This window comes from Paenibacillus sp. NPDC056579 (assembly GCF_042793215.1).
Lineage (GTDB): Bacteria > Bacillota > Bacilli > Paenibacillales > NBRC-103111 > Paenibacillus_S.
The window spans coordinates 518446-571857 of record NZ_JBHTVD010000005.1; the positions used below are offsets into that span (position 1 = coordinate 518446).

Genomic DNA, 53412 nt, shown 5'->3' on the forward strand with positions numbered 1-53412 from the left:
ACCCATTCATCAGGCCTGCCTAATCCTGTAGGACTTAATACTAAAGCAAATATGAAGCTGGAGCAGGTGATTCGAAAGTTCATGGACAACCCTCTTGAATTTATCCCGGGAGAGAGGTTTCGCTATGCAAATTCCGGGTATATCCTGCTCACCTATTTGATCGAAGAGGTATCCGGACTAAAATACGGTGAATTTTTGGATAGGTATATATTCGAACCGCTGGGAATGAACCGTTCCGGATACGAAACGGATCGGCGGATTGTTAAGCATAAAGCATCCGGGTATTCGGCATATGAAAACAGCATGGTTAATGGGGAGTTCATGGATATGTCGACTCAAGCCGGTGCAGCGGGCCTGTACTCTTCCGCCTATGATCTGTATGTGTGGGATCAAGCGCTGTATTCCGACCGGCTTCTAAGCCGGGAAAGCCGAATGCGCATGTTTACACCGTATCTGCATAACTACGGCTATGGGTGGCATATCGATCAGCAGGTTATTGGAGGAACTGCAAGAGATCGCATGCATCATGGCGGGCTTGGCGAGGGCTACTGTACCCGGATCACACGGTTTCCACGGGAGCGGGTATGCGTCGTGACGTTAAGCAATTTCCTTTTATCACCACTTGAAAGGATAAATCGGGACTTGGCATCTATCATGCTGGGAGAGCCGGTGAGCCAGCCCGTCCATCCTCAACTGTCGGATACGAAGCAACGGATGGATTACAGTTCATTTGCCGGGCTATATGAAGCGTTCATGCCCGTTCCGGTTGCGGTGGAAGCAGGGCGGCTATTTATTACGATATTCGGATTTAAGCTGGAGCTATTCCTAGTATCCGAAACTCCGGATCAAGCCGATTTTCATGCTGGAGCGGTTTATGTCCGCGTTTCTTTCCACAAAAACGGATCGGACGAAGTGACCGGAGCTACCGTATATTGGCTTGGAGAAGATGGATATGAGGCGAGAAAGAGTGGCTAAATACCGTGTAGCGGAATGAAGGATAAGGGAGGGTATGACCACTTGCATGCATGTTGGGATTGATACCTGTGATGCTTGGTGCTTATGCAGTAGTCAGGACTTTACAACCGGCACTGGACTGCATTCCATCGTCTTGCAAATTCCGTTTCCTCAGGAACGATGCAGGCTTGCTTAACCCCGTTTAACGCAAAATTCATTCGGATTCGGTACGTTTCTTGATTTCCGTTCGTGTGAAAAGTCACATCCGCCATGCCGTCCATCCGTTCCCGGTCGTAAGGAACTTTCAGGTTCGAATACTGTACAACGGAAAAATCCTGCTCCTGCAGTGTTTCCATCCAATCGATCCACTCGGTCTGGTCGGCCTTGCCGCGGTTCGTCGATGCTGCCGTACTGGTGAAATCGTTTTGTTGCAGACTGGTCATATACCGTTCGGCATGGTGTTGATGGACGGGAATCAGTACCCAGCCAAGGGCACGGATAGGATCCAGGATGAATAGGAACAGAAGGAACAGTATTGAAGCGACTGTGAAAAAGAGAGTGTAAGTAACGGGGCGCTGCCGGGTCATATAGAATCCCTCCGCTAAACGATAGAATTGATTACTTAAGGATAGACGCCGGCAAATGGAAAATGTTTCTATTTACATAAAAATCCCCCGTTCCTGAATGAACCTTCAAGAACGGGGGATTCGCCGTTTTCCGCTTTCCGCTCGCGGATTAATGAGTCCGTCTGCGCGTCAAGTGAATAAAGGTGATGGCGAGAGCCAGCACAAGCACGGTCCCTTTGATAATATCAAAGGCGTAATAAGGCAGATTGAGCATCGTCAGCCCGTTCAACAGAACGCCGATCAGTACGGCGCCGAAGAACGTGCCGATGACGTTCGGCTTGCCTGCGCCGAAGACGGAGAAGCCGACGAATACCGCGGCTACCGATTCCATCAGGATCGGCGCTCCGGCGTCAATCTGGCCGGAGCCGACCCGCGCGGCGAAGAGAATGCCGCCGATAGCGGCGAACACGCCAGAAAGCACGTACGCCAGCGTGCGAACCCGGCTGACGGAAATACCGGAGAGGCGGGCGGCTTCCTTGTTGCCGCCGGTAACATACAGCTGGCGGCCCCAACGGGTGTAGGTCAAGAAGATGTGGACGACGATGACCGCCACGATCATCAGCAGCACGGGCACCGGGAGGCCGAACAGCTTGCCTTGTCCGATCCACAGGAACGACTCCAGAAATTTGCCGGGAGCCTTCGTGCCATCCTGCATTTGCATGTTATTGTAAATGGAAAATCCTTTGGTGTACGTCTTGTGAACCCCGCCGATAATATACATGACGGCCAATGTGGCAAGCAGATCGGGAATTCTCACCTTAACGATAAGGAGCGAGTTCAATAATCCGATGACCGCCCCGATCAGCAGAGGCACGGTCAGCACGACGATAAGCGGAAGCTGGTACCAAACCATCATGGTGGCGACGACGACTGTAGTAAGAGAGACGGTAGAGCCTACCGACAAGTCGAAGCCGTCGACAATTTGCGAAAAGGTCACTCCAATGGCAACGAACGTAACGATCGAGATGGAGCGCAGAATGTCCGTCATGTTGTCATAGGACAGGAAGTTTTCGTTGACGATAGAAAATACGATGATGACCGCCGCGATAATAATTAGCGCTCCGTACTTGTATGAATAGTCGAGCAGTTTCTCTTTCACTTAAACCACAGCCTCCCCTGCGCTAGCGTAATACAATATTTGCTCCTGCGTAGCTTCCTCCCGCCGCAGCTCCTTGACGATTTGCCCATAGCTCATGACAAGGATCCGGTCGGCGATGCCCAATATTTCTGAGATCTCGCAGGATAAATAAATGATGCCTTTGCCTTCCTGGGCAAGCCGCCCGATCAGGCGGAAGATGTCGCTCTTCGCTCCGACGTCGACGCCCTTGGTAGGCTCATCGAACAAATACACCTGAGCTTCGGTCGGAAGCCATTTGCCTACGGCGACTTTCTGCTGGTTGCCGCCGCTTAAATATTTGACCGTTTGTTCCATATTCGGAGGCTGAATGCCGAGCTGGCCGATCATATCCTTCGCGTTCGCGTTTTCCTTCGACCGCTGCACGAAGCCGAAGGTGCTGAACAGCTTAAGGAGCGGAAGCGACAAATTGTGCTTTACCGTTTGCTCGACCAAAATGCCCTGCTTGCGTCGCTCTTCCGGAATCAGCGCGATGCCCTCGCGTACCGCATCCGTAGGGCTGCCGAGCTTGAGCCGCTTGCCTCGCATGGTGAGCTCGCCTCGATCCAGCGGATCGGCTCCGAACAAGACGCGGGACAGCTCGGTTTTGCCTGCGCCGACCAGGCCGACGACGCCGACGATCTCGCCGCGGTGAACGGTCAGATCGACCCCGCGCACTTTGGTCGAGAACGTAACGCCCTTAGCCTCCAGCAGAGGCTCGCCGATCGGCACCGTCACCTTCGGGAACTCTTCCTCGAACGTTCGGCCGAGCATTTGCTCGATCACGGCCTGCGTGTTCGTCTCAGCGGCCGCTTGAGTCGAGATGCGCTTGCCGTCTCGCATGACGGTGATCCGGTCACAAATGCGGAACACTTCGTTCAGACGATGCGAGATGAAGATGCAGCCTACGCCCTCGGCCTTGAGCCGTTCCATGATTTTGAACAGCTGATCCGCTTCTTCATTGCTGAGAGGAGCCGTCGGCTCATCGAAAATAATAAATTTGGCGCTCTGTGCGAGAGCGCGGGCGATAAGCACGAGCTGCTTTTGCGAAATGCTCAGCTCCGCGACCTGACGCCGAACATCGATAGCCAGGCCGATGTCGTTAATGATTTTCTCGGCTTCCTTGTTCATCCGGCTCCAGTTGATCAGGCCCCGGCCTCGCTGCGTGAATCGGTCGAGCATAATGTTCTCTGCAACGGTGAGGTTCGCTACAAGCGCCGTATCGACTTCCTGATACACACATTGAATGCCGCCATGCATGGCATCGAGCGGTTTGGCGATATGGAGAGGCTCCCCGTCGATGCTGATTTGTCCTTCATCGGGAATATAGGCTCCGGAGAGCACCTTGATCAACGTGCTTTTGCCTGCGCCGTTAGCACCGAGCAGCGCATGAATTTCCCCGCCGCGAACTTCGAAATCCACCTGCTGCAGTGCCTTGACGCCGGGAAACGACTTCGATATCCGGCTCATTTGTAGTAGGGCAGTGGCGTTAGACATCGGGCATCACACTCCTTATTTCAATGGAAAATCCCATCGGTCATCACCGATGGGACGTAGAGCTATTATTTCTTCTCGGCTTGCTTCAGCCAGTCGGTATAGCCTTGCTGGCTGTTGCCCCAGCCCTTGACGTGCTCGCTCAGCTGAGCTGTAGAAATTTGCGTAGTAGGCAATTGATCGCGGGATACAAATACCGGGTCGAGAACGACTTTATCCGGCGTTTGATCGCCTTTGATTTTTTGGTAAGCGTAACGTACTTGAATGCGTCCGATATCTTTAGGATCTACGGCTGCGGAAGCAACCCAAGGATTTTTCGGATCTTGTATCATCTGCAGGTCTTCATCGCTCATGTCGATACCGTAAATTTTGATCTCGGTACGTCCCGCTTGCTGAATCGCGCGGGCAGCGCCTTTGGCGAATTCGTCCCAAGCAGCCCAAACCGCTGTAATATCGCCCTTGTTAGGATATTTCTTCAGGATCGCTTCCATTTGGGATTGCGTATCCAATGCAGTGTTCTGGGAAGCAGCGCCGAAAGCGGCGATTTCTTTAATATCTTTATTTTTATCGAGGAAATCTTTATAAGCTACTTGTCTGCGTTCCATCGGAGCGAATCCGGCTACCCAGATTTTCACGATGTTGCCTTTGCCGCCGATGTCTTTGCTAAGCTTGTCCAGCGTCATTTCAGCCATCTTCTGGTCGCCTTGCTCAAGCACCGTTACGCCGGCTGTCTTGATGTCCGCATCGAATGCAACGACCGGAATTTTTCTCTCCAGCGCTTTCTTAATGCCGGCATCCAGCGCTTCCGCCGTACCATGGTCGATCAGAATCGCATCGAACTTTTGGTTGATGGCTGCGTCCAGGTTGGAGGACATTTTGGCCAAGTCGCCGTCAGCCGTAAATACAGTCACTTTACCGCCGAGCTTCTCGGTTTGTTCCTTCACGCCCTCTATGTATTGCGCGGAAAAAGTACCGAGGTTAATTTGCATGATCAGGGCGATCTTTTTGTTCGCGAAAGCTCCGCCTGCACCTGCATTGTCAGCCGGTGCCGCGCCGTTCTGAGGCGTAGCTTCCGGTTTCGCTCCGCATGCCGCCAGGCCGATCGCAAGAATCAGCACGAACATGAGAGCTATGCTCTGTTTCCATCGTTTCATTCTAGTTCTTCCTCCCCCAAAATATTAAAAAATATAATTCCAATGCGTTTACTTGGTAATTGTATTTTATCACTACATTTTGCAAACGGTCAATAATATTTTACATAATGATTCGATTCCGTTCGACAAAACATGACAATTCTGAGAACGCATCAAGATTATATTTTATCATAGGCCGCGCGGATTGGGAATAACTAAACCATGCTCTCCATGGGGATGCCGCCGGTGTCGACAATTCTGGAAAATATGCCCTGAAAAAGGAAAAAGAATTTATGGAAATCGACGAAATTTAGTGACAAATGTGTGACATAGGAATTAGAATAAAGCTAGGCATTTATGCTCCGAAGAGCATTTTTGCATGACCAAATGACTATATCTTCCGGTGAGAAAACCTTTATCGAGGCCCTTTCAAAGATGAGCGACCGCGTTCAATTGTAAGTTGCAGGAAATCCTATCCGCGTGACAGGTAACAACCCGTTTATTGCTTATGCCTTAGGCTCCAAGGGGAGGGACCCGACGATGTTCTGGAAAGCATTCCGATTTCGACGCCGCAGCGTGGTACTTACCTGGCTGCTTTCATATTTGGCTGTTCTGCTGCTTCCTGTTGTTATCAGCATTATTGTTTACAATTCGTCGAGCCATACTTTGGAAAGCGAAATTCATCAGGCTAACGACGCTCAGCTGAAGCAAATCCGGGAAATGATGGATAACCAGTTCCAGTCTATGGAACGGCTGAGCTTTGAAATGATGTGGAACGTGAAAATACAGGATCTTCTGTACTCGAATAAGTACCGTTTTCCGAACGACCACCGGTATGACCTGTTTCAGGTTACGCAGGATTTGAAGCTGTACAAATCGTCCTATCCTTTTTTGGATAGCTTCTATATTTATTACGCGTCCGAAGATATGCTGCTTCTGCCCGGCGTGACGTGGAGCTCTACGCTTGGCTACCAGCAAATGCATCAAGGAGGCGGCGTTACCTACGAGCAGTGGAACCGGTTGATGAAGCAGATCGATTATAAAGGGTATGTCGCCATGCCTTGGCTCGGTGAAGACGGGATCTTAAAGAAAGCGGTTGCATTCGTGAAAAGCTATTCAACCGGCCCGGGCCAGGAGCCGCTTGGCACGAATGTCATCCTGCTGGACCAGTCGCGAATCCTGAAACCGATCTCCAACATGCAATTCTATAAGGAGGGGCAAGTCCTCATTCTGAATAAGAACAATGAGGTGCTTGTCTCGAGCACGGAGGGCGCATTGGCTCCTGAGTTTCCATATGACCGGCTCGAGGGCAATTCGGGACTGTTTTATTTTACGAAGGACGGGCAGAAGATGGAGGGGCTCTATATTCATTCGGCCCTCTCCGAGCTGAAGTACGTCTCCGTTATCCCAAGCAGGCTATATTGGAAAAAGGCCGAGCAGGTGCGCAATTTGACGTACATGAGCATTCTGATCAGCCTGGCGGGCGGCATCGTCCTGACGTATTTCTTTTTGCGCAAAAACTATGTGCCGGTACGCCAGCTGATGCAGGCTGTCGCCGGCAATAACCATAACGGCGGAGCTGTCGGCGAGGGCGGCAACGAATTCCATTTCATCGAGCAGTCCATTCATAAAACGTTGCGCGAGATGGATAAATATACGGCACAGATGAAGCAGCAGCGCCATGTGCTGAGGTCTCATTTCATCGGCCGGCTGTTGAAAGGGAAGCTGGATACGTCGGTGCCGCTCGACGAGGCGCTGACGGCATATCATATGCAGCCGCTGTCCGATGATTATGCGGTGATGCTGCTGTACTTGAAGGAACGCGGAGCATTCTTCGAGAGCATTCAGGGAATGGACATCGGAGACAAAGACATGCTGCTGCAGTTCATTGTTACGAACGTGGTAGAGGAGCTGGCCAATCAGAAGCACCGCGGGTATGCCGTGGAAATCGACGAGACGTTCGCCTGCCTCATTAACTTTCGTGCCGGGGACGGCGAGTCGCGCGAGGAGGAATTGCTCCGAATCGCGCGGGAGGCGCAGCAATTTTTGCTGCAAAGGTATCAAATCCATCTCACGCTGTCTATCAGCAGTGTACATTCATCGATGTCCGGCGTTTCGGAGGCCTATTCCGAAGCGCTCGTGGCTATGGAATATAAGCTCGTGATGGGGACCGACGAGATTCTCGCGTATCCTACGATCCGCAAGGAATCCGAAGCCGACGGGCCCGTAGGCTATTATTACCCTCTGGCCGTCGAGCAGCAATGGATGAACGCGATGAAGATCGGCGACTTGGACCGGGCCAAGGAGCTGCTGGACGATATTATCGCCCGCAACTTTAACGGCCATCCACCGCTTTCGATCCCGCTGGCCAAGTGCCTCCTGTTCAATCTGGCGAGCACGATGGTCAAGACGACGAATGAAATCGGAGACGGGCAGGGGCCGTTTTTGCGGAACCACCCGAAATCGATTGAACAGCTGCTGAGCTGCGAGTCCGTGAAGGAAATGCAGGGGATGCTGACGGAAATGCTCGAGAAGGTATGCAGTTACACCTCGGACAAACGGCAGCAAAATATTCAACAGGCGCGGCAGGAAACGCTCAAAGGGCTTGTTGCGGAAGTGACGGCCTATATCGAGGAGCATTACCATGATGCGAATTTGAACATCTCCATGATTGGAGAGCATATGGATATGAAGGCGACTTACGTTTCGAAGCTGTTCAAGGATCAGACCGGAGGCGGTCTGCTGGAGTTTATCAACAAAGTGAGGATTGAAAAGGCGAAATCGATGATCGTCGAGCAAAAGAAAAGCGTAACCGACGTCGCGGCGCTGGTCGGCTTTAACGATCCGAACGCGTTTATCCGTACGTTCAAGAAATATGAAGGCATTACGCCAGGCAAATATAAAGAAGCTATCCAAGCTTAAGCGGCAGCTTCTCAAGATTACAAGTTTATAGCGCTTCCTGTTCTGCTGCGGCAGGCCGGGGGCGCTTATTCGGCTTCCGGGACGAGCCGGCGCAGCTGCTTGTCGAAGCGATAGGCTCGCTGACATGAACTCGAATTAGCCGGGAAATGGGCTCATTTTTGGATAAGTATCGACATATTTTTACCATAATATAGGAGGGATTGGCTGTTTTGCCGATGGTTTTGGAGTTTTTGCATAGTCTGAAATTGCATATTGACGATGGAATGTGAAAAATTGCCGATATCATTTTGTAAGCGTTGTCATTATGATAAAGCTATGAGTCACCACTCATTAAACGAAGGATGCGGGAGGTCACGAGCGATGAAAAAAAGAAGCAAAATCATCCCTATCGTAACGATCACCACCATGATGAGCAGCTTGGCAATAGCTTGTTCCAATCAACCGGCAGCACCCGCCGACAGCGGCAAAGGTAACACCAGCACCCCGGCCGCGGCAACGACTTATCCTATGAAAACCGACAAGACGCTCACTTATTGGGCGGAATTGACCGGAAATGCGGTGGGTATTAAATCTTCATTAGGAGAGATGCCGTTTTTCCAGGAATGGCAAAAGAAAACCGGCGTACCGCTGAAATTTACTTCACCGGTTGCCAATCAGGCGAAGGAAGGCCTGAACGTGCTGCTCGCATCGGGCGAGCTTCCCGACATGATCGAATACAACTGGCTGAACTTCCCGGGCGGACCGGAGAAAGCGATCAAGGACGGCTATATTCTGAAGCTGAACGATCTTATTGATAAGCACGCTCCTAACTTGAAAAAGTACCTCAAGGAGCATCCGGAAGTCGACAAGATGGTCAAGACGGACGAAGGCAACTATTTCGCGTTCCCGTTCATCCGCGGCGACGAGTATTTGAAAGTGTTCCAAGGACCGATTGTTCGTAAAGACTGGCTCGACGAGCTAGGGCTGCCTGTTCCTACAACGATCGATGAATGGTATACCGTGCTGAAAGCATTCAAGGAAAAGAAAGGTGCCGCCGCTCCGCTGTCGTTCTTCAGCGTGCCGCGTCCATTGGAGCAGGTTTATAACGGCGCGTTCATCGGAGCTTACGGCGTGAACCGTCTGTTCTATCAAGAAAACGGCCAAATCAAATTCGGCCCAGCAGAGCCGCAATATAAAGAGTTCCTTGCTACATTCCGCAAATGGTACGCCGAAGGTCTGATCGACAAAAACATCGCAACCGTAGACAGCAAAACGCTGGACGCGAATTTGGCTTCGAATGCCACAGGCGCTACCATCGGCAACACCGGCGGCGGTATCGGCAAATGGATGCCGATCTTGACGGCCAAAGATCCGAAAGCGAAGCTCGTAGCAGCTCCATATCCGGTATTGAAAAAAGGCGATACGCCACGTTTCGGTCAAAAGGACCCTGCCTTCGCACCAGGCGGCATGGTTGCCATTACGGCTAACTCCAAAAATGCCGAGCTAGCGGCCAAATTGCTCGACTACGGCTACAGCGAAGAAGGCCACATGTTCTTTAACTTCGGAACGGAAGGCGTCAGCTACAAAATGGAAAACGGCTATCCGAAATATACCGATCTGCTGATGAACAACCCGGACAAATTGGCGCCTGCCCAAGCGATGTCGCTTCATATCCGCGCCAACTACAACGGACCGTTCGTTCAGGATAAACGATACATCGAGCAATATTTGACCATGCCTGAACAGAAGGACGCCATCACGATCTGGCAAAAAACCGACGTCGACAAATACGGTCTTCCTCCGATCACAGCTACGCCTGCCGAGAGCACGGAGCTTGCGAAAATTATGACCGATGTCAACACGCTGGTCGATGAAATGACGCTCAAAATTATTCTTGGCAATGAGCCTCTGGAAAACTTCGACAAGTATATGGCGAAGCTGAAAACGCTGAATCTGGATCGCGCAATTCAAATTCAGAAAGCGGCTCTGGATCGTTATAACAAACGGTAAACGATGATTGCAGGTAAGCATCGGGGAAGCTTCGAGCTTCTCCGGTGCCCTACCCATAATTTTTACCGTCTGCGCCGATGCCGGCACCGTGCTACGTGACCTAACGGAAGGAGGGGAATGATATGGCCAAAACCATTGCTGCAGAAACGACGACGAAGACTGGCGCAGTGAATCGCGCAAGCTTTTCTTCCCGGTTTGTCAAAGATTTTTTGCTCAATAAATATTTGTATTTGATGATGGTACCCGTTATTGTCTATTACGCCATATTCCATTACGCGCCGATGTATGGTGCGATCATTGCCTTCAAGGACTATAGTCCGATGAAAGGGATTTTAGGAAGCCCCTGGGTCGGATTGGATCACTTTCGCGATTTTTTCAGCAGCTATTATTTCTGGCGCATATTGAAAAACACCTTGATTATCAGCGCCTATCAAATTTGCTTTGAATTTCCCGCTCCCATCATTTTGGCTATTTTGATTAACGAGGTTCGCAACGCAGCATTCAAGAGGATCGTTCAATCGATCACGTACATGCCGTATTTCATCTCGCTCGTTGTAATTTGCGGAATGATTAAAGATTTTACGAACAGCGGAGGCATCGTCAATCAGCTGTTTGTTTATTTCGGCGGCGACGGACAGGCGATGCTGCAAAAGCCGGAAATGTTCCGGGGCATCTACGTGATTTCGGAAATATGGCAAAAAATCGGCTGGGAGTCGATCATTTATATCGCGGCGCTCATGAGCATCGATCAGGAGCAGTACGAAGCGGCCCGAATCGATGGGGCAAGCCGCTGGAAACAAATTTTGCATATTACGCTTCCGGGAATTATGCCGACGATCGCGATCATGTTTATTCTTCGCATGGGCAACCTGCTGAATGTCGGCTTTGAAAAGATCATCTTGCTGTACAATCCGATTACGTACGATACGGCGGATGTTATCTCCTCGTTCGTATACCGCAAAGGCTTGCTCGAGTTCGGCTGGAGCTACAGCTCCGCGGTCGGTTTGTTCAACTCCGTTATTAACCTGATCCTGTTGATAACCGCGAACTATGTAAGCCGCAGAGTGAACCAAAGCAGCCTTTGGTAAAGGAGGAGAATCGCTATGAAGAGAAATACCAATATCATGGAACGTGCGTTCGATTGGGGTATTCACGGTATTTTGCTGCTGCTGGTTGTCATTACGCTGTATCCGCTGCTGCACGTGGCCTTCTCGTCCTTAAGCGATGCGAACCAGATCGTTGCTCACAGAGGGATTCTGTGGAAGCCTCTAGGCTTCAGCGTGGAAGCTTATAAGAGCGTGTTCAACAACCCGGATATTTTGAAAGGATACCGCAATACGCTGTTTATCGTCGTGTTCGGCGTAGCGGTCAATTTGCTCGTGACGGCGCTCGGAGCCTACGTGCTGTCGCGCAGAAACGTCATGTGGAATAAAGTGTTCATCTTTGTTATCGTGCTGACAATGTTTTTCAACGGCGGCTTGATCCCGATGTATTTGATCGTCAAAAATGTCGGCCTGATCGATTCCCTGTGGGCGACGATTATTCCGTTTGCCGTCAATACGTTCAACCTGATCATTATGCGTACGGCGTTCATGTCGGTGCCGGAAAGTCTGGAGGAGTCGGCCAAGATCGACGGGGCGAATCATTTCACGATTTTGTTCAAAATCATTATTCCGCTCTCCATGCCGGTCATTGCGGTTATGATCCTGTATTATGCGGTAGAGAAGTGGAACGGCTGGTTTTATGCGTCGGTGTTTCTTAAGGATCGTGAGCTATTCCCGCTGCAGCTGATACTGCGTGAAATTTTGCTGGCGAACTCGACTGACAGCATGTCCTCGGGGGCCGATGCGGCCGATAGGTTCCAAATCGGGGAGACGATCAAGTATGCAACCATCATGGTAGCCACGGTGCCGATCTTGTGCGTGTATCCGTTCGTGCAAAAATATTTTGTCAAAGGCGTCATGGTGGGTGCTTTGAAGGGCTAACGCTTGGTTTGAAAGCTCTCGATGCTCTAAATGGATCGCATAGTCTCCTTTTTGGTAAAAGAGGAGGGATGCGGTCTTTTTGCTGTGCGCAAAAAAATGCAGGCGAATTCATATCATCTGTGCAACCTTTGGAAAGCTTGCTCCGTCTAGAGGGTAACTCCGGAGTTGAAAATGGAAATGATACCAAATGGTACTTATAAAACATACGCTACGGGAAGGTGACATTGATGATGAAGAAGAAGTTTGTGACGCTTGTTTCTGCCGCAGCCTTGCTGTGCACGGTTTCGGCCGGTTCGGTTTATGCTTTCACCGATCTGGATTCTGCGGACAAGGAGCCGGTTAACGCGTTGAAGGATAGAGGAATCGTGAGCGGGATCGACAGCCAGCATTTTGCTCCCCGCGGCCAAATCAGCTTTGCCCAAAGCATCAGCATGATCGTGAAGGGGCTGGATTTGAATCTGGATTTGGTGAAATTCATCAAAAAGCCGGAGGCGTCCGACTATTTTACGAATGTTCCTAACGATGCGTGGTATGCGGAAGCCTTTATTATCGCCAAAGTGAACGGCCTCGATATTCCGAAAGACGTCAATCCTAACGCGAAGGTGACAAGGGAGCAATACGCGAATTTGCTGCTAACCGCCATGTACACGAAGGGCGATTTCCCAACCGTTAAAATGTTTATCGCTTTGGCGGACGAAGATCAAATCGATATCAAATATCAAGGTGACATTCAGCGTCTGTATTTGCACAAGATCGACAAGCTCGGTGAAGACCGCAAAGCTTACCCGAAACGAGAAATTACGCGCGGCGAAGCGGCAACCTGGCTGTATAACGCGATCAAGCTTGTAGAAGCGCAAGCGCAGAAGCCGCAGCCGCCTCAGCAGCAAAGCGACGTCAAAGTGAGCGTGGAGAAGGTCAACGAAGAGGTGAACAAGGTCGTATTGTCGCGTGAAATGCCGCATCCGGGCTACGGTCTGAAAATTACCGGCATCCAGTTCCAGGCTGACAATACGGCGGTCATTCAATACGAAGTAACTCCGCCGAATCCGGACATGATGTACCCGCAAGTCATCACCGAAGTGAAGGCTGAAACTTACGTTGCTTCCAAATATAAGCCGGTGGCGCAGCCTGTAGCCGTTACGCTGCCAGGCGTCATCGGAGGCGGAGCGTCCCCGTCGGATTCTATCGCTTCACCGGCATCGCCGGGCACGGGCGCAGTGGCTGAGTAATTTGCAGCGGCGAAGACGATTTGCTGCTTTGCAGCGCAGAAATATCTCGATAAAACACCCTCATCGGTTAGCCAAAGGCTTTAGAGCCTGTCGGATTGCCGAGTAGGGTGTTTTTCTTTGCCGCGCTCGTTTGGGATCGGCTTGCATGTGGTAAAATAAGCCTATGAAATGATTTCATAATGATTCGTCGAAGGGAGCTGCTTCTTATGGATAAAAAGGTTGTCGAGCTGGACGGGCTGCGTCTGGCTTATCAGGAAAAAGGCAAGGGACAAGCCGTTGTGCTGCTGCACGGCTTTTGCGGGAGCTCGGCTTACTGGAACGAGCTGCTGCCGCTGCTGCCGGAGACGAGCCGCTTCATCACCCCCGATCTGCGGGGGCATGGCGATTCGGGTGCGCCGGAGGGAACTTACACGATGGAGGCCATCGCCGACGATATCGCGCAGCTCATCGAGCGGCTGGAGCTGGGCCGTACGATCGTGCTCGGACACTCGCTCGGCGGCTATGCCGCACTGGCGCTGGCGGAGCGCCGTCCGGAGCTGCTGGCCGGCTTCGGCTTGATCCATTCCACCGCTTATCCTGACAGCGAGGAGGGCAAGCAGGGACGTCTGAAGAGCATTCAGACGATCAAGGAAAAGGGGCTGCCGACGTTCATCGACGGCCTGATCCCGAAGCTGTTCGCGCCCGCTCACGTGCAGTCGATGCCTGAAGCGGTCCAGGAGGCCATCCGCATCGGTAATGGCACAAGCCCCGAGGGTGCGGTCAACACCCTCGAAGGGATGCGGACCCGACCGGACCGCCGAGCGGTGCTGGAGCAGGCGCAAGTTCCCGTGCTGCTGCTCGCGGGCGAGCACGATCAAATCATTCCGGTCGAGCGCACGTTTACCGCTAGCGGCGACCGGATCATCCAGCGCACGGTGGCCGGCGCAGGCCACATGAGCATGATGGAGTCGCCGAGTGAGCTGGCGACTGCGGTAGTGAGCTTCGCAGCGGCCGTGAAATAGCGGCCGCAGAGAGCCCGTCCCATACCCCCGAGTTTGAGGGGGAGGGGACGGGCTTGTTTTTGCCCGCGCGCCGGCTGCGCGGGCGATTGGGCCAGCACGGAGCGGCGCAGCCCGTGCTGTGGATCTTGCGCGCCGGGCATTGGCCGCCGGCGCGCGGCTTTGCCGCGCTGTAAGTCGGATTTTCCGACTAACAGCGCCAGGAACTGCTCCGGCTTATGCTGTAAGCCGGAAAAACTGCGTTACGGCCTCGGAATGCGGCGCGTAAGCAGGATTTGCCACGCTGTAAGGAGGTTTTTCCGCGTTACAGGGCAAGGTTCAGCCCAGCGGTGAGTCTGTAAGCCGGAAAAACCGCGTTACGGCCTCGGTAGGCGGCGCGTAAGCAGGATTTGCCACGCTGTAAGGAGGTTTTTCCGCGTTACAGGGCAAAGCTCAGCCCAGCGGTGAGTCTGTAAGCCGGAAAAACCGCGTTACGGCCTCGGAGCGCGCAATCTGAACGATGGTGAAAAAAACCTGTCAGAGAGAAACAAGCTTTCCTTACGCTGTTTGCTGCATAGAGAACTATGTTCTAACGAGCACGCCAAGCCATGATAGCGCTGAAAAGCAATATCTGTCGATAGAGCCACAGCGATTCAAGCAACCTTCTGATTTTCCTTCCGTTGGCTGCAAACCCAAGATGCCGCCAACGAGAGCTGCACGACAAAATTCCATCGACAAATAAGAGCAAGAGCATTGCCGGGGAGAGGAATCGGTGTTACGATACAAAAAACTAACGTAGTTCAACAATCATAAGAAGGTGCTCGAAATGGTGTCGGGAAAGATAAGTCTTCAGCCGAATCAACGTTTTTTGCTGCGAAGTGTGTCCATTATTGTACTCGGTCTTTTCATCAATCAGCTGCTGCAAACGGTCGGGAGCATTATTTTGGCGCGCGTGCTGAATGACCCCGCTTTATTCGGAGAAGTGAATTTGCTGCTGCAAATTTTCGGCATGGTGACGTTATTTCTTAATGTAGGGTTCAATTCCGCCTTGGTGTACGGTTTTTCGACCAACCGGGAGGAAGCGGTGCAAAGCAAGTTCCGCACGGCATTGCTCGGAAGTCTGGTGTTCGGGATTGTCGTCAGCGCAGTACTGGCCGTATTGGCTCCGCTGCTGTCGCATACGTATCAGCTGCCGTCACTGCAAGGGGCCTTGATCATAAGCTCACTTATGCTGGTGTTCAACTCGGTTATTAATATCGGGGTGGCGTCGTTTTCCGGCAATCGGGAATTCGGGACGCAGGCGACGTTTATGGTTATTACGACTGTTTTTTCCACGCTGGGCATGGTGCTCGGGGTGCTGTGGCCGATCGCCGGAGATCTGCTGTGGGGCGTCTCGTTTTGGATGGGGGTAGGCTCCCTGCTTACGGCTATTTTCATTTGCTGGAAGGCGGAAAAGGTACACCGTCCACGATGGATGGGAGAAATCCGGCTGACGCAGATGAGAGAAATGATGCGGTACGGCGTGCCTGGCTGGGCGGGCAATATAGCCAAAGCTTTCCAGCAGCCGTTTCTCGTAATGATCATAGGGGCAAGCTCGGTGGTTGCTGTCGGCCATTTGGCCAATGCCTTTCGTATTACCGGGTTTATCGGGATTGTCACCTGGGCGTTTATGATCGTTACGTTCCCCTTTGTGGCGGAAAGCTCGAAGGATTGGGAAGAAAGCCGCCGGCGCGGAACGCTGTGCGTCCGGTACAACAATCTGATTTTGTACCCGCTGACCCTTGCGATCTGTATGTATCCTAACGAAATCAACGGATTTTTGTTCGGCGAAGGCTATACGACCGGCGATTCCGCCACCTACATCCGACTGCTGGCGCTCGGTGTCTTTTTTTCGTCCGTCGGACGGCTCGGGGGGAATATATTGGCCGGGCTCGGCAAAACGAAGGCTAATTTCTGGGTCATGATCGTGGCGGGCATTTTCGTTATTGCCGTTGCGCCGTTCATTAACTCCAGCAACTCTGTGCTGGCCGTATGGATGTACACGGGCGGCTGGGCGGTTTCTGCGCTGTCGATGTTCTGGTTTTTTTATCTCGAAGGGTTCAAGCTCAACTGGTGGAAGGCGTACGGGGAGCCGGTTCTTCCGACTCTGGCCATGGCTGTTTGTATGGTGGCAGGCCGCTTGACAGGGCAGCTAAACAGCTGGTTCGTTCTATTGGGACTTGCCTGCGTGGTAGTACTGACGTTGTATATTGAATCCACCCGGTTCGATCATTCGCGACTTCGCTGGCTGCAAGGCAAGCAGGCGAAGACACGGCATGAACACCATTGATCGGGCAGGGGATCGAACAGAGCGGTTATCCATGTCGGGGCAGATCATCGTCATGCAGCATTGCCCCGGAAATAATCGAACGGCACGGATACAGCCCAAAACCGGCGTGAGCCGATGGAATATGAGTGAAGCATATCAGCTACAAAAGGTATTACAGCGTTCCCGATTAGGGGGGCGCTGTTTTTTTGTCCACATGGGAACGTTTAAAAGTTCGGTAAAGTGATAAAGTGTAATGAGGAGCTTTCCTATCATCATTTGCAGGCTCGCGACATTGCCCAGCTTAACGAAATCCGGTCTTGGAGCAGGGACATGGTAAATCGCAAAACTTGAATTGCCCGGCTGCTAGGTTAAAATGTATATTAATGGTACTTTGCAACTGTCTGTCATGGATTCCAGTCTTAAAGCAGACGGAATCGGGCCAGCAGCCTACGAGGCACGCCTACTGTTAGCCTGACGACCGGCGGAGCGAAAATGTAAGATGGAAAGTCCACCAAAGCACCTTCACCAAAGGAGCGGCGGCGTCCGACGACGATTGCATCAGTATGACTCCGGCATGAATACACAATCTGGACGGCTCATCGAACGGATATCGACCGATAGGATCCCGATGGACGCAGGCGGAACGGTTCGTGCGAAGAGTATAACTTGAGAGAGATAGAGTGTCCGGACGGTGAGCGCCGCTTCCGCTCGGGCAGCTCCGTAAATTCTAAGTCACTGGGGGCGTACATCATTTCTACCTGGATTTATTGCTTGCTCTTCACCATATGGTTTGCATGGATGTACCGTTACATGAAGCAATCGGCGGCAATGGGCGTGCATCAGGATGGGATAAAAAACGGCTGGCTGCAAGCCCGTTATCTATATACCGCCATGCTTTGCGCCGGATTGGCGGTTCGCCTGGCCATCGCATATGGCGTATACGGCTACGATGTAGATGTGAATACGTTCAAAGCGTGGGCTGATCACGCCGCGTCCGCCGGAATCACGCGATTTTACACATCCGATCTATTTGTCGATTACCCCCCGGGGTATATTTATGTATTGTATGCTGTAGGCTGGCTTCGCAGCGCGCTGCAGCTTGCTTACGATTCGCCGTTATTTTTGCTGCTGTTGAAAAGCCCGGCCATCGCCGCCGATCTATTGACCTCGTATTTGCTGTTTCGCTTTGGCTCCCGCTATACGGCGGTTCCGATTGCATTGGGGGCTTCACTGATCTATTTGTTCAATCCGGCGGTTATCGTCGACTCGGCCGCATGGGGACAGGCGGATTCCTTTTTCATGCTGTGGATGCTGCTATGCTTTGAAGCTATCGTCAGCGGGAAGCTGAGACGAGCGTCCGTCTTCTATGCCATTGCGTTATTGATCAAACCGCAGGCGTTGTTGTTCGGCTTCATCTTGCTGGTTCTGTTTATACGCCGAGGCAGCTGGCGTACGCTGCTGCAGTGCTTAGGGTGCGGACTGGCGGTGTTCGCAGCGTTAGCGGCTCCTTTTCTCGTTCATAAAGAGCCTCTATGGTTGGTTAGCCTCTACTTCGGGACGTTATCGTCTTATCCGTACGCGAGCTTGAATGCTTTTAATGTGATGAGCCTGTTCGGGGGCAATTTTGTATCAATCACAGATCCCATGGTTTTCTTCACCTATCAGACATGGAGCATGATCCTGATGGGTCTTGTGCTGCTGTACGCCGCCTTTCTGTACTTCAAGAGCAGCAAGGACGAGACGCAGCTCCTTGTCATTGCCACCCTGCTAATAGCAGGAGCTTTCATGGTTATCGCCAAAATGCACGAGCGGTATTTGTTCTATGCACTGCCGCTTCTCGCTCAGGCCTTCCTTCATTCCAGAGACCGCCGGCTTCTCCTTCTGCTGTACGGCTTCAGTGTGACCACGTTCATCAATGTGAACGAGGTTTTGCGCAGCAGTTTTCAAGGCGTGTATCATCTGCCTTCAGACGATAGTTTTGTCAGAGCCGTTTCTTTCGTCAACGTGCTGCTTTTTATCGCTTTGAGTATCGTGGCGTGGAAGCTGATCATCCGCGGGGAGACAAAGGAGCTTGTGCCGACGGAAAAAGAAGCGGGCCGGGAGAGCGGAGCCGTACGAAATAAACCGCAGCAAAAGGAAGCAATGGGCCAATTCAAGGCCATTGGCGCAGCCATAGGACAAACCATAGGGGCAAGCGGTCAGATTAGCTCAGCCAAACAAGACACGGCATCCCTGCGTTTCGGCTTGCAGTGGCTGCTGCCCCGATGGCATCCGCTGAACTGGTCGCGTAAGGATACGCTGCTGCTCGGTGCGCTCATCATAGTCTATACAGTGCTGGCGTTCTACCAGCTCGGTTCGACTCAGGCGCCTCAGACTGCATGGCAGGCTACACAGAGCGGGGAGCGGATCGTATTCCGTCTCGGACAGACGGTTGCGATCGACCGGATCAACAGTTTTTCCGGGATCGGAGACGGCAGCTTCACGTATGAGATCAGCGAGGATGGCCAGACATGGAGCACACCGATTTCCGTAGCGAGCGATACGTTTAAGGCGTTCATGTGGCAGCCGACACCGGTTTCCATGACGGGCCGGTATGTTCGGCTGACGGTAGACAAGCCTCCGTTTGCACTGTACGAGGTTTCGGTCTATGCGTCGGATAAAGAGACCCCTGTACCGATTGAGTCTGTGCAGGGGGATCGGGTCGATCCGTCAACAGTTGGCGACTTGACGAATTTGACCGATGAATCGGAGACGAGCGCGTACAGCGCTACCTTCATGAATGGCACCTATTTCGATGAAATTTATCATGCAAGAACCGCCTTCGAGCATCTGCACAAGCTTGAGCCTTACGAGTGGACGCATCCGCCGCTGGGCAAGCTGCTCATTTCCGTCGGCATCATGGTTTTCGGCATGAATCCGTTCGGCTGGCGCATCGTCGGCACGCTGTTCGGCATAGCGATGATTCCGATTATGTATTTGTTCGGCAAGCGAATGTTCGGCAGGAGCGAGTACGGCTTTGCCGCAGCGTTCCTGATGACTGTGGACGGACTGCATTTTGTCCAGACGAGGATAGCTACTATCGACGTATACGGCGTCTTTTTCATTCTGCTGATGTTTTACTTCATGTACCGCTGCTGCACGATGAATTTGTTTGATAACGGTTGGCGGAAGTTCCTTGTGCCGTTTGGCTTGTGCGGTCTATGCTTCGGGCTCGGTGCTGCATCGAAATGGATTGTCCTGTATGCAGGCTGCGGTCTGGCGGCCTTGTTCTTCCTCTGGCTGCTGCTTCATTACGCGGAGTATAGGCGAGCGGTCCGCGGTTTGAAGAATTCGGGATATCAGGCGGATGTACGGTTGTTGGAGCATTGGCAGCACATCCGCGCGGTATTTCCGCACCGTGCGATCGTGACTTTAGCATGGGCGTGCGTCTTCTACCTGCTGGTTCCGGCGACTATTTATGTGCTGTCGTATGCTCCGTTTATGATGGTCCCGGGTCCGGGGCACGGATTCAAAGAGGTGCTGCTGTATCAAAAATATATGCTGGACTACCACAGCCAGCTGCAAGGGACGCATCCGTTCAGCTCTACATGGTGGCAGTGGCCGGTCATGAGCAAGCCCGTCTGGTACTACGGAGCGGCGGACCTGGCGCCGGACACGATTTCCAGTATTGTGGCCATCGGCAATCCTTTGGTATGGTGGGTCGGCTTTGCAGCCGTTATACTGCTGCTGGCTTCATCGGTGTTTCGCTACCGTAATGCAGCAGCCGTCTTCCTGCTGATTGCCTTCTTCTCGCAGTACATTCCATGGATGTTCGTGCCGCGCATGACATTTATATATCACTATTTCGCTATGGTTCCGTTCTCGATCTTGGCTATCGTCTACTTCTGGCAAAAGATCCAAGATCGGATGCCCGGTGCCGCCAAGTGGGGGTATGCGTATTTGGCTGCGGCGGCTGTCTGCTTCGCGATGTTTTACCCTGTGCTATCCGGACTGACGGTAAGCCGGACATACGCGGAGCACATGCTAAAATGGCTGCCGCAATGGATTTTTTTCTAGTGAAAAAGTCTTTCCTCCATGAGGGGAAAGTTTACGCTTATTGAGAGCCCGATTTCCCCGGAGATGCTAAATAGGGGAGTTGGGTTATCTCTGCTTACGACGCCAGTTTTCCTATGGAAAATTCTTAAGCGACCGCCTCTGTTTAAAGAAAATTACCGCAAGACTGCGATGAATTTGCAAAAAGCTGGAGGGAGTAGCCTATCGCGGCACCCTTATCGCTACTTCAGTTTTAAGAGTATCGGGTCCGATGGCATCGTTATCATCCCTAGCATTTGTAAGGGTACTAGCCGTTGGTGGCAGGCTATCGGACAGAGGATCCACTATTCCTTGGAATGAGGCCTCTTTTTCACTGCGATCGGACAGAGAGGCCGTTATTTGTTATTTTTTCATGCGAAATTAGTGCATTTTGGCGGAATAAAGGATCTGTAGTCCGATCACTATGTAAATAATGCTGTTTTTGGATAAATAACGGATCTACGGTCCGAAAGATCCTTTTTTCAAATGATTCGTTCCAGAGTGCCAACAACAAAGCCTTTTGTTTTAAGAAACTACCGCTAGAAAGCGATATACAAAAAAACAGCAGCGGCTGGAGGGAGGCATTATGCCTGGCGTCCCTGCACCATTTTTCAATAGCATGGGCTTTCTAAACAAAACAACCTTTCCTCCATAAGGGGGAAAGGCTTTTTGGCTTGATTTTCATTTTGCGCGTTAAGGCACTTTCACGACAAACGGAACGGTGAACACCTTGCCCTCATGCTGGAACTGGCCCCATATTTTATAAATCCCGCTTTTCGGGAACGTGGTCATAAATTTCGCATCCGGTCCGGTCGCTTTTTCTTCAGTCGGATGCACGTGAAGATATTGCTCCGCATCCTCGGATAAAATGACGACGTGACCGACTGCGCCCAAATATTGCTGCAAATTCGTAATCGGCTTTTTGGTGCCGCCGTCTTTGATGTTGAAGGTCAAGTTCACTTCCTTGCCGGCTTGGAGCTTATCGAAAGCGAGGCTGATCTCCTTGCCGTCGACCGTCTTGGTCAAATTCCCGTCCGGCTGGATGGCGGCAGGCTTGGCGGCGTCACCCTGAATGGTAGTCCATTGGCTCTTGGTAGTGCCGCTTTCGCCGCTCGGGACGAAATCGGCGAACAGCTTGTAATCCCCGCCGGCTGGAAAAGGATTGGCAATGGTGAACAAGCCTTTCTCCTTGTAATCCGGATGAATGTGGTTGAAATACGACAAGTCTTTGCTGACGATGATCAGATGCATCGTTTTCTCATGGTTAATATCGAACTTCTCGACCGGCTTGTTGGCGCTGTCCGTTACCTGAAGCGAAATCAGCGTATCTTTCCCTGCTTGCGGCTTATCGGGGGAGAAGGTGAAGGCTGCCTTGACATCGGCCTCTTTCGGAGCAGGGGCGGCGCCGTGTCCCGCGTGAGCGTTTTGCTCCGGCTTGCTGGCTGTATCCTGAGCCGTGCCGGCAGGAGCCGCTTTGCCGCAGGCCGTCAGCAATAATGCCGTGATTACTATGGCTGCCGCCGCTTTACGCATGGCAAAAGGACGAGGCGACGGAGTCGAAAGTTTGGGTTTGTTCATATTGGGTTCCTCCTTGCAGGTACCGTAATTTGTATTCTGATGCTTGCAGCATCGCGTTTCTCAAGTAGAAGTATAACCGCCGCTTGTGAAGATCTCGTGTAGTCCCTGTGCAGCTCATACGGGAAAATAAATTCGTACCGTCGTGCCGCGCCCCGGCTCGCTATCGATGTGAATCGAACCGCGGTGCGCCTCCGTCAGCTTCTTGGCTATCGTCAGTCCGATGCCGCTGCCGCCGGATTTGCGGTCCCTCGACTTATCCGCGCGGTAAAACCGCTCGAACAAATAGGGCAAATCGTCCTTGCCGATACCTGGCCCGGTATCTTTTACCTGGATCAGGATCGTCTGCTTGTCACGTTTCACATCCACTTCAACATGTTTGCCCGGAGGCGTGTATTTTAACGCATTGGACAGCACATTCAGTAAAATTTGACTGACGCGCTGCCGGTCAACAGAAGCGATCCTAGGTTCATCCTGTTCTTGGAGCCGCAGCTCCAAACGGACGCCTTTGTGCTCGAAGGCGGCCCGGATCGTCTCGACGCATTGGGCTGCGATAGCATCCATTCGTTCCGGCTGCACGTTCAATTGAAAATGCGGCGAGTCCAGCTGTGTTAATTGCTCCAGATCGCCGACAAGGCGAATCATCCGTTCTATCTCTTCATGGCAGCCCCGAAGCCGTTCGGGCGAAGCGTCCCAAACTCCCTCGATCATAGCTTCCATATGACTCTTCAAGGTAGCAAGCGGTGTGCGGAGCTCATGTGCGACGTCGGCTGTCATCATTTTGCGCAGCTGCTCCTGCTTTTCCAATTGCTCCGCCAAATGATTTAACGATTGCCCGAGATCGGAAATTTCGTCGTTACCATGAAGCTTCGTTCGTATCCGCAGGTCGCCGCCCGCCATGCTTACCGCGGCCGACTTCATTTCCAATAGCGGGGAAGTCAAACGCTTGGCGACATACAGGCTGACGATGGCTGCCATAACGATGCCGATCATCAGTACCCAGATGACGGACTGCACCAGCGCCTGTTCGAAATGAGCGTTCAGCTGGGCCGTATCCGGTGCGGTGCCGGCCTGATGCTGATACATCGCAAAGTGATAGTGCGTTTGCCAGATGAAGACGATGCTCGCCAGAAACAGAATACCGCAGGTAATTCCGATAAACGTTACGGCAAAGCGCGAATAGAGTCCTTTCATGGCCGGGCTCCCCCGTCAAAACGGTAGCCTACCCCATACACGGTCACGATGAACTGGGGTTGTTTCGGGTCCTTTTCGATTTTTTGGCGAAGGTTTTTAATATGCTGGTCAATCGTGCGCGAATCGCCTTCAAAGTCAAAGCCAAGCACTTTTTCCACCAGCTCTTCTCTGGAAAAGTACCGGCCCGGATGTCTCGCCAGCACAAGGAGAAGCTTGTATTCGTTAGGCGTGACATTGATCTGTGTGCCCCGCTTGTAAATTTCATGCTGGGAGCAATCGATAACGAGCTCATCCTGCCCGAAGCTTATCCGTTCAGCAAGCAGCGAATCTTCCAGTGTTCGGCGAAAAATAGCTTTGACTCTGGCAACAAGCTCGCGAGGACTGAACGGCTTCAAGACGTAGTCGTCGGCTCCCAGTGTTAGACCTTGGATCCGGTCGTCCTCGGTAATTTTGGCCGTCAGCATGAGGATGGGAATGGGGGAGGTTTGACGGATGCGGCGGCACACTTCTTCGCCCGACAAATCGGGGAGCATCAGGTCCAATATGATCATCTCGGGCTCCGACGTGCCTAGAAGGTGCAGAGCTTCGGCTCCTGTAGCCGCTTCGATGGTCAAGAAGCCTTCCTGCTGCAAGTACGATACAACGACATCGCGTATTTTGTCCTCATCATCGACCACTAGAACGGTTTTGCTCAAATCCGGGTCCTCCTCAAACGGCACTGCGCAGCGTTTCTATGGAAATGCGGTCGATGAACCGCGCGAACTTCTCTTTTTTCTTGCCGTGCTCGCAGTAATAATCGATCAGCTTGCGGACGACCGGGATGAGCCGGTCTGCGGTGATGCCGGACAGAAACAGCGTGCCGACCGCCGCCTTCAATGATTTGGGCTCGCCTCCGACGTAGATGTCGTAGGTGTCTTTCATTTTGACGACGCCGATATCCTTGAGCAGCGGTTCGCTGGTGCCGAGCGCGCAGCCGGCGTAGCCGACCTTGAGCGGACTTGGCGCGGCAATGCCGGCGATGGCGTCGTTTAAGGCGTTGGCTATGTCGAGCCCCGCCTCCTCGGCTCCTTTGCAGAAGTTACAGGCGATCAGGCTTTTCGTATAAAAGCCGGCAGGGTAGAGGAGCAGACCGGCGTCCCGCAGCTGCTGCTTGGCTTCCTCGGCCCGCTCCTCGTCCATTTCGACGTACAGCTGCTTGAACGTCGTTAGTTCGATTTTGGCATCGCTGCCGACGATGGCGCCGAGTGCCGCCAGCTGCTCGGGCTTGAACAGGCTGCCGCCTTGTTCAAAGCCCGGCGTTACGGCGAATTTGGTTGTTGGCATGGGATCACTCCTTAAGAGTTTTGCGAAGCAAAACTTGCATCGAAAGCATAGGCTTGAGTTTTGCGAAGCAAAACTTGCATCGAAAGCATAGGCTGAGTTTTGCGAAGCAAAACTTGCATCGAAAGCATAGGCTGAGTTTTGCGAAGCAAAACTTGCATCGAAAGCATAGGCTGAGTTTTGCAAAGCAAAACTTGTATCGAAAGCATAGGCTTGAGTTTTGTGAAGCAAAACTTGCATCGAAAGCATAGGCTTGAGTTTTTCATTGCAAGGGTACCCCGGTGGGGTACCTCTATCGTAATTCAACGACACAAAACTTATAATTTTACACGCTGCAGGCGGAGCGCATTGAGTACAACCGATACGGAGCTCAGTGCCATCGCGGCTCCGGCGACCCATGGCGCCAGCAAGCCAATGGCAGCGATAGGAATACCGAGCGAATTGTAGGCGAGCGCCCAGAACAAGTTTTGCTTGATGTTCGCCATCGTCTTTTTGCTCATAAAGATCGCATCAGGAATGCTTGTTAATTCGCCGCGCATCAGGGTCACGTCCGCAGCTTCCATCGCGATGTCCGTTCCTGTCCCGATGGCAAGGCCTACATCGGCGGTAGCAAGAGCGGGCGCGTCGTTGATGCCGTCCCCGACCATGGCAACATGCTTGCCTTCGGCCTGCAGCTTTTTCACTTCCGCGGCTTTCCCCTCAGGGAGCACTTCGGCAAGCACGCGGTCAATGCCGACCTGATCCGCGATAGCACGTGCCGTCCGCTCATTGTCACCGGTCATCATGATGACCTCGATGCCCATTGCTTTCAAGCGGGAGATCGCTTCCTGCGACGTTTCTTTGATCGTATCGGCTACGGCCACCAATCCGGCAAACTGCCGGTCAACGGCAATAAGCATCGCGGTCTTTCCTTCGGATTCCCACTGTTCCATACGTTCGACAGCAGGGGAGTAGTCGATCGATTCGCGGGTCATCAGCTTGCGGGTGCCCACAAGCACTTCTTTGCCTGTTACGTTGGCGCGGATGCCGTAGCCGGGAATCGCTTCGAACTGCTCCGCTGCCGGCAGCTCGATCCCTTTTTCACGAATACCTTCCACAATGGCTTCCGCCAACGGATGCTCGGATTGCTTCTCGGAGCTGCCGACAATAGCCAGCACCTCTTGCTCGTTCATAACCGGAACCCATACATCGGTAAGGGACGGTTTGCCTTTCGTTACCGTTCCTGTTTTATCGAGAACGATCGTTTGCACTTTGTGCATCGATTCCAGGTGCTCGCCGCCTTTGAACAGGATGCCGAATTCCGCCGCGCGGCCGGAGCCGGCCATAATCGATGTCGGCGTAGCGAGACCTAGGGCGCAAGGGCAGGCGATGACGAGGACGGCGATAGCTTTTTCCAGAGCGCTTGCGAAATCGCCAGGTTCTACACCAAAGTACCAAATAAAGAATACGATAACGGCGATTCCAACGACGATAGGGACGAATACGCCGGAAATTTGGTCCGCCACACGTTGAATCGGAGCTTTGGAGCCTTGGGCGTCCTCGACGACTTTAATAATTTGCGCGAGGGCGGTTTCTTTGCCTACTTTGGTAGCTTTAATTTTCAAGCTGCCATTCTTATTGACGGTTGCTCCGATAACCGAATCCCCTTGCTGCTTCTCGACAGGGAGGCTTTCGCCGGTCAGCATCGATTCATCAACCGAGGAGGTGCCGTCTACTACTTCTCCGTCCACCGGAATTTTTTCGCCCGGTTTCACCAGGACGATGTCGCCCACAAGCACTTCTTCTACCGGAATGCTCATTTCCTGGCCGTCACGGAGGACGAGCGCGGTTTTCGCTTGAAGTCCCATCAGCTTCTTGATCGCTTCCGAAGTGCGGCCTTTGGCAAGCACCTCGAATAGTTTACCCAGCAGGATCAGCGTGATCAGCACGGCACTTGTCTCGTAATACATTTCCGGCATTCCATGATGCCCGCCGTCAGGGCTGAATGCCCATTGCAGCGTCAAATACAAGCTGTAAAAGAATGCGGCGGAGGTGCCTAATGCGACAAGCACATCCATATTCGCGCTTTTATTGCGAAGCGCTTTATACGCTCCGACATAAAACTGCCAGCCGATAATAAGCTGAACCGGAGCGGCTAATGCCAGCTGCACCCAAGGGTTCATGAGAAGCTCAGGCAAGTAGATCCAGGACGTGAAGGAGAAGTGGCTGACCATCGCCCACAGAAGAGGGAACGAGAGCAGGGCGGAAATCCACATTTTCCTTTTTTGCGCAGCGATTTCTTTGTGACGATGATCGCCGTCAGCCGCTTGATCTTGCTTCACTTGAGCGCCGTAGCCGATTTTCTTCACCCGGGCGATCATGTCCTCCACCGAAACCTCGGCGGAGGAATATTCGACATGGGCGGTCTCGAGCGCAAAGTTCACCGTAGCGGAGCTGACGCCGGGAAGCTTGTTTAGTACCTTTTCTATTTTGGCGGCGCAAGCGGCGCAGGTCATTCCGGTCAAGACGAAATCTACAGAATCTTTGACGGTACCGTAGCCTAGAGCCTCGATTTTTTGCTCCAGATTCGTTAGATCGACTTTATTCGGATCATAGGTTACCGATGCCCGTTCCAGTGCGAAATTGACATTGGCGTCGGCTACACCGTCTATTTTTTTCAATCCTTTTTCTATCCGGTTTGCGCAAGCGGCGCAGGTCATCCCCGATATTTGCATCGTTGTTTGTTGCTGCTGCTGTTCCATAGGTACTTACCCCTCCCACATACCCCTTGGGGGTATATTTTTCACAAAAAAAATTAGATGATGCAAATTGCTTTATACTACGTCGTATCCCTGATCTTCGATCGCTTCTTTAATGGCTTCTATCGAAAGGCTCTCTTCATTATATTGAACGGAAACGGATTTGGCAGCAAGGTCTACTTTACCTTGGGCTCCGATTTCTTTCAAAGCTCCTTCGATTGAGTTAACGCAGTGTCCGCAGGACATTCCTTCCACTTTCAATACAATGTTCGTCATAGTTATCTTCTCCCTTGGTTATAAATTTCATCCTGACATGAATCGGATGTTACTTCATCAATTTGTTCATCGTGGCCAGCAGCTCGTCGATAACCTCATGGTCACCGGACTGAAGCCGTTCCGCCACGCAGCTTTTCATATGGCCTTCCAGCAGCAGCTTCCCGACACTGTTCAACGCCGATTGAATCGCCGCGATCTGGTTCAGCACGTCGTCGCAGTACGTATCTCTCTCTATCAAGCCTTTGACGCCACGAACTTGACCTTCGATCCGGTTGAGGCGGGAAGCCAGGTTCGTCTTCAACTGCTCGGAATGGTGGCTGCTTCTATGGGAAGTGTGTGTATGTGCATCGCAGCAATTCATTGTCGTAGTTGTTGTTGCTGTTTCCATGGTTATCATCACCTCGTGAATTCAATATACTATACCCCCATAGGGTATGTCAACGATAATTTGGAAACTTTTTTAAAATGGGCTTGCTGCAAAGGCAAAGGAGTCCGGATCGCAAATATATACCCCTCTGGGGTACCATCGGATTTGCCTTAATGGGTCCGGATCGGCGTCATGATGTAAAAGGAGGCAGGGTCATCGGTCGGCTGAATGCGAATGGGATTCCAGCGGCCGGACAAGTTATTGTTACTTCGAGTGTTTTTAAGATGGATGGAAATGGAAAGTTATGTTACGATATGAGGAATTTAGGGTGATGAAAATATCTGATCTTGTGAAAAGAAAGGAGCAACCCATCATGCCCATCGTATCCGGAAAGCTGCAAAAAGAGATTCGAAAGACCGTAAGCATCGGTTACCAGCTGTACTTACCGGCGGCATATGAGGAGCAAATGGACAAGAAGTGGCCGGTCATTTTGTTTCTTCACGGCATCAAGAAGCGCGGCGAGGATATTCATATGCTGGATCATTACGGGCTTGGGTGGATGGCGGACAAGATACCTGGATTTGAATTTATCGTAATTTCTCCGCAATGTCCGTCTCTGTCTTCATGGCCGATGGAGCGGGATGCCGTCCTCACTCTATTGGATGAGGTAATTGAGACACACCGGGTTGATCGCGAGCGGATATATTTGACCGGCTTCAGCTTGGGAGGCCATGGAGCTTGGGATTTGGCCGCTTATGCACCGGAACGGTTCGCAGCGACAGCGCCATTGGCAGGGTGGTTCGATCCGGAAAAGGCCGTGCTGCTGAAATCGATGCCGATATGGGCGTTTCATGGCGAAGACGACGACGTCGTTGAGATAGCGAGGGACAGAGCAATCGTAGATGCACTGAAAGAGCGGGGCGGAAACGTCGTGTTTACGACCTATCCCGGCTTACAGCATCAAGTGATGGATGAAACGTACGGCAACCTGAAGCTGTACGAATGGATGCTCAAGCATACAATTAAGCGCATGTAGTCTTGGTCAATAACCTTACAATCTGCAGGGATCTTCCAGATGAGTCAACCAGGCAAGCAATCACATATGGATAAAAAAAACCATGTCCAAAATGCTTGAAGCATCAGGAACATGGTTTTCTTCTGTGGGGCAGCGAGATGTCCGTTAGGACACCGCTAAGGCTGGCGCTGCACGTTCATCGGCCGAATGCGAAGGCCCAGGTAGATCAGGAATACAAGCATGATCAGCCCTTGAACCATGATCGCCATCGAGATCGAGACTCCCTGCTCAACGATCACGTAATACACGCAGGAGCCGACCAGCATTAATATGTTTTCAATAAAATTTTGTACTGCGATCGTCTTCCCCGGTCCGACCAGGCTCATGCCTTCCTCCTGCAGCACGGTGTTCATCGGAACGATAAAGACGCCGCCCATGAAACCGACTGCCAGCAGGAAGACCACGGCAACGGCTGTGTGATGAAACCAGGGAAAAAGAAAGATCAAGGCCAGCATCATGATCCCGTATCCGATAGATTTGTAGAAGATACGAAGCTGGATCAACCGTGGCGCAAGAAACGCTCCGATAATGATGCCGATGGAGGTGGTGGCGAGGATCAGAGATACGCTCATATCGTCAGGGCGAAACCCTAGCGCCACTGGGATCCAGGCCAGAACGGCGGTGCGCAGTACGGCGGAGCTCATCCAGAAGGCTCCGGTACCCACTAAGGTAAATTGGGTTTTCGGATGCTTCATCAAGATCGCCACACTGCTGAAAAAGTGCCTTGCCTCCGCTGCGAAACGAATGGTCGGGTCGCCTTGAGTCCGCGGGATGAGCAAAGTGATAGCCGTTGACAATGCGTACAGTACGGCACAGATGACGGTTGATTGCACCGTAGACGTAGCTGCGACAATAGCGCCCCCTCCGCCGATTCCGGTGAGAATGGCCAATATCGTATAAGCCTCGATTCGCGAGTTAGCCTTGAACAGCTCCTGCTCGGAGGTTGTCAGCTCGGGCAGGATGCCGTATTTGGCCGGAGAGTAGACGACAGCGCCGATCCCGACGGTAAAGTAGCACAGCATAAGAGACCAGATGCTGGAATGATCGACGATCAATAGCGATGTGATCCCGATCCATTTGATCACATTGCCGATGATAAGCACGACGGCTTTGGGCATTTTGTCGGCAAAAGGCCCGACCAGCGGTGCAAGTAAAATGTACGGAAGGAAAAAAGCAATCGTAACGAGCGCCAAAGATTCCGGCGAAAATCCGTTATGCGTGAGCAGGCTGGCAATGACGAGCAACGACATGTTATCGGCAAAGGCCGATAAAAATTGCGTGATATAAAGGGAGGTTAACGCTCTACGGTTTACGACACTGTCCCTGTTCATGCTTTTGTCTCCGTTTCTTCTTGAGATGAGCCGGATTCGGCCCGTTGTTTCAGCGCAACGTAGTCTGTTTTGCCGCTGCCGAGCAGCGGCAGCTTCTCGACGGCGACGATCCGGGACGGCAGCAGCAGCGGCGAATATCCGTTGGCCGCGATGTAGGACTTGAGCTGCGGCAGAACGTAGCCGTTCCCCGTAACGTACAGCACGATGCGCTCTCCTTTGCGCTGGTCCGCCACGCTGACGGCGGCCAGCTCCAACGCCGGATCATTGTAGCAGGCGGCGGCCGTTTCCTCGACAAGCTGCAGCGAGATCATCTCGCCTCCGACCTTGGCGAAGCGCTTCAGCCGCGCCTTGATCGAGAGAAAGCCGTCGGCGTCCTCCTCGACTACGTCGCCGCAATCGTACCAGACCGGGCAAGGGACGAACCCTTTGCCATGTATGAGATAGCCTTTCATGACGTTCGGCCCATGAATATGCAGGCTTCCGCCGGTTTCGATACCGGGAACCGGCACAATGCGGCTGCGGATGCCCGGCAGCAGGCGGCCGACCGTGCCTTCCTTGTACGCGAGCGGCGTGTTGATGGATACGACCGGAGACGCTTCGGTCGTGCCGTAGCCTTCCAGAATGCGGATGCCGAACTTGCGGCTCCACAAATCCCTCACTTCATCCTTCAGCTTCTCGGCTCCCGTCACCACATATCTCATGGAGTGAAAATCATACGGGTGCGCCGCCCTGCCGTATCCTGCGAGGAATGTTGAAGTGCCGAGCAGGATCGTGGCGCTGCGGTCGTACGCTACTTCCGGAACGACCCGGTAATGCAGCGGGCTCGGGTACAGCATCACCGGCATGCCGGTGAGCAGAGGGAGCAGCGTACCGACCGTCAGCCCGAAGCTGTGGAACATCGGCAGCGCGTTGAACATTTTATCCGACGCGGTGAAGTCGAATACGGTGCGGGCTTGCTGGATGTTCGCATACAGCTGCTCGTGACCGAGGACGACGCCCTTCGGCTTGCTTTCGCTGCCGGAGGTGAACAGGATGAAGTCGCGGAAACCTTGCACCGCTTGCTTGCCAGTCATCCAGTCGATGAGGCCGATGAGCTGATCGGTCCGGCTTACCTCATCCTTTACGTCCTCCAGATAGACGATGCGGCACTGCTTCGCCAAGGAGGCGACGGTCGATTCGAGCTTCGCCTTCTCGACGAATTGGCGCGAGGTCAGGACGGTGCGCAGTCCTGCGGTCTCGCAAGCGTCCCGGAGGCTTTGCTCTCCGGACGAGAAGTTCAGCATCGCGGGCGTGACGCCGATCCGCATCAGCGCGAACAGCGCGATCGCATGCGCGGCCGTGGTCGGCAGCATGACGCCCGCGGCGTCCTGCCCTGCAAGCAGCGGCTGCAGCTTGCGAGCAAATACATAGGAAGCTAGCACGAGCTTCCTGTAGGTCAGCCTCTGCGAGAGATCCTCGCAGATGACGGTACCCCAGCCGCTGCGGGAAGCTTGCCGCAGCAGTTCGTCGAACAGGTTGACGTCCGACTTCAACCTGCTTTGCAGCAGCTGCTCTTGCAGCGCGAGCCGGATTTGATCGGCGGCAGCTTCCTTCTGCCGCTTCATGGACACGTTCGGCGCCGGATCAATGACGAACGCGTCGCCGATGGAAATGTCAATCTCGGGAAACCAGACCGTGCGGATTTTATGGCTGATGTACGAAAATTTCGAGCGTTCCGCTCCATTGATGGCGATAGGGATGAGGCGAGCTCCGGTCCGGAAGGCGATATAGCCGATCCCGCTGTATATTTTCATCAGGCCGCCGGTCGTTGTGACCCTTCCTTCCGGAAACAAGACGAGAGGAACGCCGCTTTGGACGGTTTTGACCATCGTTCTTACGGAGTAAGGGTTCAATGGGTCTACGGCTATATGGTTGCTCAGCCTGAGCGCCCAGCGGAACCGTCTGGCGATCTTCGTATTGACGACAAAAGCGGCCTCTTCCGGCAAATAGAGCGCCAGGAGCACAGCGTCGAGCAGCGAGACATGGTTAGGCATCAGGATGGTCGGCTGGCGGAAGTCGAGCTTTTCCAGACCGGATATTTTCAATTTGAACAACAGGGTGGACAACGCTTTTAGAACAGCGACCAGGACGAGCATTCGAAATCGACTCCTCTTCGGTTGGACTAGCTTTAATACCAGGTGCTAATCGTTGTTACTTGTATTGTAGCTGTAAACCACGCCAAAGAAGAGTACTAACTTTGTATAGTACCCAGGCTGTTGATACATTGGCTTTACCCAAACATGCCAATGTGAGGCTAGAGGCTATCTCCAGGAGGAGCGTGCCCATCCGCTGGAGAGCGTGGCCCAAGTTGATTCGGACCGTAGATCCGCTATTTTACCCAAAATGGTTCTATTTGCAGGGTGATCGGACTACAGATCCTTTATTTCGCAAGAAACCGTCATTTTTACCGCTAAAATGAGCAAATAACGGACTCACGGTCCGATCGCCCCTCCAAAACAGCGTCATTTCAGGAAATAACGGATCTCCTGTCCGAAAGATTCCGCCTCCGGTCCGAAAGACTCCGCCTCCTGACCGATAGATTCTGCTCCAGCCCAATGTCCGACGGGAACCCTTGTGCCAAAAGGTTTTGAACCAACAAGTAAAAAGGAATCGATAGCAGCAACCGGAGAGGGGATTCCCCATCGTCTCTTGTTTGATGCGAAAGGATAACCGGGAGCTAGTGCCGCGCCAGTCATATAAGTACGTGCGTGCGAGAGGCGGTCACGACTACCCGATGCGTCATCCATATGCTCGCTCAGCTTACCGTCGGCTCGACAACCGTCAGAGTGGGAACGGGGCTTTGCGTGTCCATATTGATTACGGCGCCGATAGGAACCGTCGCCTTATACATGCCGTGAGCGGAGGCGAGACCGGTTAACAGCGGCTTGCCCAGGGGAACGATGAATTCGCTGATGAGATCGCTATACGTCTTGCCGTAGGAGACGGGGCAGTTCGTGCACTCCCCCATGACGATGCCGACGCAGTCATTCAGCTTCCCTGCCAGCTTCAACCGGTTGATCATCCGGTACACTTTGTTGATGGGCTCATGCGTTTCCTCGAGAAACAATATTTTGCCTCGGGTATCGATTTCATACGGAGTGCCTAACGTATCCAGCATTGAGGAGAGGTTGCCGCCTACGAGGGGGGCGGTCACTTTGCCGGGAACCAGGCCGGTGAGCGGGATGTCCGGAGGGTTTTGTATCGATTTCGGAACGGCGGTTGAAGACACCATACCGAAAAATTGATTGAAATTGTAAGGCGGTGCCTCGGCGCGGAAATCGATCAGCATCAAACCGGAGAACGTCAGCAGATTGCTGAACAAATACAGCGTGTTCAGCAGCACCGTAATATCGCTATAACCGGTAACGATTTTCGGGTTTCTTGCGATCACCCTGTAATCCAGATATGGCAAGATTCCGGCAACGCCAACACCTCCGCGGGCCGGGAGGATCATTTTGACCTCCGGATTGATGATCATGTTCATGAAGTCGGCCGCCCGCTGCTGGTCCGTACCGGCAAGAAAGCCGTTGCTGGCGTACACATAATTTCCAACGACAACCGTAAAGCCCATACTTCGCAGCATCGTGATACCGTTGTTGATGTCGGCGGCGGGAAGCGGGCTGCCGAGCGTGACGAGGCCGATCGTATCTCCTTGCTGCAGAAGAGGCGGATGAATTGCCATTTTGCTGCTCCTCCCATCCAGGCACGTTTATATCATCTATATGCGGAGCAGCAGGGAAATACGATCATGCCGGAGCGCCAAAAGAGCACTGGAGTTCCAGATTACGAGGTTTACCCCTATGCGCCTCCAGACTTCGTGTTGCGCTTAAGCGAGATCCTGATCAGCATGACGGCGGACAAAAGGAGCGGAATCGCGATTTGAAAGATCGGAAATACCTTCAAACTGGTCGTGAGTCCTAATGAAATGTGATAGGTGTAGTTGGGCTCCAATAAAGCAACGGCGAAAATGACGGCTCCCGTAGGCAGCACCCAGAGCTTATAGCGTTTGCCGGTTAAATGGGACAAGGCTTGAACTGCGCAATAATAGAAAGCGCTCATCTTAATAAACAGACCGACGTAAATGAGCAGCGTCACGAAAACATCGACTCGTTCAAACACGTCGGCTACGGAAATTAGCTGAGAAGCTTGCAGTAATGGAAGCGCGGCCATGCCCGCCAACGTCGGACCGAGAATGACTAAATTCAGTATATTGACAAACACAAGGAAGATGGCGACCAGAACGTAAGCCAAGACGGACGTTTTGACCACCACCTTTTTCTCTCGCACCATCTGCCAGAACATCAGGAAGACGATCATCTGTCCGAACGGGAAGGAGACAATATCCGGAAACGATGCCTTCAAAATGGGCAGCAGACCGTTCTCCATAACGGGACCGAGACGCTCGAAATGGACGAGATCCCCGAGAAACAAGAGGAGGAACAAAATACCGTAGCTGACCAAAATAACCGGAAGCAGAATCTCCGCGATCCGGAAAAATACCTCCACGCCTTGATACACCCCATAAGCTGCGATGAGAATAACAATCAGCATGATGACAACTATGGGTGTTTGCGACAAAATCGTTACCGATATCAGCTCGCCGAAATCCCTTACGTTGCGCATGGATTCGTAGCCGAAATAGACGAAATACGACGCACCAAAGACGGAGCCGATAAACCGCCCGAAGTATACGTTCAATATTTGTATCAAATCGCGTTCCGGCTCTTTGCTCTGAATCCACAGGAACAGGCAAAGAAGAAGCAAGCCTATCACGGCGCCCATCAGCATCGCAAGCCACGCATCCTGGCCTACCTTGCTTCCGAAGAAGAAGAGCGGCGTGCTGCCGATTTCGAACAATATGATCACGAAGGTAAGCTGTGTAGCGGATATTTGCTGCCGTGTCCCGTCGGTCATGAGCTTTAGTCACCTCCCAGCCATTCGTCCAGCAAGCGTCCGACTGGATAAAATGCCGCATGAATCGGGGCGATGATATTAAAGAAGGGCCATTGGTACAGCTTCGCCAGGCTTAAATAAGCGCACCATACGACGATGGCGGCAAAGCACCAGCTGTCCCGTTTGCTTCCATGGGCGAGCATTGGACGTATTCCCCGATAGAGGAAATAGGCGTATACTGCCAGCACAGCGGCCCCTCTCATGATAGGATCATCCTTCCTCGTCTTTCGTAATAGCTTTGAACGATTTGGTACTGAGACCGATGCGCGACATCGTAATGTGAACCTTCGTTTCGATTTCAATGTCCTGAAATGCCGAATCCCATTGGTTACGCATCGTTTTCCAGTCCTTCGGAAATTTCCGGTGGATAATGTCTGCAAAGCCCAATATATCTACATGCAGACGCCGTGTAGCCTTCCATGACGTTTCCACCATGGTTTTGATCTGATTTTGCAGCTGCTTCTCCAGCTGCTTCACAACATCAGGCTTATTAAGCTCAAGCGGACAATCGGTTTCGAGAAGCATGCCGTTGCCTTTGATATTGATCTCCATAACAAAGCGGCCGTTCACTTTTTTAGGCACAATCTTTGTCTTGGATGTATCCAATCGATACGAGGAGTTATAGTTTTGTCCATCCGACGGCTTGCAGGCAAACGGCAGGACCGACGATTTTACTTTATTCGTAATCAGAGACACTCCAAGGCTCTCGTTTCTCGTCAGCCACCCGGTGAGCTTCCCGTCCTTGATGACGCCGAGCCTGCCCAATTTCAACACGGAAGTGACGCTGGTGTGGCTTAAGTCGTTCATCGAATCGACCTTTTTCGTCCCGCTGATAATAATTTCGGGAATCACCGCCCCTTTGGATGCGCTCGTCATGCCCATAGCCAGCTCATACAGCATGATGCTTGGCAGTGTGGAGGAATAGCGGGCCTCAATAGCCATTATTTCTCTTAAGCCTTGTCCTGGAATTTTCTCCAAATGCATCATCTGCTGGAGGACATCTCGGGCGTTTTCGGTTGTAACGAGCACGTTGACGGTCTCTCTCGCGTCGGGATTGCGAAAATAAAGATCGACGATCTGATTCAATCCGCCGCTGCGGGCTACTTGCTCGCTGATAATGATCACGCTGTTGTGAGCGAAAAAGAGCCAGCGAGGGCTCTCGAAGTTGCTGTTGGAAACGGCTTCCCTGATCGTTTTGCCGCGGGAAGTATGGACGGCTATCGGAGATTGCGAAGTGCCGCCGCCAACGGTTCCGACACCGGACGAAATGGCGGACGGGATGACGACCTGGAACGTGATCATCCATTCGCCATTCTCGTAATCCATGGCTGTAGCCGACGTGATGGAAAGCTTGTTCAGCTCGGTACGGTTCCAGCAGGCCGTAAGGCATAAGCTTACAAGCGTAAGAACAAGGAGAATGGCTGGTTTGCGCATGCTGCTACCTCCCTTTGGCTCTTGGTGCCCGGATTCCGGCAGCCAAGCAGCAGAGCCAAATGATAAGCGGGATGACGACGTTGAATGTTAATAGATCCGGTGACAGCGAAAAACGGTTGAAATGATTCGTTTCGGTCGTCTTCGGCCAGGACCAGAGGGTATACAGAGCAGTGAGCAGACCGATCGCAGGCAAGAAGGGCCTGGTATTCTTGATGCGGCAGGAATGGACGAAGCAGTGCCAGGAGCAAAACATGAAGATCGACATTTTGATATACATGGTGCTGATCCATAAGGAAATAAACAGAACGTCGATCCGTTCCATTAAATTGCCTAGCTTCAGGATCCCGACCATATTAAACGTCGGATACGCCAATATGGTGATTAGCTCGGGACCGAAAATGACGATGGCGGCGACTACGAACAGAAGCAGTTCGATCCCGGAAGCGATCACGCTCCATATCCCGATAAGAGAGGCATGCTCCGGATGTTTCAAATAAGGCAGCAATACGAGCAGTATGGCGACTTCCGACAGCCAGGCGGTCGGCGGAATGCTCCCATGAATGATACTTCGAATCGAATGCTCGCCTATAGGCAGAAGAAACGGAAGCTGCACTTTGTTCAAGAGCAAGATGATGGTGACCAGAATCGTCAAAAACGTAATGAGAGAAATGATCATATTGATTCTGGCTATAACCTCGATCCCGTGGTTCGCGGAATACAGCATGACCAAAAGCGCAACTGTGATTATTGCGTAGGCGGGAGTCCGCGTCAGCACATTTTCCGACATAAAGTTAATAAACTGACGGATAATAATCGTTTCGTTCGTGAAATAGTAGAAGGCAAGAATGAGCCCGAACAGCGATCCGGCCAAGCGGCCTAACCGGCTGTCCAGCCAGTCTATCAGCAGCATTCCCGGATTCATACTGCATATCGCTCCAATGAGCCAGGCAATCAATACGGCTGCCGCAATAGCCAGCAGGATCGACAACCAGGCGTCCTGGCCTGAGGATTCGACTACAATGCTGGGAACGGTCAATATGAAGGTAGGGGTAATGGAGCTCATGATCAGCATAATGCATTGAATGGAAGTTATTTTTTGTACCATAAGTTAGTTACCCTGCCTCCTTACAGAACGGATCTGCATCGTCTCGTTCCCTTTCCATAATCGTAGCCGATGTACCCTGTCAGCTGTTGTTGTCATCGGGTGGAGACGGCTTGTGCATCCTGGGCTGCCTGTTCTGGTTCTGCGATAAAAAGAGGGGACGCTTGACCATCGCCCACCAAGGCACGCGAATAAAAATATCTTTCAAATTACCCGGAATCAAAGGAGAAATAGGAGCCAAATACGGCGCTCCGAACGACCGCAAGCCAGCCAAATGAATAAGCACCACCATCAAGCCGGACATAATGCCGAACAGTCCGAGCGTTGCGGCCAGAAGCATCAAAGTAAACCGGATCAGCCTTGCCGCAGCCGACATATTTACGGAAGGAATAACGAAGCTGGCGATCGCCGTGAACGATACGACGATAACCATGGCGGCCGACACGAGCCCGGCCTGTACCGCCGCTTGCCCGAGCACCAAAGCCCCGACGATGGAGATCGCCGAGCCGATAACGCGCGGCATGCGGACTCCCGCTTCCCGCAGTACCTCGAACGTAATTTCCATCAGCATGGCCTCCAGCAGAGCGGGAAAAGGCACGCCTTCCCTTTGGGCGGCAAGACTGATGAGGAGAGTAGCGGGCAGCATCTCCTGATGGAACGTTGTCGTGGCAATATAGAGCGACGGGAGCAGCATGGCGACGATGAACGAGACGAAGCGGATGATTCTCAAGAACGACGCGATATCGTATCGCTGATAATAGTCCTCGCTGGACTGGAAAAATTTAAAAAAGGTAAAAGGAGCTATCAAGACAAAGGGCGTTCCGTCAACTATGATGACAATCTGCCCCTCCAGCAAAGCGGCTGCCGCGGTATCGGGCCGTTCCGTATTTTGTATGGTCGGGAACGGACTGAAGGTGGAGTCCTGGATCAGCTCCTCGATATAACCGCTCTCCAGAATGCCGTCGATTTGAATCGCATCCAGCCGCTTATGAACCTCTTCCACATACTGATTTTTTACAACATCCTTTAAATATAGGATAGCGACATTCGTATGCGTCTGCTTGCCGATCAATTTGGTATCGATGCGAAGATCGGGAGATTTGATCTTTCGCCGGATCAACGCCGTGTTGGTCCGCAAATTTTCGGTAAAGCCTTCCTTGGGACCGCGGATGACCGTCTGGGTGCTCGGCTCCTCGACACCGCGCATTTCTCCGCCGATCGTATCGGCCGAAATGGCCAGGCGGTTCCCTTGAACCATAACGATCGTCGCGCCATTAAACATGCAGATGAGAAGCGACTCCATATCTTCGATTTCACGTAGGCTGCCGACGGTTAATTTCCGGTTCAGGAGCGACTGGTAGAAGCCGGCCGCGTTCATGGGTGAACCGGCCCCCAACTCGATTAGCTGGAACAACTCCGCGATCATGTGCTGTAAGGCGACGGTATCTACCAGCCCGTCAATATAAGCCAGCGCAAGGCGCAGGTCCGGTCTTTGGGGATGGCTCAAATGTCGCAGGATTAGATCCGGACTGGCTTCCAGCCGGGTTCGAATCCATTCCACATTCGCGTCCAGATCCATGGATAGCAGAGGCATCTGCTGCGCCTGACCGCCGGCCGGAGAGGGATCGTTCCCCGGTTGTTGCTGCTGTTGCTGTTGTTGATGTATGCGACGATGAGTCAGCCACTTTCTGAAGATTCCCATAAGTACCTCATAATTGGTAAAACGACGTACCCTTACTATTACCAAAATTCGCTATTCCATGCATGGCTAGAGCGCCTATTCCCCGGGGAAGGGTACAAGTGGACACAAAAAAAGCCTGCGAAGATATTCTTCGTCAGGCTGATATTGGGTCGGCTATATAAAGCTTAGTTCCCGCTCTCCACGGAGCTGTCCTTTCGTTTCCATAGCTGTCTTGGCACGTATCGGAGGACCGTTGTCGCGATAGCTGCCCCTGCAAGCTCAACGAGTGAAAGAACGAGCAGCAGTCCGCTTAAGGAAACGAGAACCGCGAGCGGAAGCGTCCAAATATGATCCGGCTGTGCGAAAAAAGGAACAAGCGCAATGGCCAGAACGGGCGGTGCGTTCAGATGGAGCTTGCGGATCAAAATAATCGTGATGAGTGTCGCTGCAAAAAACGAGAGCATTCCTGTATGAGATAAGTATAAGGCCGAGCTGACCACCGATGCTGCACAAGCGCCGGCAATGAGCTTGATGAAGTCTTTCAAGGAAAAGCTCCGGCTAATGAATAGATAAGAGAAAGCGCCGAGAGTAGGGTAGAAAATCATCTTGATATCCGGTATATGACGGGAAATCCAATAAATCAGCAGCAAATAAAAGCATATGACCCATGTTTTCAGATTCACGCGGTATTTCGTCCTTTACATGTGAAGTTGAAGCGGGCACCATCCTCGAGGCATCGGGGAAGCGCACAGCCATGGACCATGTTACTACGAGACGTCCCGTTCGTCAATCATTAGAATAATCAGGAATGCTGTTTTCGGTACCGTCCCGGCGGCACGCCGACGATTCGTTTGAACATGCGGATGAAATTCGAATAATCGTTAAAGCCCGACAGCTCGCAAGCATCGGTAACGTTATGGCCCTCGTACAGCAGCTTTTTCGCGCGGGCGATTCGCTTGAGCAGAATGTATTCGTGAATCGTGCTTCCCGTGCTTTGACGGAACAGCCGGCTCAAATAGTAGCGGTTCATAAAAAATTGCTGCTCCAGCGCCTCCAGCGACAAATCATGATCCAAGTGGTGATCGATATAATCTAGAATGGGGGCCAGCTTCTCCGGAACGACCGATGCGGGCAGCGGAGATTGGTTGTGCCGGAACGCGCGGTTGAGCAGAACGAGCAGCTCGATCATATACGTGGCCAGCAGCAGATCCGATCCGTCCGCCGGCTGGCGGAATAGGCAGTCCATCTTGTGGAACAGGCTGAAGAGTTCATCCTGCTGGTGGGGAAGCAGATGAATTTTATTTTGCTCGCCCAATGGACGGTTCACGAAGCAGTCCAGCAGGTCGAAGGAGAAGGCGGAGGTCAGCTGCCGAATCGTTTCCGGATCGAAATGAATGACGATGTTTTCGTAAGGCTCGTCCGAGCGGAAGGTTGCCTTGTGCAGCTCCCGGTTGTTCATGATGAGCAGGTCACCGTATGCGAGCGGATATACATTTTTCTCGATGAAATAGTGGACGTCGCCGGACAGAAAAAAATAAATTTCAAACCGGTCGTGAAGGTGAAAATCCATTTTGGGCGGCTGTTCGGTTCGCCGGTGGATGTAATGGATTCCTTTCATTTCGTGATGGATTCGCATCGGTGCCCACCTCCGGATAAAAAGTCAAAAAAAGCAATAAAAACGGCAATTGAAGCAAGGAATTTGTTTTTATTATACTTCATTATAAAATGGAAATGAAAGCGTGTCTCAGGATGCGCCTAATTACTACGAAATCAGGTGAAACCATGAAATCATTGGGAACAGCCGTTATCGGCTGCGGGTCTATCTCAAGCGTCCATTTGAAAGCGATCGCAGGTTTGGAGCTGGCAGAGCTTAAAGCAGTCGTCGACATTAATGAAGAATTGGCGAAAAAGACAGCCGAGACGTACGGCTGCGATTATTACACCGACTACAAAGAGATGCTGCAACGTGATGATATCCAGGTGGTCCACATTTGTACGGGTCACTATTTGCATGCCCCAATGACCGTGGATGCCCTGAAGGCGGGCAAGCATGTGTTGACGGAGAAGCCGATGGCGGAGAACAAAGCGTCCGCTCATACGATGCTCGACGCGGCGGAAGAGAATAAAGACGTGCAGCTCGGCGTTATTTTCCAAAACCGGTACAACCCTTCGTCCATCCGCATGAAGCAAGCGGTCGATTCGGGAGAATTCGGCAAGCTGCTGTGCATGAAAGGTCTTGTCACGTGGTCGCGGACTCCTGCATACTACGAGACGGAATGGAAAGGCAAATGGGCTACGGAAGGCGGGGGCGTGCTGATCAATCAGGCGATCCATACGCTGGACCTGCTGCATTGGCTCGGAGGAGACGTGGCCAGCATCAAAGGGAGTATTTCCAACGATTCGCTGGAAGGAGTCATCGAGGTGGAGGACACCGCTCACGCGCATATCGAATTCCGAAACGGCGTGAAGGCGATCTTCTACGCGACGAATGCTTACGGCAGAAGCACTCCGGTTGAGGTCGAGGTTATTTTTGAGAAGGCGACGCTGCAGCTTCGCGGCGATACGCTGTATTTGCTGCAAGGAGATACGAGCACCATTCTGGCTGAGCCGGTCAAAAACGACTTGGGCGAGAAAGCGTACTGGGGCGTCAGCCATCAGTTCCAGATTCGAGATTTCTATGCGCATCTGCTCGAAGGCAAGCATTTCTGGATCGACGGACCGGAAGGCTACAAGGCGTTCCGCCTGGTTATGGATATTTATGAGTCCTCCAAGCTCGGACAAAGAATCAATTACACGGAATAACGAATGACTCCGTTTCATACGAGACAGTCTGTTGGCGCAGTCCTGCGTCGGCAGGCTGTTTTTTTGTTGTGCAGGAAAAGGTGCAAAGCTATTTTCCGGGCTTCTTAGCCGGTCATCGCTTTGCGAGACTGTTCAAGCTGAAATATCCATTCATTGCCTGCTCCATTCATGGAGACCGCTGCGCTCAAGGTTTCATACCTTAGTAGTACAAGCGGGAAAAAGGAGGAGGGGCGATAGAAGGTGATCGAAGAATATGTGCTGAACGTGTGCTTCCTGCTTACGTTCTTATTTGTGTACGCAAAATGGTTCATATGCCGCCCCCTCACCGCCGCTTCACCTTTCCCCGTCCGACAGAAGGCAGCCATCGTTATCGTTGTGTTTGGCGCACTGCTTTTTCCACTCGCTTGGATCGATTGGAGCGCAGATGAACCGCTGAGCATGGACTTGAACCATGCGCTTGCGGCGCTCGCCGCTCTAATCGGCGGCATGGCAAGCAGCGCGGCAGCGGGCTTAGCCGTTTTGCGCCGGATCGATGCGATCAGGAATCGGCTTATGCTGAATGAACACCGCATGCTGAGAGATATGGAGCTGGCGAGACGGATTCAGCAATCGGTGCTGCCTGCCGCCGCAGAGAGTGCTTGCATTACCATCAAGGGGCTCCACATTCCGTCCGGACAGGTGTCGGGAGACATGTACATGTGGCGGCTGGTTCAGGGCGATAAGGCGCTCATTATTTTGACCGATGTCATGGGTCATGGCGTCTCATCCTCCCTGGTCAGCATGTACATTCACGCTTATTTGCAGTCGATGCCGGAGAATGTGATCGATCCTGTCGATATCGTGAAGCAGCTGAACACGCGGTTATGCGGACTGTTCCAAACAGAAGCCGACGGCGGAGGGGCTATGTATTGTACAGCCGTATGCTTGCTGGCGGATGCCCGGAGACGGCAGGTGGAATATGTGAATGCGGGCCATCCTTACGGCATGATGCTTAGCGACGGCGAATCGTTTGACGAGCTGGTACATGGCGGGATTACGCTAGGCATTGATGCGGAGGCCGATTTTCAAAGGGGGACGGCGGCATTCAGACGCAATGCCCGGATCATTTTATTTACCGACGGCTTGTTCGAAGTGTACGGCGCGTCTCCCGCGGCAACGTCACAACGAATGAGAGAGCTGCTGGAAGCGTGCGGCGGTTTGGATACAGATTGTCTCATCAGGGAGCTGGCTAATGAACTGAGCCAAGGGTCCCATATGCCTGACGATATATGCGTTATCGCACTGGATATAAAAGAAGCGTGATGATGGAGAAGTCCATAAGCCTATAAGGAGTAAAAGGAGTGAGTAACATGGTCTTCATGATGATTGAAAGCCAGCCGTCGCAGAAATTCATCGATTTATCGGATGAAATGACGGAGAGCTTTCTGAAGTATACGGGAGTAGCCCAATACCGCAAGCTGTGCTTTGCCGTCCATGAATTGGTCATCAACGCAGTCGAGGCTGCCATGCATCACCAGCATGTCCAGCTGCGCGAAGGCAGAGAAGGCACAGGGAGGGAAGACGGGAGGACTGGGGAGATGTCCGGCTGCACCGTATCCGTGCGGATGGAGCTGAACGAGGGGGACATCGTCATTACCATTACTAACAATGCATGCCGGCACGCAGGGCAGACGATCGGCAGAAGAAGTCAAATGAAGCTGGAGGAACTGCTGTATGAGGAAAGGGGGAGAGGGCTTCTCCTCGCCAAACGGTTGTCCGACCAGTTGACCTATGAGCAGGACGATAGCGGGAGGATGACGATTGAGCTTAGAAAGAAGGGAGGTAATCAATATGAAGGGACCTGCGTACAACCCGAAGGGCAAGGATAGGGAGCAGCTTCATATTAGCGAGACGTCCTTAGGTGCGTACCAGCATTTCATGCTGTCGGGGAAGCTGACGTACGGCAATGACGGCAAGGCCAAGGAATGGCTGGGACGCCTCGTGAAGCCGTGTGAAGGCTACATTTTGGATCTGACGGAACTTACATTAATTGACAGTACTGGGCTAGGCGTGCTCATTTATTTCAAGAAAAGCTTCGACAAGGGGGAAGGCCGGCTGGTCGTCATCCTGCGGGATGAGCTAATGAAAGAGCTCGCAGCCATCGCCAAGCTGCATTTGGTTGTTTCGTTATGCTCCGATCTAGAGGAGGCCGTCCGGCTTTTGGACAGTAAAAGACAAGAAGAATAAATCGAACAGCCGAAAGGAGGGAGGGAGATGAATCTTTGGCATGCTTTGATTGAAAAAATAAGCAAGAAAGACATGATTTACGGCTTTATCATCTTTGATCTGATCATTGTCGTTATTACCGTCATGTCGTGGAAGTTCGATACGGCAAGAGAGCTTATCGATCAAATTACGTTCGGTTCGGCTTTGACGACGATCATGCTGGCCGTAGTAGCCATGATCTATTCCTATATTCAGGCCTTCGAGGCGTCTACGCATAATACGCTAGTCCGGCAAGCGCTGAATCAAATCAGCGATAAAGTGGAGGAGTTCGGCAAGATGAAGGACGAGTTGATTACCCTCCGCCACGATACCAAAACGTACAACGAGCATATTCTGGAATCGCTGAACCGGTTCGTGGAGGAAGCGTCCACTCATGTAGATTCTATCTTTGAGGTGCTCCGCGAGCGGGGGCTGGACGTGCCGGAGGAAGTGGAGAAGGATATATCCCTCGCGTACCGCGACAAGTTCAACAACGAGCTGTCGGACATCCGGTCCCGGTTCTTGCTCGACAAGGAAAAGCGGTTGATCAGGGAGCTCATTGCTTTGATTCAGAACAGCTTTCAAAGCGGCTATGAAGTCACACTGCTGGAAATCGTCGACCTGCTTGTGTATAAAGGCGTGGAATTCGAGGGAACGGATCTGATCGACGCCTTGTCCGCACTGGAGAGGAGCGGGTTGGTGCGCTTGACCGATACGCAAAGAGGGAAGGCGATACAAATTATGTAGCATAAAAAAGCAGCTCCCGTTAAGTCCCCGGTTGGAGGAGCGGGAGCTGCTTCTTCTGCTTCTGCTTAGGCAATGCTTCGACGTACAAGCCGATCGTTACGGCTGCTGAAGCTTGCCGTAGAAGTCCAGCACTTTTTCTTCGTATTCCTTCGGATGTACGGCGTGGCCTTTGACATGGTCGGCCCCCGAAATTTGCCACATTTCGAACCGGTCCTTATGCTTGGCCCACATCGATTCGCTGTTTTGCAGCGGGATCGAGTGGTCGTCCGAGCTGTGAATGAACAATACTGGTCGTGGATAAATCCGATCGATCGCGGTCAGTGCGTCTACCTGGTCCGGATCAATGCCGGTAAGCGGAGGCAAAATGCCGAGAATAAGCGGCGTAAACGGAAAATTCGGCAAATTGGACCAGGTCGGCAAGTTTTCCTCCAAATAGCGGGTCAAATGATTGAACGGGCTGTCCGCTACAATGCCGGTTATCGCGCTCTCTTCGGCAGCCGCCGTCAATGCGGTGCTGGCCCCCATAGAGAAGCCGTGAACCGCTATCGGCTCCGGATGGTTCGCTTTCACCCAATCGACGGCACCAAGCAGGTCGTACTTTTCCAGGTAGCCGACGGAGGTCAGCTCACCGCCCGATTCGCCGGAGTTGCGGAAGTCGAACATCAATACGTTGTATCCCTGATCAACGAGCGATTTGGTCAGCTTCAGCGTATCCGCTCCCGTCTGGAGACGGTTCTTCCGGTAACCGTGCGCCATAATAATATTCATCTTGGCCGGTTCGGACGAGCTCGGGATAAACCACCCTTGCAGAGCAACGTCTTTCGTCCTGCTTTCAAATTCCACCTTCTCGAAGGCAAGGCCGTAACGGTCCGGCGTTTCATCCAGTGCAACGCGTGCCGGATGGGTCAGCTTCCAGCCGACATACACCGATATGCCGACACTGGCGATCAGGAGCAAAGCAAGCAGAACGGCTGTCGACCATAGTACTTTTTTAGTTAATCTGCCACGGGGACGAGAGGCTCTCGTAATGGCTGGAGTGGGTCGCATGCTGATATTCCTTTCCGATAATAAAATGAATAAGCATGATCCATTATACGATAACCTGTTCATGTGCAACAGAGTGGAATTTCATGAATCTTTATGGATACGCCTGGAACTAGCGGAACCGGTGGTACAGCCAGGAAACCGCAACGCCAAGCAGGAGCAGGCCCGCGGCCCATAAAGGATTCGGGAGCGAAAAGCAGAGCGGAACAGCCATAAGCAGCAGGACGGCCAAATGAATGCGGAACCGGACTGCTCCGGTCGAATGCTTCAGCATCCCTTCAGGTATCGGATAAATCCGGTGCCATATATGCTCCCGGTAATACCGCTTCAGGTCGGACAATTGCAGCGCGGCGAACAATCCGAACAACGCATAGACGATCGCTGCGGCCCAGTCATTTTGAATCCAGACGATGAGGATGATACCGACTACAGCGAGTCTCACAGAGATGCCGAGCAGCTCGGAGCGAAGCCATACCAGAGTATGCAAGTAATGGTACGAGGATCGCTGCCGGAATGGAATCATACGACGAAGCAGGCCCGGCAGCGGAATGCCTCTTGCTTTGCCTTGAACCTGCGGCACATCGACGAACCAATTCAGCAGCCGGTAGATGCTCGCTTTATGTCTTCGTTCCATTTCTATCAACAGCGTCCAATGCACCGTATATTTGTGCGGAAGCCGGAGAACGGCCAAGTACAATATTGCGCCGGCGCCAGCGGTCAGGATGCCGTATGGAAGCTTCAGCGCCATCAGCGCGTAGGAGGCAAGCGCGGCGAACAGCCAGCGAAGCAGGATGAACCCTCTGCGCGTACCCGGCTCCTGGAGCTGCAGCTCCGTCCATTTGCCGTTCAATAGCGCCCATTTCAGCAGCAGCAGCACGGCCAGCAGCACAACGAACACAATGCCGTCCGCTTGCGTCATCCGGCCGTACAGCGGCCATACGAGCAGCCAGGCGGCGATGGTAACCGCCAGCTGGAACATGATGGCGCGGCGCGTGGCCGTTTGCAGATAGATGCTCATGCCCCGCTCCTGCGGCAGCAGAAACAACGTATCCGCCTCCTGAAGGTAAGTCCGGACGCGGCCGCTAGCGAGCGCGAGGAACAGGACGGCTGCGCAAAGAGGCTGCCAAGGGAACTCCGGCGTCACCCATTGAAGAAACAGGCGGTAAGCAATGGAGAACAGCAAGAAAAACACGATCGCAGCCATGGAAGCGCCTTGAAATGCATAATGTGCATAAGGCCGGATTTCCTTAAGAAATTCGGCGGTTCGGCGTTGATACAATGCGCTCATGTCCATCAGCGGGAACCGTCCCTTGTTACCAGCTCGCAGAACACGTCATCGAGCGGAGCGGAGGGCATTCCGGCTGCCGCGCGGAGCGTCTCGACAGGACCGGATACGATAAGCTTGCCTTGATGCATGACGAGAAACCGGTCGCAATACCGTTCGATGGTGGCCAGAATGTGGGAGCTGATGAGAATGGAAGCGCCGCTTTCTTTCACCTGAACCATCAGCTCCAGCAAGGAGCGCATGCTTAGCGGATCCAGCCCGAGAAACGGCTCGTCAATGATGTAGAGCTCAGGCTGCACCAGAAAAGCGCACATGATCATGACCTTTTGCCGCATCCCCTTGGACAAATGCGAGGCCATCCGTCCGGTCAGCTTGCTCATCTGAAACTGCTCGAGAAGCGGCTCAATCCTTTGCCGGTAGGAGGCGGAATCGAGGCCGTAAGCCATGGCGGTCAGCTCCAGATGCTCCTGTACGGTTAATTCCTCGTATAGTAACGGGCTTTCTGGCACGTAAGCGAACGTTTGCCGGTATTGCTCCTGCGATTCGGCCAATTGCTTTCCCTTCAGCCGGATTTCCCCTTGATGCGGAAGCATCAGACCGAGAATGTGTTTGATCGTCGTACTTTTGCCTGCGCCGTTCAATCCGATAAGACCGACCATTTCCCCAGGCTGGACATGGAAGGATAAATCGTGAAGCACAGGCTGCTGGCGGCTGTAGCCTCCGGTGACGCGTTCCACTTCCAAAATCGGCTGCACCGGTATTCCCCCTTTGCAATTCTTTTCCTTCTAGACTAGCGGATTTTCCGTTCCTTTTCCAGTCGGGGGGATGTGAGGTGTCTCCCTGATAGCCAAGAGTACCGCTGCTGCACAGGATTGATGGCCCAAAAATCGGCGGCAGTGCAACCTAATCGTCAATGTAGCGTTACAATAAGTAAGCGATGTCTCTATAATCGAAATGGGGAGGCAGATGTGCGTTATGAAATCTTTTTCTTCCATGACAGGTCTCGTGTCGGGAATCGGTTCGATTGTGTTGTGGCTCATTATGATTTTTTTCAATCCATATTCCAGCCCAGTCCATATAGATACTAAAGTGCTCACGTTCGTTATGATCGGCCTTCCGGCTTGCCTCGCTATCCTCGCGTCATTATTGGCTAGAGCCGCGCTAATGCTTGCCGCATTTATTTGGTCGCTGCCGGTCAGCTTGTATTTGCTGATGACCCCTGGCATTTTTTCCCTATTCGGGGTAACGTGCGCATTGTATCTTATCAGCTTCATCGTGATGGTCTCCGTTAGAGCGCGTTGAAGGGCGGGGATGCAGGATTCGGATACAAAAAAAGAAACCCTCCGGCACCAACGTTTCCATTGATTTTGGAGGGTCTTTGGCTTGGATGGATTATCGCTAAGAAGCTCTATCAGGCTTCCGACAGCTTGCCGCTTCCGATGAAGGCCGCTTCTTCGTCAGCCGCCGCCGGAGCCGCAGGTTCCTCTAAGCCGAACTGCTTCTCGCTCTTGGCAATGACGACGGTAGCTACGCTGTTGCCGATCAGGTTCGTAATTGCGCGCGCTTCGGACATAAAGCGGTCTACGCCGAGCAGGAGCGCCATCCCTTCGATAGGAATCACATTGCCCGGAACGGCAGCAAGCGTAGCGGCCAAGGTGATGAAGCCGGAGCCGGTTACGCCGGCGGCTCCTTTGGACGTTACCATCAGCACGCCGAGCACGGTCAAGATTTGCAGCCAGGTCAGCTCGACACCGTAAGCTTGAGCGATGAACAAGGCGGCCATGGATAGATAAATCGAAGTGCCGTCGAGATTAAACGAATACCCGGTCGGAACGACCAGCCCGACAACGGACTTGGAACAGCCGTACTTTTCGAGACGCTCCATCAAGCGCGGCAGCGCCGATTCGGAGGAGGAGGTACCGAGTACGAGCAGTATTTCTTCTTTAATGAACTTGAGCAGGTTGAAGATGCTGAAGCCGTATATTTTGGCAATCGTGCCTAGAATTAATACGACGAACAAGAACATCGTGATGTAGACCGAGCCCATCATTTTGCCGAGAGAGAACAGCGAGCCGATACCGAACTTGCCGATTGTATAGGCCATAGCGCCGCCTGCGGCAAGCGGAGAGAAGCGCATGATGATAGCGACGAGCCTGAAAAATACATCGTTCATTTTCTCGAAGAACGAAGTTAGCGGCTTCGCCTTCTCGCCAAGTCCGGCCATAGCCAGACCGAAGAGGACGGAGAAGAACAGTACCGGCAGCATATCTCCTTTGGCCAAGGCGCCGACAACGCTGTCAGGAATAATGCTGACCAGGAAATCGACGAAGCCGTGCGGCGTTTCTGCAGCCTGCTTTGCATATTTGGCAACATCGGCGGCATTTTTGCCCACATTGCTGATGTCCATACCGGCGCCCGGCTTCACAATAAACATGACGGCGATGCCGATTGCCATGGCGAAGGTTGTAATAATCTCAAAGTAGAGGAGCGCTTTGCCGCCGATGCGGCCGATTTTTTTCATATCTCCCATATTCGCAAAGCCGATGACGATAGTAAAGAATACAATCGGAGCGATGACCATTTTGATCATTTTGACGAAAATATCGCCTAATACTTTCAGCTGAATGCCGGTAGCGGGGAAAAACTGACCGATCAATATCCCGATCACGATAGCGATTAACACTTGAACGGTCAAGTTTTTAAAATTGATTCTCACTTAAGATCCCTCTTTTCTTGTATGTTGTCATTACCCGGTCTCTTGAATTTTTCGTACCGCTTTCCTTGTTGGAAACGTATACTGCAATCGCTTTCAGCGAAGTGTTGAATGGAATGAACTCATGATATCGCTTTCAAATAGGTTTGTGAATCTTTTGGCCGTATTGGTGGTTTTGGTCTTTTTGGTCGCAAAAGCAAATACTAATTAGGTGAGCGCGGCATGTGGAGGAACACTTGACTTTTATACCCCATGGGGGTATATTGAGTTTATAAAAGAGAGGAGCGATTGACAATGCAAACGATAACGCTGAAGGTAGAAGGAATGTCTTGCAATCATTGCGTCAGCTCCATTGAAGGCGCATTGAAGGAGCTCGGAGCAAGCGGAAACGTGAGCCTGCCGAATAAATCGGTGACCGTCGCTTTCGACGAAAAGAAGCTGAACGAGGCTGCCATCAGGGAAGCCATTGAAGATCAAGGGTACGATGTCGTGAAATAAGGGATGGGCAGATTTCACTTTGTGTCAGGACCTTTGCGGAGTGGATGGAATAAAGGCGCGAGAAGAAAACGTTATGTTTTCGGACCTGCGCTTTTTTTTGCATATATAGAATTTATAATCGGGGCTCCCCGCAAAGTATCTGATTAACTTCGAAGCCAAAGCTCCACTTTGCGGGGTTATTTTAGCTGCTTATGGAAGCGGATGGTAGGTTGGATGACGGATTGGATTCGTATCGGAATGTCCGTCCAAGGGCTCGGATCGCGGGCAGAAGAGGAAGCAGCAGCGCAAAGCCGGTATAATAAGAGAAATGGCTTTTGATCATAGGGAAGCGGAGGACGGTTGAATTGAGCACTAATAAGGCGACGGTAGCGATATTTACTTTGGCCGGACTTGCAACCGCGCAGGGATTTATGGATGTATTTCGGGACGAGCTGTCCAGGCAGCTGCACAGCCGCGGATTGGCGGTATCGGCATCGGCCTCGCTCTATCCATACGGGGACTGGTCGCGCAGGGCCGCATATCAATTGCTTGAAATCGCCCGCGACTTGACGGATATCCACGAGAAGGTCTGGCGGTCCGTCGGAGCGGGAGCAGCGCGAGAGCAAATTATGCAGGCAACGCAGGCCGGGCATACGGTGCTGCTCATCGGGCATAGCGGCGGAGGCGTAACCGCTGTTCAGATCGCGAGGCAGCTTATCTCGGCAGGACATAAGGCACCGCTCGTCGTGCAGATCGGTTCTCCCAAGTGCCCGGTTCCGGTCGTTTGGAAGGACCGTGTGCTGTATTTATCGTTGGTGGGGGAGGATGGCAGAAGAAGCGATCCCGTGACCAGGTTCGGGCGGTGGGGAGGCTGGGTTACAGGGAGGAGCAGAGTCGCTCTCTGGAAACGAAATGCGTATGCTCCCGGCGCCATTATCGGCCTTCCGCTCATCGGAAGCCATCCGGATTATTTTCGCATGCAGCCTCCCTATGTGAATGAGGAAGGACGTTCCAATATGAATCAAACGGTGGGAGCTATTATGGAGTGGCTTGAGCGGAGGCTGTTCTGACTTGAGAGATGAACGATTAATTCAAATACATAGTAAGGGGAGGCTGCTCAATAGCGGCGGTGATAGATGCAGATGGCGGCTCGCTGATACACGTTTCCGGCACGGATTTTTGGTGAAAAAATGATTGGCCGGATGCCATAATCAGGCTTTACAGCACTCACGATGTAGAGTATGCTTAAGATATAATTCCATTATACAAAACGTAGTTTCATTGCATGAAATGAAATGGAGGTTAGGATATGGATATCAAAGAGCAGGTAAGGCTTCAATTCGGCTCCAATGCCGCCCATTATGTCAGCAGCCCGCTGCACGCAGCAGGAGCTGATTTGCAGCTATTGGCCGACTGGATCAAAGCCGAAAACGCAAGCAGAGCGCTGGATATTGCCACAGGGGGCGGCCATGCTGCACTGGTTTTGGCCCAGCATGCCGAGGAAGTGACCGCGCTGGATATGACGGAGCCGATGCTGCAGGTAGCCGAATCGTTCCTGAACAGCCAGGGCTGCAATCAAATCCGCTACGTTCAAGGAGATGCCGAGGCGCTGCCCTTCGAAGCGGGGAGCTTCGATATCGCCGTTTGCCGCATCGCGGCGCACCATTTCCCGAATGTCGATGCTTTTGTGAAGGAGGCGGCAAGGGTATTGAGAGCGGATGGAAGCTTGATCCTGTTCGATAACGTATCCTCGGAGTGGGATGAGCTGGACGCTCTGTACAATGAGGTCGAGAAGCGACGGGATCCGAGCCATTATCGCGCCTGGAGAAAATCCGAGTGGATAACGAAGCTAGAGCTCGCCGGCTTCAAGGTTGAGCAGCTGGTACAGTCCCGCAAAACGTTTTACATCGATTCGTGGTGCGGTCGGATGAACGTACCGGAGACGACGAAGCGGGAATTGGAGGCCTATATGCTGAGCCAGCCGGAAGAGCTGCAGCGACAGCTTGGCATCCAGACGGAGCAAGGGAGCTTGCTCAGCTTTCAAGGGGATTATATGCTGCTGAAAGCACGGAAAGCAGTTTGAGTGGCGGCCGGTAGCATGTGAGCGAGCGGAGCACTTGTAACGCGGAAAAACCGCCTTACAGAGGCGTGACGCGTCGGAAGGCGAGCTTGTAAGTCGGAAAAACCGCGTTACACGGCGGATTGACAGGTCA

Annotated in this window: 44 protein-coding genes (1 of these 44 only partly in view); 19 read left to right on the forward strand and 25 right to left on the reverse strand. The window is 52.5% G+C overall.

What is annotated here, in order from left to right; all coding sequences use genetic code 11:
* On the forward strand, positions 1–975 hold the 3' portion of the coding sequence (locus tag ACFQ88_RS22020; RefSeq protein WP_379456716.1) for a serine hydrolase domain-containing protein. 303 nt of this gene lie to the left of the window's left edge; only the last 975 of its 1278 coding nucleotides appear in the window; its start codon lies beyond the left edge, outside the window; the stop codon is at positions 973–975.
* A 101-nt stretch (positions 976–1076) separates the two neighbouring features.
* On the opposite strand, the gene ACFQ88_RS22025 is transcribed toward ACFQ88_RS22020, so the two are convergent.
* The 4 genes from ACFQ88_RS22025 to ACFQ88_RS22040 form a co-directional block, all read right to left on the reverse strand.
* Positions 1077–1541 carry a hypothetical protein gene (locus ACFQ88_RS22025; protein WP_379456718.1) on the reverse strand — a complete coding sequence of 155 codons (465 nt, stop codon included), beginning with the start codon at positions 1539–1541 and terminating at the stop codon, positions 1077–1079.
* A gap of 148 nt (positions 1542–1689) precedes the next feature.
* Positions 1690–2679, reverse strand: a complete 990-nt coding sequence (locus ACFQ88_RS22030; RefSeq protein ID WP_239632293.1) for an ABC transporter permease — start codon at positions 2677–2679, stop codon at positions 1690–1692.
* Positions 2680–4191: a sugar ABC transporter ATP-binding protein gene (locus ACFQ88_RS22035; protein WP_379456720.1), complete on the reverse strand. Its 1512-nt coding sequence runs from the start codon at positions 4189–4191 to the stop codon at positions 2680–2682.
* 65 nt (positions 4192–4256) lie between these two features.
* The gene (locus ACFQ88_RS22040; protein ID WP_239632297.1) at positions 4257–5342 is read right to left on the reverse strand and encodes a sugar ABC transporter substrate-binding protein; all 1086 of its coding nucleotides are present in this window, start codon (positions 5340–5342) and stop codon (positions 4257–4259) included.
* 519 nt (positions 5343–5861) lie between these two features.
* Between ACFQ88_RS22040 and ACFQ88_RS22045 the strand changes: the two genes are divergently transcribed.
* From ACFQ88_RS22045 to ACFQ88_RS22080, 8 genes are all read left to right on the forward strand, one after another.
* Positions 5862–8243, forward strand: a complete 2382-nt coding sequence (locus ACFQ88_RS22045) for an AraC family transcriptional regulator (RefSeq protein ID WP_379456748.1) — start codon at positions 5862–5864, stop codon at positions 8241–8243.
* A gap of 360 nt (positions 8244–8603) precedes the next feature.
* Entirely contained in the window at positions 8604–10232 is a 1629-nt protein-coding gene (locus ACFQ88_RS22050; protein ID WP_379456750.1) for a type 2 periplasmic-binding domain-containing protein, read from the forward strand.
* Between the two features lie 122 nt (positions 10233–10354).
* Positions 10355–11320, forward strand: a complete 966-nt coding sequence (locus tag ACFQ88_RS22055; protein ID WP_239632304.1) for an ABC transporter permease — start codon at positions 10355–10357, stop codon at positions 11318–11320.
* A gap of 15 nt (positions 11321–11335) precedes the next feature.
* Positions 11336–12217: a carbohydrate ABC transporter permease gene (locus ACFQ88_RS22060; RefSeq protein WP_379456752.1), complete on the forward strand. Its 882-nt coding sequence runs from the start codon at positions 11336–11338 to the stop codon at positions 12215–12217.
* A gap of 230 nt (positions 12218–12447) precedes the next feature.
* Entirely contained in the window at positions 12448–13446 is a 999-nt protein-coding gene (locus ACFQ88_RS22065; RefSeq protein WP_379456754.1) for an S-layer homology domain-containing protein, read from the forward strand.
* 206 nt (positions 13447–13652) lie between these two features.
* Positions 13653–14447: an alpha/beta fold hydrolase gene (locus ACFQ88_RS22070; protein WP_239632310.1), complete on the forward strand. Its 795-nt coding sequence runs from the start codon at positions 13653–13655 to the stop codon at positions 14445–14447.
* A gap of 802 nt (positions 14448–15249) precedes the next feature.
* The gene (locus ACFQ88_RS22075) at positions 15250–16752 is read left to right on the forward strand and encodes an oligosaccharide flippase family protein (RefSeq protein ID WP_379456756.1); all 1503 of its coding nucleotides are present in this window, start codon (positions 15250–15252) and stop codon (positions 16750–16752) included.
* Positions 16753–17397: 645 nt separating this feature from the next.
* Positions 17398–20787, forward strand: a complete 3390-nt coding sequence (locus ACFQ88_RS22080; protein WP_379456758.1) for a glycosyltransferase family 39 protein — start codon at positions 17398–17400, stop codon at positions 20785–20787.
* A gap of 708 nt (positions 20788–21495) precedes the next feature.
* Here the strand turns inward: ACFQ88_RS22080 and ACFQ88_RS22085 are convergent.
* From ACFQ88_RS22085 to ACFQ88_RS22115, 7 genes are all read right to left on the reverse strand, one after another.
* Positions 21496–22380 carry a hypothetical protein gene (locus tag ACFQ88_RS22085; RefSeq protein ID WP_379456760.1) on the reverse strand — a complete coding sequence of 295 codons (885 nt, stop codon included), beginning with the start codon at positions 22378–22380 and terminating at the stop codon, positions 21496–21498.
* A gap of 114 nt (positions 22381–22494) precedes the next feature.
* Positions 22495–23571 carry a sensor histidine kinase gene (locus ACFQ88_RS22090; RefSeq protein WP_379456762.1) on the reverse strand — a complete coding sequence of 359 codons (1077 nt, stop codon included), beginning with the start codon at positions 23569–23571 and terminating at the stop codon, positions 22495–22497.
* Positions 23568–24266, reverse strand: a complete 699-nt coding sequence (locus tag ACFQ88_RS22095; RefSeq protein ID WP_379456764.1) for a response regulator — start codon at positions 24264–24266, stop codon at positions 23568–23570. The genes ACFQ88_RS22090 and ACFQ88_RS22095 overlap by 4 nt, the downstream gene beginning before the upstream one ends.
* Before the next feature lie 13 nt (positions 24267–24279).
* Complete coding sequence (locus tag ACFQ88_RS22100) at positions 24280–24894, reverse strand: NAD(P)/FAD-dependent oxidoreductase (RefSeq protein WP_239632321.1); 615 nt, start codon at positions 24892–24894, stop codon at positions 24280–24282.
* Positions 24895–25208: 314 nt separating this feature from the next.
* Positions 25209–27632, reverse strand: coding sequence for a heavy metal translocating P-type ATPase (locus tag ACFQ88_RS22105; RefSeq protein ID WP_239632322.1), 2424 nt, complete (start codon positions 27630–27632; stop codon positions 25209–25211).
* A gap of 72 nt (positions 27633–27704) precedes the next feature.
* Positions 27705–27905 (reverse strand): cation transporter, encoded by a 201-nt coding sequence (locus tag ACFQ88_RS22110; protein WP_239632324.1) that lies wholly within the window; start codon positions 27903–27905, stop codon positions 27705–27707.
* A 49-nt stretch (positions 27906–27954) separates the two neighbouring features.
* Complete coding sequence (locus ACFQ88_RS22115) at positions 27955–28266, reverse strand: metal-sensitive transcriptional regulator (RefSeq protein WP_379456866.1); 312 nt, start codon at positions 28264–28266, stop codon at positions 27955–27957.
* A gap of 379 nt (positions 28267–28645) precedes the next feature.
* On the opposite strand from ACFQ88_RS22115, the gene ACFQ88_RS22120 reads away from it, so the two are divergent.
* Positions 28646–29308, forward strand: coding sequence for a carboxylesterase family protein (locus tag ACFQ88_RS22120; protein WP_379456767.1), 663 nt, complete (start codon positions 28646–28648; stop codon positions 29306–29308).
* A gap of 155 nt (positions 29309–29463) precedes the next feature.
* On the opposite strand, the gene lplT is transcribed toward ACFQ88_RS22120, so the two are convergent.
* The 10 genes from lplT to ACFQ88_RS22170 all read right to left on the reverse strand — a co-directional run bounded on the left by lplT (position 29464) and on the right by ACFQ88_RS22170 (position 41523).
* Positions 29464–30678: a lysophospholipid transporter LplT gene (gene lplT / locus ACFQ88_RS22125; RefSeq protein ID WP_239632328.1), complete on the reverse strand. Its 1215-nt coding sequence runs from the start codon at positions 30676–30678 to the stop codon at positions 29464–29466.
* Positions 30675–32813, reverse strand: a complete 2139-nt coding sequence (locus ACFQ88_RS22130) for an AMP-binding protein (protein ID WP_379456769.1) — start codon at positions 32811–32813, stop codon at positions 30675–30677. Before ACFQ88_RS22130 ends, lplT begins: the two co-directional genes overlap by 4 nt.
* A 659-nt stretch (positions 32814–33472) precedes the next feature.
* The gene (locus ACFQ88_RS22135) at positions 33473–34399 is read right to left on the reverse strand and encodes a S66 peptidase family protein (protein WP_379456771.1); all 927 of its coding nucleotides are present in this window, start codon (positions 34397–34399) and stop codon (positions 33473–33475) included.
* Between the two features lie 116 nt (positions 34400–34515).
* Positions 34516–35631 carry a GerAB/ArcD/ProY family transporter gene (locus ACFQ88_RS22140; RefSeq protein ID WP_379456773.1) on the reverse strand — a complete coding sequence of 372 codons (1116 nt, stop codon included), beginning with the start codon at positions 35629–35631 and terminating at the stop codon, positions 34516–34518.
* A gap of 5 nt (positions 35632–35636) precedes the next feature.
* Positions 35637–35873 carry a hypothetical protein gene (locus ACFQ88_RS22145; protein WP_239632337.1) on the reverse strand — a complete coding sequence of 79 codons (237 nt, stop codon included), beginning with the start codon at positions 35871–35873 and terminating at the stop codon, positions 35637–35639.
* Between the two features lie 7 nt (positions 35874–35880).
* On the reverse strand, positions 35881–37104 hold the full coding sequence (locus ACFQ88_RS22150; protein WP_239632339.1) for a Ger(x)C family spore germination protein: 1224 nt from the start codon (positions 37102–37104) through the stop codon (positions 35881–35883).
* Positions 37105–37108: 4 nt separating this feature from the next.
* Positions 37109–38209, reverse strand: a complete 1101-nt coding sequence (locus ACFQ88_RS22155) for a GerAB/ArcD/ProY family transporter (protein WP_379456776.1) — start codon at positions 38207–38209, stop codon at positions 37109–37111.
* A gap of 79 nt (positions 38210–38288) precedes the next feature.
* A complete protein-coding gene (locus ACFQ88_RS22160) occupies positions 38289–39908 on the reverse strand; it encodes a spore germination protein (protein WP_379456778.1) in 1620 nt (539 codons plus the stop codon).
* Between the two features lie 164 nt (positions 39909–40072).
* Positions 40073–40570 (reverse strand): hypothetical protein, encoded by a 498-nt coding sequence (locus ACFQ88_RS22165; protein ID WP_379456780.1) that lies wholly within the window; start codon positions 40568–40570, stop codon positions 40073–40075.
* A 119-nt stretch (positions 40571–40689) separates the two neighbouring features.
* A complete protein-coding gene (locus tag ACFQ88_RS22170; RefSeq protein WP_379456782.1) occupies positions 40690–41523 on the reverse strand; it encodes an AraC family transcriptional regulator in 834 nt (277 codons plus the stop codon).
* A gap of 146 nt (positions 41524–41669) precedes the next feature.
* Between ACFQ88_RS22170 and ACFQ88_RS22175 the strand changes: the two genes are divergently transcribed.
* The 5 genes from ACFQ88_RS22175 to ACFQ88_RS22195 all read left to right on the forward strand — a co-directional run bounded on the left by ACFQ88_RS22175 (position 41670) and on the right by ACFQ88_RS22195 (position 45680).
* Positions 41670–42689: a Gfo/Idh/MocA family protein gene (locus ACFQ88_RS22175; protein ID WP_379456784.1), complete on the forward strand. Its 1020-nt coding sequence runs from the start codon at positions 41670–41672 to the stop codon at positions 42687–42689.
* 240 nt (positions 42690–42929) lie between these two features.
* Entirely contained in the window at positions 42930–43991 is a 1062-nt protein-coding gene (locus ACFQ88_RS22180) for a PP2C family protein-serine/threonine phosphatase (protein ID WP_379456786.1), read from the forward strand.
* Between the two features lie 47 nt (positions 43992–44038).
* Positions 44039–44557, forward strand: a complete 519-nt coding sequence (locus ACFQ88_RS22185) for an ATP-binding protein (protein WP_239635296.1) — start codon at positions 44039–44041, stop codon at positions 44555–44557.
* Positions 44520–44915 carry an STAS domain-containing protein gene (locus tag ACFQ88_RS22190; protein WP_379456788.1) on the forward strand — a complete coding sequence of 132 codons (396 nt, stop codon included), beginning with the start codon at positions 44520–44522 and terminating at the stop codon, positions 44913–44915. The genes ACFQ88_RS22185 and ACFQ88_RS22190 overlap by 38 nt, the downstream gene beginning before the upstream one ends.
* A gap of 27 nt (positions 44916–44942) precedes the next feature.
* A complete protein-coding gene (locus tag ACFQ88_RS22195) occupies positions 44943–45680 on the forward strand; it encodes a hypothetical protein (protein ID WP_379456790.1) in 738 nt (245 codons plus the stop codon).
* Positions 45681–45776: 96 nt separating this feature from the next.
* Here the strand turns inward: ACFQ88_RS22195 and ACFQ88_RS22200 are convergent, their stop codons facing one another.
* From ACFQ88_RS22200 to ACFQ88_RS22210, 3 genes are all read right to left on the reverse strand, one after another.
* Positions 45777–46727, reverse strand: coding sequence for an alpha/beta hydrolase (locus ACFQ88_RS22200; protein WP_379456792.1), 951 nt, complete (start codon positions 46725–46727; stop codon positions 45777–45779).
* 109 nt (positions 46728–46836) lie between these two features.
* Complete coding sequence (locus ACFQ88_RS22205) at positions 46837–48018, reverse strand: ABC transporter permease (RefSeq protein WP_379456794.1); 1182 nt, start codon at positions 48016–48018, stop codon at positions 46837–46839.
* The gene (locus ACFQ88_RS22210) at positions 48018–48770 is read right to left on the reverse strand and encodes an ABC transporter ATP-binding protein (protein ID WP_379456868.1); all 753 of its coding nucleotides are present in this window, start codon (positions 48768–48770) and stop codon (positions 48018–48020) included. The genes ACFQ88_RS22205 and ACFQ88_RS22210 overlap by 1 nt, the downstream gene beginning before the upstream one ends.
* A gap of 214 nt (positions 48771–48984) precedes the next feature.
* On the opposite strand from ACFQ88_RS22210, the gene ACFQ88_RS22215 reads away from it, so the two are divergent.
* Positions 48985–49311: a hypothetical protein gene (locus ACFQ88_RS22215; protein ID WP_379456796.1), complete on the forward strand. Its 327-nt coding sequence runs from the start codon at positions 48985–48987 to the stop codon at positions 49309–49311.
* A gap of 109 nt (positions 49312–49420) precedes the next feature.
* Here ACFQ88_RS22215 and ACFQ88_RS22220 read toward each other — a convergent pair whose 3' ends face one another.
* Entirely contained in the window at positions 49421–50725 is a 1305-nt protein-coding gene (locus ACFQ88_RS22220; protein WP_239632365.1) for a dicarboxylate/amino acid:cation symporter, read from the reverse strand.
* Positions 50726–51016: 291 nt separating this feature from the next.
* On the opposite strand from ACFQ88_RS22220, the gene ACFQ88_RS22225 reads away from it, so the two are divergent.
* The 3 genes from ACFQ88_RS22225 (at position 51017) to ACFQ88_RS22235 (ending at position 53282) form a co-directional block, all read left to right on the forward strand.
* Entirely contained in the window at positions 51017–51220 is a 204-nt protein-coding gene (locus ACFQ88_RS22225) for a copper ion binding protein (protein ID WP_239632367.1), read from the forward strand.
* A gap of 344 nt (positions 51221–51564) precedes the next feature.
* Positions 51565–52269: a hypothetical protein gene (locus tag ACFQ88_RS22230; protein ID WP_379456799.1), complete on the forward strand. Its 705-nt coding sequence runs from the start codon at positions 51565–51567 to the stop codon at positions 52267–52269.
* 239 nt (positions 52270–52508) lie between these two features.
* Positions 52509–53282 (forward strand): class I SAM-dependent methyltransferase, encoded by a 774-nt coding sequence (locus tag ACFQ88_RS22235; protein WP_379456801.1) that lies wholly within the window; start codon positions 52509–52511, stop codon positions 53280–53282.
* The last annotated feature ends 130 nt before the right edge of the window (positions 53283–53412 follow it).

Excerpts from the sequence above, each read along its gene's own strand:
- ACFQ88_RS22050 (WP_379456750.1), top strand. The coding sequence starts at position 8,604 with ATGAAAAAAAGAAGCAAAATCATCCCTATCGTAACGATCACCACCATG.
- ACFQ88_RS22100 (WP_239632321.1), bottom strand. The coding sequence starts at position 24,894 with ATGCCAACAACCAAATTCGCCGTAACGCCGGGCTTTGAACAAGGCGGC.
- ACFQ88_RS22085 (WP_379456760.1), bottom strand. The coding sequence starts at position 22,380 with ATGAACAAACCCAAACTTTCGACTCCGTCGCCTCGTCCTTTTGCCATG.
- ACFQ88_RS22175 (WP_379456784.1), top strand. The coding sequence starts at position 41,670 with ATGAAATCATTGGGAACAGCCGTTATCGGCTGCGGGTCTATCTCAAGC.
- ACFQ88_RS22045 (WP_379456748.1), top strand. The coding sequence starts at position 5,862 with ATGTTCTGGAAAGCATTCCGATTTCGACGCCGCAGCGTGGTACTTACC.
- ACFQ88_RS22035 (WP_379456720.1), bottom strand. The coding sequence starts at position 4,191 with ATGTCTAACGCCACTGCCCTACTACAAATGAGCCGGATATCGAAGTCG.
- ACFQ88_RS22200 (WP_379456792.1), bottom strand. The coding sequence starts at position 46,727 with ATGCGACCCACTCCAGCCATTACGAGAGCCTCTCGTCCCCGTGGCAGA.
- ACFQ88_RS22105 (WP_239632322.1), bottom strand. The coding sequence starts at position 27,632 with ATGGAACAGCAGCAGCAACAAACAACGATGCAAATATCGGGGATGACC.
- ACFQ88_RS22145 (WP_239632337.1), bottom strand. The coding sequence starts at position 35,873 with ATGAGAGGGGCCGCTGTGCTGGCAGTATACGCCTATTTCCTCTATCGG.
- ACFQ88_RS22115 (WP_379456866.1), bottom strand. The coding sequence starts at position 28,266 with ATGAATTGCTGCGATGCACATACACACACTTCCCATAGAAGCAGCCAC.
- ACFQ88_RS22025 (WP_379456718.1), bottom strand. The coding sequence starts at position 1,541 with ATGACCCGGCAGCGCCCCGTTACTTACACTCTCTTTTTCACAGTCGCT.
- ACFQ88_RS22215 (WP_379456796.1), top strand. The coding sequence starts at position 48,985 with ATGAAATCTTTTTCTTCCATGACAGGTCTCGTGTCGGGAATCGGTTCG.
- ACFQ88_RS22135 (WP_379456771.1), bottom strand. The coding sequence starts at position 34,399 with ATGGCAATTCATCCGCCTCTTCTGCAGCAAGGAGATACGATCGGCCTC.
- ACFQ88_RS22070 (WP_239632310.1), top strand. The coding sequence starts at position 13,653 with ATGGATAAAAAGGTTGTCGAGCTGGACGGGCTGCGTCTGGCTTATCAG.
- ACFQ88_RS22160 (WP_379456778.1), bottom strand. The coding sequence starts at position 39,908 with ATGGGAATCTTCAGAAAGTGGCTGACTCATCGTCGCATACATCAACAA.
- ACFQ88_RS22185 (WP_239635296.1), top strand. The coding sequence starts at position 44,039 with ATGGTCTTCATGATGATTGAAAGCCAGCCGTCGCAGAAATTCATCGAT.
- ACFQ88_RS22140 (WP_379456773.1), bottom strand. The coding sequence starts at position 35,631 with ATGACCGACGGGACACGGCAGCAAATATCCGCTACACAGCTTACCTTC.
- ACFQ88_RS22110 (WP_239632324.1), bottom strand. The coding sequence starts at position 27,905 with ATGACGAACATTGTATTGAAAGTGGAAGGAATGTCCTGCGGACACTGC.
- ACFQ88_RS22155 (WP_379456776.1), bottom strand. The coding sequence starts at position 38,209 with ATGGTACAAAAAATAACTTCCATTCAATGCATTATGCTGATCATGAGC.
- ACFQ88_RS22170 (WP_379456782.1), bottom strand. The coding sequence starts at position 41,523 with ATGCGAATCCATCACGAAATGAAAGGAATCCATTACATCCACCGGCGA.
- ACFQ88_RS22235 (WP_379456801.1), top strand. The coding sequence starts at position 52,509 with ATGGATATCAAAGAGCAGGTAAGGCTTCAATTCGGCTCCAATGCCGCC.
- ACFQ88_RS22225 (WP_239632367.1), top strand. The coding sequence starts at position 51,017 with ATGCAAACGATAACGCTGAAGGTAGAAGGAATGTCTTGCAATCATTGC.
- ACFQ88_RS22195 (WP_379456790.1), top strand. The coding sequence starts at position 44,943 with ATGAATCTTTGGCATGCTTTGATTGAAAAAATAAGCAAGAAAGACATG.
- ACFQ88_RS22205 (WP_379456794.1), bottom strand. The coding sequence starts at position 48,018 with ATGGACATGAGCGCATTGTATCAACGCCGAACCGCCGAATTTCTTAAG.
- ACFQ88_RS22190 (WP_379456788.1), top strand. The coding sequence starts at position 44,520 with ATGAAGGGACCTGCGTACAACCCGAAGGGCAAGGATAGGGAGCAGCTT.
- ACFQ88_RS22055 (WP_239632304.1), top strand. The coding sequence starts at position 10,355 with ATGGCCAAAACCATTGCTGCAGAAACGACGACGAAGACTGGCGCAGTG.
- ACFQ88_RS22090 (WP_379456762.1), bottom strand. The coding sequence starts at position 23,571 with ATGAAAGGACTCTATTCGCGCTTTGCCGTAACGTTTATCGGAATTACC.
- ACFQ88_RS22130 (WP_379456769.1), bottom strand. The coding sequence starts at position 32,813 with ATGCTCGTCCTGGTCGCTGTTCTAAAAGCGTTGTCCACCCTGTTGTTC.
- ACFQ88_RS22060 (WP_379456752.1), top strand. The coding sequence starts at position 11,336 with ATGAAGAGAAATACCAATATCATGGAACGTGCGTTCGATTGGGGTATT.
- ACFQ88_RS22150 (WP_239632339.1), bottom strand. The coding sequence starts at position 37,104 with ATGCGCAAACCAGCCATTCTCCTTGTTCTTACGCTTGTAAGCTTATGC.
- ACFQ88_RS22065 (WP_379456754.1), top strand. The coding sequence starts at position 12,448 with ATGAAGAAGAAGTTTGTGACGCTTGTTTCTGCCGCAGCCTTGCTGTGC.
- ACFQ88_RS22075 (WP_379456756.1), top strand. The coding sequence starts at position 15,250 with ATGGTGTCGGGAAAGATAAGTCTTCAGCCGAATCAACGTTTTTTGCTG.
- ACFQ88_RS22040 (WP_239632297.1), bottom strand. The coding sequence starts at position 5,342 with ATGAAACGATGGAAACAGAGCATAGCTCTCATGTTCGTGCTGATTCTT.
- lplT (WP_239632328.1), bottom strand. The coding sequence starts at position 30,678 with ATGAACAGGGACAGTGTCGTAAACCGTAGAGCGTTAACCTCCCTTTAT.
- ACFQ88_RS22120 (WP_379456767.1), top strand. The coding sequence starts at position 28,646 with ATGCCCATCGTATCCGGAAAGCTGCAAAAAGAGATTCGAAAGACCGTA.